The 57671-nt window shown below is 65.2% G+C and carries 55 protein-coding genes and 1 pseudogene (2 of these 56 running past the window's edge); 23 read left to right on the plus strand and 33 right to left on the minus strand.

The genetic code is table 11. The annotated features are described in order from the left end of the window. Positions 1-450: the end of a CaiB/BaiF CoA transferase family protein gene (locus BST47_RS13720; RefSeq protein WP_083126177.1), read on the plus strand. It extends 762 nt beyond the left edge of the window; the window shows 450 of its 1212 coding nt (coding positions 763-1212); its start codon lies off the left edge, out of view; it ends in the stop codon at positions 448-450. Between the two features lie 18 nt (positions 451-468). Here BST47_RS13720 and BST47_RS30905 read toward each other — a convergent pair whose 3' ends face one another. Further along, positions 469-1104 carry a DUF2510 domain-containing protein gene (locus tag BST47_RS30905; RefSeq protein WP_207568601.1) on the minus strand — a complete coding sequence of 212 codons (636 nt, stop codon included), beginning with the start codon at positions 1102-1104 and terminating at the stop codon, positions 469-471. A gap of 166 nt (positions 1105-1270) precedes the next feature. Then, complete coding sequence (locus tag BST47_RS13730; RefSeq protein ID WP_083126066.1) at positions 1271-3517, minus strand: molybdopterin-containing oxidoreductase family protein; 2247 nt, start codon at positions 3515-3517, stop codon at positions 1271-1273. A gap of 31 nt (positions 3518-3548) precedes the next feature. Here BST47_RS13730 and BST47_RS13735 point away from each other — a divergent pair, with 31 nt between their 5' ends. Continuing rightward, positions 3549-4697 carry a thiolase family protein gene (locus BST47_RS13735; protein ID WP_083126067.1) on the plus strand — a complete coding sequence of 383 codons (1149 nt, stop codon included), beginning with the start codon at positions 3549-3551 and terminating at the stop codon, positions 4695-4697. A gap of 30 nt (positions 4698-4727) precedes the next feature. Here the strand turns inward: BST47_RS13735 and BST47_RS13740 are convergent, their stop codons facing one another. From BST47_RS13740 to BST47_RS13785, 10 genes and pseudogenes are all read right to left on the minus strand, one after another. Beyond that, positions 4728-5738 (minus strand): NAD-dependent epimerase/dehydratase family protein, encoded by a 1011-nt coding sequence (locus BST47_RS13740; RefSeq protein WP_083126068.1) that lies wholly within the window; start codon positions 5736-5738, stop codon positions 4728-4730. Between the two features lies 1 nt (position 5739). After that, on the minus strand, positions 5740-6933 hold the full coding sequence (locus BST47_RS13745) for an acyl-CoA dehydrogenase family protein (protein ID WP_083126069.1): 1194 nt from the start codon (positions 6931-6933) through the stop codon (positions 5740-5742). Positions 6934-6940: 7 nt separating this feature from the next. Beyond that, a complete protein-coding gene (locus BST47_RS13750; protein WP_083126070.1) occupies positions 6941-7978 on the minus strand; it encodes an acyl-CoA dehydrogenase family protein in 1038 nt (345 codons plus the stop codon). 2 nt (positions 7979-7980) lie between these two features. Beyond that, positions 7981-8817: an amidohydrolase family protein gene (locus tag BST47_RS13755; RefSeq protein WP_083126071.1), complete on the minus strand. Its 837-nt coding sequence runs from the start codon at positions 8815-8817 to the stop codon at positions 7981-7983. Then, positions 8814-10430, minus strand: coding sequence for an acyl-CoA synthetase (locus tag BST47_RS13760; protein ID WP_083126072.1), 1617 nt, complete (start codon positions 10428-10430; stop codon positions 8814-8816). The genes BST47_RS13755 and BST47_RS13760 overlap by 4 nt, the downstream gene beginning before the upstream one ends. 2 nt (positions 10431-10432) lie before the next feature. Continuing rightward, a complete protein-coding gene (locus BST47_RS13765) occupies positions 10433-11626 on the minus strand; it encodes an amidohydrolase family protein (RefSeq protein ID WP_083126179.1) in 1194 nt (397 codons plus the stop codon). A 14-nt stretch (positions 11627-11640) separates the two neighbouring features. Then, positions 11641-12522: an enoyl-CoA hydratase gene (locus BST47_RS13770; protein ID WP_083126073.1), complete on the minus strand. Its 882-nt coding sequence runs from the start codon at positions 12520-12522 to the stop codon at positions 11641-11643. 94 nt (positions 12523-12616) lie between these two features. Then, on the minus strand, positions 12617-13624 hold the full coding sequence (locus BST47_RS13775; RefSeq protein ID WP_083126074.1) for a dihydrodipicolinate synthase family protein: 1008 nt from the start codon (positions 13622-13624) through the stop codon (positions 12617-12619). Between the two features lie 9 nt (positions 13625-13633). Then, positions 13634-13753: pseudogene (locus BST47_RS31635) on the minus strand (SDR family oxidoreductase); the annotation flags it as partial. 88 nt (positions 13754-13841) lie between these two features. Next, positions 13842-14603, minus strand: a complete 762-nt coding sequence (locus BST47_RS13785) for a crotonase/enoyl-CoA hydratase family protein (RefSeq protein WP_083126076.1) — start codon at positions 14601-14603, stop codon at positions 13842-13844. 177 nt (positions 14604-14780) lie between these two features. Between BST47_RS13785 and BST47_RS13790 the strand changes: the two genes are divergently transcribed. Then, positions 14781-15503, plus strand: a complete 723-nt coding sequence (locus BST47_RS13790) for a TetR/AcrR family transcriptional regulator C-terminal domain-containing protein (RefSeq protein WP_083126180.1) — start codon at positions 14781-14783, stop codon at positions 15501-15503. 65 nt (positions 15504-15568) lie between these two features. Here BST47_RS13790 and BST47_RS13795 read toward each other — a convergent pair whose 3' ends face one another. The 4 genes from BST47_RS13795 to BST47_RS13810 all read right to left on the minus strand — a co-directional run bounded on the left by BST47_RS13795 (position 15569) and on the right by BST47_RS13810 (position 19120). Further along, on the minus strand, positions 15569-16744 hold the full coding sequence (locus BST47_RS13795) for a thiolase family protein (protein WP_083126077.1): 1176 nt from the start codon (positions 16742-16744) through the stop codon (positions 15569-15571). A gap of 78 nt (positions 16745-16822) precedes the next feature. Then, positions 16823-17689, minus strand: coding sequence for an enoyl-CoA hydratase/isomerase family protein (locus BST47_RS13800; RefSeq protein WP_083126078.1), 867 nt, complete (start codon positions 17687-17689; stop codon positions 16823-16825). 10 nt (positions 17690-17699) lie between these two features. Next, positions 17700-18467 carry a FadR/GntR family transcriptional regulator gene (locus BST47_RS13805; RefSeq protein ID WP_083126079.1) on the minus strand — a complete coding sequence of 256 codons (768 nt, stop codon included), beginning with the start codon at positions 18465-18467 and terminating at the stop codon, positions 17700-17702. After that, entirely contained in the window at positions 18464-19120 is a 657-nt protein-coding gene (locus tag BST47_RS13810; protein WP_083126181.1) for a hotdog family protein, read from the minus strand. The genes BST47_RS13805 and BST47_RS13810 overlap by 4 nt, the downstream gene beginning before the upstream one ends. A 111-nt stretch (positions 19121-19231) precedes the next feature. On the opposite strand from BST47_RS13810, the gene BST47_RS13815 reads away from it, so the two are divergent. From BST47_RS13815 to BST47_RS13840, 6 genes are read left to right on the plus strand one after another with little or no spacing between them, the layout of a single operon-like run. Then, positions 19232-20026, plus strand: coding sequence for an enoyl-CoA hydratase/isomerase family protein (locus tag BST47_RS13815; RefSeq protein ID WP_083126080.1), 795 nt, complete (start codon positions 19232-19234; stop codon positions 20024-20026). A 20-nt stretch (positions 20027-20046) separates the two neighbouring features. Then, a complete protein-coding gene (locus BST47_RS13820; RefSeq protein WP_083126081.1) occupies positions 20047-20859 on the plus strand; it encodes an enoyl-CoA hydratase/isomerase family protein in 813 nt (270 codons plus the stop codon). After that, positions 20850-21647 (plus strand): enoyl-CoA hydratase/isomerase family protein, encoded by a 798-nt coding sequence (locus tag BST47_RS13825; RefSeq protein WP_207568602.1) that lies wholly within the window; start codon positions 20850-20852, stop codon positions 21645-21647. The genes BST47_RS13820 and BST47_RS13825 overlap by 10 nt, the downstream gene beginning before the upstream one ends. Further along, a complete protein-coding gene (locus BST47_RS13830) occupies positions 21647-23107 on the plus strand; it encodes a class I adenylate-forming enzyme family protein (RefSeq protein WP_083126082.1) in 1461 nt (486 codons plus the stop codon). The genes BST47_RS13825 and BST47_RS13830 overlap by 1 nt, the downstream gene beginning before the upstream one ends. Then, complete coding sequence (locus BST47_RS13835; RefSeq protein ID WP_083126083.1) at positions 23100-24611, plus strand: class I adenylate-forming enzyme family protein; 1512 nt, start codon at positions 23100-23102, stop codon at positions 24609-24611. The genes BST47_RS13830 and BST47_RS13835 overlap by 8 nt, the downstream gene beginning before the upstream one ends. Next, positions 24604-26112 carry a class I adenylate-forming enzyme family protein gene (locus BST47_RS13840; RefSeq protein WP_083126084.1) on the plus strand — a complete coding sequence of 503 codons (1509 nt, stop codon included), beginning with the start codon at positions 24604-24606 and terminating at the stop codon, positions 26110-26112. Before BST47_RS13835 ends, BST47_RS13840 begins: the two co-directional genes overlap by 8 nt. Here BST47_RS13840 and BST47_RS13845 read toward each other — a convergent pair. Genes BST47_RS13845 through fabG form a run of 4 tightly spaced genes read right to left on the minus strand, consistent with a single transcriptional unit; the run spans position 26087 to position 29912 of the window. Then, entirely contained in the window at positions 26087-26764 is a 678-nt protein-coding gene (locus BST47_RS13845) for a GntR family transcriptional regulator (RefSeq protein WP_083126085.1), read from the minus strand. The genes BST47_RS13840 and BST47_RS13845 overlap by 26 nt on opposite strands. Positions 26765-26767: 3 nt before the next feature. Beyond that, complete coding sequence (locus BST47_RS13850; RefSeq protein WP_083126086.1) at positions 26768-27961, minus strand: acyl-CoA dehydrogenase family protein; 1194 nt, start codon at positions 27959-27961, stop codon at positions 26768-26770. Continuing rightward, positions 27958-29175, minus strand: coding sequence for an acetyl-CoA C-acetyltransferase (locus BST47_RS13855; RefSeq protein WP_083126087.1), 1218 nt, complete (start codon positions 29173-29175; stop codon positions 27958-27960). Before BST47_RS13855 ends, BST47_RS13850 begins: the two co-directional genes overlap by 4 nt. Beyond that, complete coding sequence (gene fabG, locus BST47_RS13860) at positions 29172-29912, minus strand: 3-oxoacyl-ACP reductase FabG (RefSeq protein ID WP_083126088.1); 741 nt, start codon at positions 29910-29912, stop codon at positions 29172-29174. The genes BST47_RS13855 and fabG overlap by 4 nt, the downstream gene beginning before the upstream one ends. A gap of 113 nt (positions 29913-30025) precedes the next feature. On the opposite strand from fabG, the gene BST47_RS13865 reads away from it, so the two are divergent. Further along, the gene (locus BST47_RS13865) at positions 30026-31204 is read left to right on the plus strand and encodes an acyl-CoA dehydrogenase family protein (RefSeq protein WP_083126089.1); all 1179 of its coding nucleotides are present in this window, start codon (positions 30026-30028) and stop codon (positions 31202-31204) included. Next, positions 31201-32028 (plus strand): mycofactocin-coupled SDR family oxidoreductase, encoded by an 828-nt coding sequence (locus BST47_RS13870; protein WP_083126090.1) that lies wholly within the window; start codon positions 31201-31203, stop codon positions 32026-32028. The genes BST47_RS13865 and BST47_RS13870 overlap by 4 nt, the downstream gene beginning before the upstream one ends. Before the next feature lie 36 nt (positions 32029-32064). On the opposite strand, the gene BST47_RS13875 is transcribed toward BST47_RS13870, so the two are convergent. The 4 genes from BST47_RS13875 to BST47_RS13895 form a co-directional block, all read right to left on the minus strand. Continuing rightward, positions 32065-32517, minus strand: coding sequence for a MaoC family dehydratase (locus tag BST47_RS13875; protein WP_083126091.1), 453 nt, complete (start codon positions 32515-32517; stop codon positions 32065-32067). 147 nt (positions 32518-32664) lie between these two features. After that, the gene (locus tag BST47_RS13885; RefSeq protein WP_083126093.1) at positions 32665-33798 is read right to left on the minus strand and encodes a GGDEF domain-containing protein; all 1134 of its coding nucleotides are present in this window, start codon (positions 33796-33798) and stop codon (positions 32665-32667) included. Between the two features lie 235 nt (positions 33799-34033). Continuing rightward, complete coding sequence (locus BST47_RS13890) at positions 34034-35524, minus strand: MFS transporter (RefSeq protein WP_083126183.1); 1491 nt, start codon at positions 35522-35524, stop codon at positions 34034-34036. Positions 35525-35675: 151 nt separating this feature from the next. Next, positions 35676-36836 (minus strand): beta-ketoacyl synthase N-terminal-like domain-containing protein, encoded by a 1161-nt coding sequence (locus BST47_RS13895; RefSeq protein ID WP_083126094.1) that lies wholly within the window; start codon positions 36834-36836, stop codon positions 35676-35678. 171 nt (positions 36837-37007) lie between these two features. On the opposite strand from BST47_RS13895, the gene BST47_RS13900 reads away from it, so the two are divergent. The 4 genes from BST47_RS13900 (at position 37008) to BST47_RS13915 (ending at position 42127) form a co-directional block, all read left to right on the plus strand. Continuing rightward, entirely contained in the window at positions 37008-38639 is a 1632-nt protein-coding gene (locus BST47_RS13900) for a sensor domain-containing protein (protein ID WP_083126095.1), read from the plus strand. A gap of 141 nt (positions 38640-38780) precedes the next feature. Further along, positions 38781-40019, plus strand: coding sequence for an acyl-CoA dehydrogenase family protein (locus BST47_RS13905; protein ID WP_083126096.1), 1239 nt, complete (start codon positions 38781-38783; stop codon positions 40017-40019). 13 nt (positions 40020-40032) lie between these two features. Then, positions 40033-41157 (plus strand): acyl-CoA dehydrogenase family protein, encoded by a 1125-nt coding sequence (locus BST47_RS13910; protein ID WP_083126097.1) that lies wholly within the window; start codon positions 40033-40035, stop codon positions 41155-41157. A 73-nt stretch (positions 41158-41230) separates the two neighbouring features. Beyond that, on the plus strand, positions 41231-42127 hold the full coding sequence (locus BST47_RS13915) for a DMT family transporter (protein WP_083126098.1): 897 nt from the start codon (positions 41231-41233) through the stop codon (positions 42125-42127). On the opposite strand, the gene BST47_RS13920 is transcribed toward BST47_RS13915, so the two are convergent. Together BST47_RS13920 and BST47_RS13925 are read right to left on the minus strand one after the other, a co-directional pair. Beyond that, the gene (locus tag BST47_RS13920; protein ID WP_083126099.1) at positions 42124-42750 is read right to left on the minus strand and encodes a TetR/AcrR family transcriptional regulator; all 627 of its coding nucleotides are present in this window, start codon (positions 42748-42750) and stop codon (positions 42124-42126) included. The two genes, BST47_RS13915 and BST47_RS13920, sit on opposite strands and share 4 nt — an antisense overlap. Then, entirely contained in the window at positions 42747-43319 is a 573-nt protein-coding gene (locus tag BST47_RS13925; protein ID WP_083126100.1) for a TetR/AcrR family transcriptional regulator, read from the minus strand. The genes BST47_RS13920 and BST47_RS13925 overlap by 4 nt, the downstream gene beginning before the upstream one ends. Positions 43320-43482: 163 nt before the next feature. Here BST47_RS13925 and BST47_RS13930 point away from each other — a divergent pair, with 163 nt between their 5' ends. After that, positions 43483-44694 carry a cytochrome P450 gene (locus BST47_RS13930; protein ID WP_083126101.1) on the plus strand — a complete coding sequence of 404 codons (1212 nt, stop codon included), beginning with the start codon at positions 43483-43485 and terminating at the stop codon, positions 44692-44694. A gap of 5 nt (positions 44695-44699) precedes the next feature. Here BST47_RS13930 and BST47_RS13935 read toward each other — a convergent pair whose 3' ends face one another. After that, positions 44700-45788 carry an NAD(P)H-dependent amine dehydrogenase family protein gene (locus BST47_RS13935; protein WP_107528956.1) on the minus strand — a complete coding sequence of 363 codons (1089 nt, stop codon included), beginning with the start codon at positions 45786-45788 and terminating at the stop codon, positions 44700-44702. Beyond that, positions 45785-46816: an aromatic ring-hydroxylating dioxygenase subunit alpha gene (locus BST47_RS13940; RefSeq protein ID WP_083126185.1), complete on the minus strand. Its 1032-nt coding sequence runs from the start codon at positions 46814-46816 to the stop codon at positions 45785-45787. The genes BST47_RS13935 and BST47_RS13940 overlap by 4 nt, the downstream gene beginning before the upstream one ends. Before the next feature lie 74 nt (positions 46817-46890). Between BST47_RS13940 and BST47_RS13945 the strand changes: the two genes are divergently transcribed. Further along, positions 46891-47808, plus strand: coding sequence for an NAD(P)H-dependent flavin oxidoreductase (locus tag BST47_RS13945; RefSeq protein ID WP_083126102.1), 918 nt, complete (start codon positions 46891-46893; stop codon positions 47806-47808). On the opposite strand, the gene BST47_RS13950 is transcribed toward BST47_RS13945, so the two are convergent. Next, a complete protein-coding gene (locus tag BST47_RS13950) occupies positions 47805-48911 on the minus strand; it encodes a hypothetical protein (RefSeq protein ID WP_083126103.1) in 1107 nt (368 codons plus the stop codon). The genes BST47_RS13945 and BST47_RS13950 overlap by 4 nt on opposite strands. A gap of 768 nt (positions 48912-49679) precedes the next feature. Here BST47_RS13950 and BST47_RS13960 point away from each other — a divergent pair. Then, entirely contained in the window at positions 49680-50897 is a 1218-nt protein-coding gene (locus BST47_RS13960) for an NAD(P)/FAD-dependent oxidoreductase (RefSeq protein WP_083126105.1), read from the plus strand. A 6-nt stretch (positions 50898-50903) separates the two neighbouring features. On the opposite strand, the gene BST47_RS13965 is transcribed toward BST47_RS13960, so the two are convergent. Further along, positions 50904-51170 carry a YdeI/OmpD-associated family protein gene (locus BST47_RS13965; protein WP_083126186.1) on the minus strand — a complete coding sequence of 89 codons (267 nt, stop codon included), beginning with the start codon at positions 51168-51170 and terminating at the stop codon, positions 50904-50906. A gap of 123 nt (positions 51171-51293) precedes the next feature. Between BST47_RS13965 and BST47_RS13970 the strand changes: the two genes are divergently transcribed. The 4 genes from BST47_RS13970 to BST47_RS13985 are packed head-to-tail and all read left to right on the plus strand — an operon-like array spanning position 51294 to position 53940. Beyond that, entirely contained in the window at positions 51294-52217 is a 924-nt protein-coding gene (locus BST47_RS13970) for an SPFH domain-containing protein (protein ID WP_234809696.1), read from the plus strand. 51 nt (positions 52218-52268) lie between these two features. Next, the gene (locus tag BST47_RS13975; RefSeq protein WP_083126107.1) at positions 52269-52457 is read left to right on the plus strand and encodes a hypothetical protein; all 189 of its coding nucleotides are present in this window, start codon (positions 52269-52271) and stop codon (positions 52455-52457) included. A gap of 1 nt (position 52458) precedes the next feature. Then, positions 52459-52938 (plus strand): ribonuclease HI, encoded by a 480-nt coding sequence (rnhA, locus tag BST47_RS13980; protein ID WP_083126108.1) that lies wholly within the window; start codon positions 52459-52461, stop codon positions 52936-52938. A gap of 12 nt (positions 52939-52950) precedes the next feature. Beyond that, a complete protein-coding gene (locus BST47_RS13985; protein ID WP_083126109.1) occupies positions 52951-53940 on the plus strand; it encodes a glycoside hydrolase family 6 protein in 990 nt (329 codons plus the stop codon). Positions 53941-53947: 7 nt separating this feature from the next. On the opposite strand, the gene BST47_RS30490 is transcribed toward BST47_RS13985, so the two are convergent. From BST47_RS30490 to BST47_RS13995, 3 genes are all read right to left on the minus strand, one after another. Continuing rightward, positions 53948-54127, minus strand: coding sequence for a hypothetical protein (locus BST47_RS30490; protein ID WP_133056211.1), 180 nt, complete (start codon positions 54125-54127; stop codon positions 53948-53950). A gap of 88 nt (positions 54128-54215) precedes the next feature. Further along, on the minus strand, positions 54216-55178 hold the full coding sequence (locus tag BST47_RS13990; RefSeq protein WP_083126110.1) for a hypothetical protein: 963 nt from the start codon (positions 55176-55178) through the stop codon (positions 54216-54218). Then, positions 55171-56097, minus strand: a complete 927-nt coding sequence (locus tag BST47_RS13995; RefSeq protein ID WP_083126187.1) for a hypothetical protein — start codon at positions 56095-56097, stop codon at positions 55171-55173. Before BST47_RS13995 ends, BST47_RS13990 begins: the two co-directional genes overlap by 8 nt. Positions 56098-56388: 291 nt before the next feature. Here BST47_RS13995 and BST47_RS14000 point away from each other — a divergent pair, with 291 nt between their 5' ends. Next, a protein-coding gene (locus tag BST47_RS14000; RefSeq protein WP_083126188.1) for an ATP-binding protein crosses the window boundary here: on the plus strand, positions 56389-57671 show its beginning. It continues 1849 nt past the right edge of the window; 1283 of the gene's 3132 nt are visible here — the first part of the coding sequence; its start codon is at positions 56389-56391; its stop codon lies beyond the right edge, outside the window.

A 57671-nucleotide genomic window follows, 5' to 3' on the forward strand; every position in this document is an offset into this window, starting at 1 on the left:
ATCGTCAGCCCAACCGGATACATCCGGGACGCGTTCGAGCACCTCGGACTGCCCGAATTGGCGGACGATCCACGCTTCTGCGACGTCATGCCACTGATCCAAAACGCCGAAGCGGGTGTACAACTCATCGCCGAGGCGATCCGCAGCAAGCCCTTCGAATACTGGCGTCAGCACCTCAAGACCATGAAGGGCCAGTGGGCGCCGTTCCAGAGCCTCATCGACCTCGCCTCCGACGAGCAGGCGATCGACAACGACATGATCGTCGAGGTGGAGGCCAGCGACGGCGGCGCCCCGTTCAAGGTCGTGCGCGGCCCTGTGCAGTTCAACCACGAGCCGCTGGAGACGACGCGCGCCCCGCAGGCCTCGGAGCACACCGAGATCGTACTGATGGAACTGGGGCTGGACTGGGATCGCATCGAGGCGCTCAAGGACTCCGGCGCCATCGCCTGAGTCGGTGGAGGGTTCGGGCTATTGGCTGACGGGGTCCTGGCCGCTGACCCCGTTCGTAGAGACATGGGGGGTCCAGCGGGCTCCGTCCCAGTACCGTAGCTGGTGACGCCGATACGGATCGGGGTACCAGTTCGGGGCGGGTGCGCCTTGGGACGCTTGCGATGAGGCCGCCGGTTGCAGCCAAGGTGCCGGTTGGTGACGACCCGACTTCAATTCCGTCAGCCACTCTGCGGTCGATCCACCGCACGTGATGGTGGTGCCCTCCAGCTTCGGCCACCCAAGCGAGATTCGTTTCTTTTCGATGTTCATCATCGGGTACTCGACGGCCTGCAAATCCTGAACGGTTCCGTCCTCATGCCGGCTGAACCAGACCCGGCGGTTGGTTGCGACAAGCAGGCGCACCTTGGCCTTGGTACCGCTGAATCCCACAGTGGAGTAACCGGATGCGTGCTTCACGTCGACGAGCGCCTCATCGGTGGCGACATGGTGCGCGATGGCGCCCATCAACTCACGGCTGGCTTCGTACACCGCGGGAGCGGCCGCTTCTCGCGCCATTCGGTCGTCTACGTCACGGTCCGACTTGTTGGGCGGCTTCAGGTGCGCATCAGTCACCCGACGCGCCACCAGTTCGACTTGTTCAGACGTGATCGCCACTTCGAGCCCTCCGATCGGCTTGGCTTCAACTTACGACGCCATCGACCGCTGTATGGCGGTTTCATGACTACGCCGGGTCCGCGCCAGCGACGCCGTCAATCCGATCATCTTGGGCTGACTTCCCCAGCTGCGCGTGGGCCCAGCGCTCAGGGCGCCTTTACTCGACTTATTGCGTCGTGGACGCAGAGTCAATTCGATCGACGCGCACGGGAACACCTGTGAGCCAGGCCATCCCGGATACGGACTCGACATCGCCGGGCTCACTGGAGGTCAACCGGTTGACGTTCGCGCCGCCCGCGCGGTTGGCCAGCTGCCATCCGCCGGTGCCCTTGTGACCCCAGCCGTGCGGTATCGCGACCACGCCGACGACAAGGTCCTTCGTGGAGGTGACCGGCACGGTGATCTCGCCGTAGGGCGAGCTGATCCGCACGACATCGCCGTCGGCGATCTGCAACTCGGCAGCGTCGTCGACGTGCATCAGCGCGTGATGGCGGCGTTCGCCGCGCATCAACAACGGCGAGTTGTGCATCCACGAGTTCTCCGAGCGCGGCTCTCGCATGCCGATCATCCGCAGCGGGTAGCCCTCGGGATGTCCGCGGTCCGACAGCTTGTCGACCTCGTCGGAGATATCGGAATGGACCAATCGCACGCGACGGGACAGATAGCCGACTACATCGCGCAGAACTCCGGTCCGGATGTGCGGTTCCAATACGACGCCGTGCGGGTGTTGCTCGGTCAAGCGGCGCAACGACAAACCACCGCGGCGAAGGCCGAACCGGTCGCCACCCTGCGACATCCGGACCAGGGCATCCATCACGATGCGCGGTGTCAGAGTGGTCCCGAAGACGCTCAATGCTTTTCGTGCGGCGCCGAACACCGCGAATGCCGGAATCTGCCGTCCTAGTCGTGTTGCGAGGTCGGCGACGATATCCCACTCGGGGCGCGATTCACCCGCCGGCGCTACCACGGCCTCGGTGGCCTGACGGAACGGCGTCGCCTGAAAACCTTGGAAAGTGTATGGGAAGTCGTCGCGCTCGTACATGGTGGTGACGGGCAGGATGTAGTCGCATCGCGCGGTGGTCTCGGTGACATAGAAGTCGAGCGCCACCGACAGGTCCAGGGTTTCGAACGCGGCCTCGAGTTCGTCCCCGTTCGGCACCGACAGCACGGGATTGCCCGCCGATACGAACATCGCTTTGATCTGCCGGTCGCCGGGTGTCGTGATCTCCTTGGCCATCATTGCTGCCGGCTCGGAGCCGATCGCGCTGCGAATCCCACTGACACGCGAGAGTTTCCGCCGCCGCGACCGCCGCATCACGGCACCCATCAAGGTGTTCTGCCACCGCCATCCAACGGTCTGCATCGTGCTGAAGACCGAACCGCCTGGCGCGTCCAGGTTTCCGGCGACCAGGTTGACCGCGTCAATCAGGTAGGTGGTGAGCGTGCCGTACCGGCCGACACAGGTGCCGAGCCGTCCGTAGACCGCGGCGCGCGGTGTGCTGACCAGGTCTCGGGCGAGCGCCTTGACGCTATCGGGATCGATACCGGTCTGGGCGGCCGTAGTTTCCGGGGTGAACGGTGCGCTGAGCGAGCGCAGCCAGTCCACACCGTCGGCCACCCGATTCACCCTGTCGACATCGACCAGGCGTTCGGAGAACATCACCTGTAACAGCGAGAGGAGCAGGTACGAATCCGAGTCGGGGACGATGCCCATCCATTCGAATGCGACGGCAGTCTCGGTCCGCCGTGGATCAATCACGAGGACGCGACCACCCCGCTTGACGATGTCCTGCATGCGGTCTTTGATCCGGGGCGCGGTAAGAAAACTGCCATGGGAGACAACTGGATTGGCACCCATCAACACCAGCAGATCGGTACGCGTCAGGTCGGGGATCGGCACCGACGTCGGCACGCCATAGAGCAGCTGGCTCGCGATCAGCCTGCTGTTGGTGTCCTGCGACGACGCGGTGAAGTAGTGGCCGTGGCGACCCAGACCCTTCATGAACAGCAGCGCCGCGAACGTGTGGGCGTAGCTGAACGCGCCCGGGTTACCCATGTACCAACCGACGCCACCGGAACCGTGCGTGCGCAGCACGCCCGACAACCGTGCCGCGATGTCGGACATCGCCTGGTCCCACGTGACCGGTTCGAATCCGTTCGGCCCGCGGCGCAGCGGAGTCGTCACACGGTCCGGGTCGTTCTGCACCTCCGTGAACGCGATGCCCTTCTGGCACGCGAACCCGGCGGAGAGCGGATGTTCCTTGTCGGGGCGCAAGGCGACGAGGCGGCCGTCCTCGACGGTCGCGATCATGCCGCACAGCGGCTCACAAATCCGGCAGAACGTGGGCTTGTGTTCGATCACCGGTACCACGCCGACTACGCTACTGTAATAGTTACAGTTGCGATAGGCCATCGGCCCGACTAGGCATGAAAGGCTTCGAGCTATGACCAACGACGTCGCGATCATCGGTGTCGGGCTGCACCCGTTCGGCCGCTTCGAAGGCAAGTCAGCCATGGAGATGGGGGTGGACGCGATCTTCGCCGCGGTCGCCGACGCGGGTGTCGAGTGGAAGGACATCCAAGCCGCCACAGGTGGCAGCTGGACTGTCGCCAATCCCGACGCCATCGTCGGCATGGTCGGATTGTCCGGGATCCCGTTCACCAACGTCTTCAACGCGTGCGCCACGGCCGCAAGCGCCGCCAAGGCCTGCGCCGACGGAATCCGATTGGGCGACTATGACATCGGCATCGCGGTCGGACTGGACAAACATCCTCGCGGCGCGTTCACCGAAGATCCGGCGCTGGTGGGCATGCCGAGGTGGTACGCCGAGAACGGCCAGTACCTCACCACGCAGTACTTCGGGATGAAGGCCAACAAGTATCTGCACGACCACGGCATCTCGCAGGAGACGCTCGCCCGGGTCGCCAACAAGAACTTCCGCAATGGTGCGCTGAACCCGAACGCGTTCCGCCGCAAGCCCATCGCTGTGGAGGACATCCTCAATTCGACGATGCTGAACTACCCGCTGACCCAGTACATGTTCTGCGCACCCGACGAAGGAGCAGCGGCCGTGGTCATGTGTCGCGCCGACATTGCGCACAAATACAGCACGAAGCCGGTGTACCTGAAGGCGGTCGAGGTGAGGACCCGGCGATACGGCGCCTATGAGGTCAACACCACGTTCGCGCCGGTCGCCGAAGATGTGGCCCCCACGGTGTACGCGGCCAGGTCCGCATTTGAAAAGGCCGGGGTCGCACCAGAGGACGTCGATGTGATCCAGCTGCAGGACACCGACGCAGGCGCTGAGATCATCCACATGGCCGAGTGCGGATTCTGCGCCGACGGCGATCAGGAGAAGCTGCTGGCCGACGGCGCCACCGAGATCGGTGGCTCGTTGCCGGTCAACACCGACGGCGGACTGATCGCCAACGGCGAACCCATCGGGGCATCGGGCCTGCGTCAGATCCACGAGTTGGTGCGCCAACTGCGGGGCGAGGCTGGAGATCGGCAGGTGCCCGGCGAGCCGAAGGTCGGCTTCGCCCAACTGTACGGGGCGCCCGGCACCGCCGCGGCGACGATCCTCACGAGGTGACCATCGCTGGCTCGCGGCATGCCGGCCCACTCAGCCCCGGCGGGCTACATCCTTGGCATGGTCGACGTGAAACCGTGCCGCCTTGCGAATCGACTCGGCGGCAGGGCGCGGCTTCCAGCCGAGTTCCCGCGTCGCCTTACCGTGGTCCGCAGGCGATGTGGTGTGTAGGAGTCGCACGCCCGTCACATCGATGACGGGATCACGTCGCAGCAATCGGGCCACCGCTCCGCTGATGAAGCCCGCGGCGTACATCACCGCGAGCGGGATACCGAAACGCGGTGGGCGCGCACCGACCCCATCCGCCGCCGTCGTCAGCAGCTCCCGCATCGGCATGTAGGTCTCGGAAATGATGTAGCGCTCGCCGACCCGGCCATGTTCGGCGGCGAGCAGGAACGCGTCTGCGACGTCCTCGATACCCACCACCTCGGTGGACACTCCGTTGACCCACACCGGAAGCTGGCCATGCGCAGCCAGTTTCACCATCAGCCCTTGATTCGGCTGGTAGTCCAGCGGTCCGTACGGGTTGGACACATTCAACGCGACGGCGGGCAGTGCCCGTTCGCGCGCATAGCGCAGGACCAATTCCTCCGCCTTGCGGCGCGACTCGATATAGGGCCCGCCGACCCCCGGCCAGTTGAACGCATCGTCTTCCGTCGCCGGCCGGCCTTCTCCGAGGGCGATGGTGCCGATCGTGCTGCAGAACACGAACCGATACAGATCGGCGTCGGCGGCGATATCGAGCACCCGCTGCAGGCAGTTGACGTTGGTTTCGAAGAGCGGTGCCGGGTCGCGCAAGTGGAATCGCGTGTCCACCACGCAGTAGTACACGACGTCGCGGTTGGCCATCGCAGCCCGCAACGCCTCCTCGTCGTACAGGTCGCCGTAGCACCGTTCGATGTCGAGGTCGTCGATTCCGAGGGTTTTGCTGGACTTGCGGAGGTACGCCCGCACATCGTCGCCGCGCTCGACGAGCCTTCGAGTGACGTGGGAGCCGACGAACCCGCTCGCCCCCATCACGAGAGCCCTACGCGGCGGGGTCATACTACGACGCCTTCTTGGTGACCGGAGCGTACGCCGGTTTACCGAGACCAAGCGCATACTGCGCGATCATGTTTCGGAATACCTCGAGGGTGCCACCGTAGATGCCGACCAGCGGCGCGAACCGGTAGACGTACTCGGCGGCACCGTCGTCGGCCGCCCCGTCGGTGCCGATCGGCAGCGACGCCGCCGTGCCCAGGAGGTCCATCAGATCCGGTGAGATGTCGCGCATCGTCTGGGCGAGCGCGACACGTCCGAAGATGCTCGGCGCGCTCAGGGCGGCCTCCATCCGGGCGACGCTTCGGCCCAACCGGTAGGAGACCGCGCCGTCGTCGATCGGGCGACGGCCGTCGGGTCCCGTCTCGACGACCTTGGCGGCCGCCCTGTCGACGGCGGTCGCCATGAATCCGGCCTGGTGCATCATGATCGACACGTCCTGCAGACCGTCCCGCGCGGCTTCCACCGCACCGTGCTCGACGTTGAGCGGTTCGCGGACTACGGTCCAACCGTCATTCACCTCGCCAAGCCGATACTTGTCGTCCACCCGGACGTCGCTGTAGTAGACGATGTTCGTGCGGTCGCCGTCGACGGTCCGCACACCCTGGATCTCGATACCCGGTGAGTCCAGCGGAACGAGAAACATGGTCAGGCTCTTGTGTTTCGGTGCCGTCGGGTCGGTGTTGGTGATCAGGAAGACGTACTGGCAGTTGTGTGCGCCGGTGGTGAACATCTTCGATCCGTTGATCACCCACCCGTCGCCGTCACGCACCGCGCGGGTCTTGCAGGTTGCGACGTCGGACCCGCCCTCGGGTTCGGTGTATCCAAGGCAGAGTCGAGCGTGGCCGCTGTAGACCTGCGGCATCACCTCGGCTTTGAGTTCGGGCGAGCCGAACTTCTCCACTGAGCGCGCGATCATGGCGGTGGTGCCCGAGGTGACCCAAGGCACGTGGGCGCGGCGCTTTTCCAGTGCCCAGATTCGGGCCCGGAGGCGATCGAAACCGCCCTCCGATTCCGGCTTCCATTCCTTCTCTAGGTAGCCCGCTTCACCGAGCGCCAAATGCACGCCCTCGTCGAAATTGTCGCCGGTCTCGCGATCGCGGCGGATCACCTCGTCCGTGACGTGGGTGCGCAGAAAGGCGCGCGCCTCGTCCAGGAAGGCCTGATCGTCGTCGGAGAGTTCGACCCGTGAGAAATCCATTGCGGCCCTACCTGCTTTCCCGTGCGGACACAATCTCGGCGATGTATTTGGCGGTGACGCCGGGGTCGCCACCGGCCAGCGACCATCCGCGCGCCCGCACCAGATAGGCGGTGGCGGCCGCTTCAGCCGAAACACCAAGACCGCCTTGAACATGGACCGCCATCGTCGCCGCTTTCGAGGCCTCTTCGGCCATGAACACGAATGCCGACGGCGCCAGCTCAGGGCGCTCGTCGGGCTCGTTGTCGAGGAACCACGCGGCGCGGCGCGCCAGGTTACGTCCGCCCTGCACCGTGATGGCGATGTTGGCGAGCGGATGCGAGATACCCTGGAGCGTCGAGATCGGGACACCGAGTGTGTAGCGGGACTTGGCGAACTCGGCGGCGATGGTCATCGTCTCCTCGACGAGTCCGACAAGCGCTGCAGCCATGAGCACCCGCCATTCGTCGAGTGCACGTTGATATTCGGTCAACGCCTCCGCGCCGCTGCCCAGGACGCAACGGTCATCAGCCGCGCTGGGATCGACCCATGCCATTGGCATCTTGCCGATGTTGTCGACCTTGGCCGGACGGCTTCCGAACGTCAGGCGCACCACGTCGTCGCCGTCGCGGACGATGATGTGATCCGCGATCGAGCCGGTCGGGATCAGGCGGACTCCCGACGCGTTGTCGTGTCGGGGATCGAACGCGACCAGCTGCTTACCGTTGACCACGTCGGGTTCTACCGTGCCGAGCCGTGCGTGCAGGCGCGCCGCACAGATGTGATCGATCCACGGAACCGGGGCCAGCACCCGGCCGAGTTCCTCGGCAACCAGCGTCAGGTCGACGAGTGTGGCGCCGTCTCCTCCGCTGGATTCGGGCAGCGCCATACTGGTTGCACCCATGGCGCACAGGCGTTCCCACAGACTCTTGTCGAATCCGGATTCCTCGGCGGCGCGGACGGTTTCGATCGGGCAGTGCGTGTTGAAGAATTCCCGATACGCGGACTGTATCGCCTCGTGGTCGTCCGACAGGCTGTAGTCCAGCCTCCGCAGTTCGTAACGGTCCATCGTCACTGCTCCTCTCGGGGCCCGAAAAAGAAATCCTGTGCGTTGTTGTAGAGGTAGTTGTCCAGCACCTCGGCAGGCAGGTCCAGCGCCAGCGCCTCGGGCACCACCCGATGCATTCTCAGCACCGGCCAGTCCGAAGCAAAGATCACCTTGTCAGGCCCGCGGGTGCGCATGTAGTGCAGCAGGCTGTCCGGCAGCCGCTTCGGCGACCACGCCGACGTCATCAGTCGCAGGTTCTTGTACTTGATCAGGAGTCGGATCGCGACATCCCACCACGGGTCGGCCCCGTGAATCATGCAGAGTTTCAACTCGGGGAACCGCACACAGACCCGGTCGAGGTGAATCGGGTTCTGCGCCTCCCCCGGGATCGGCGGCCCCGGCAGCCCGGTGTTGACGCACAGCGGCAGCCCCAGCTCAGCGCATTTGGTGTAGAGCGGGTAATACACGGCGTCGCTCGGCGGATATTGGCCGTCGCCCCAAAAGCTGGGCCCCACTGCGGTATACGCCACCGGCATATCCCGCAGGACGGCGGTGAGTTCTCGCAGCGACGGCATGGGCCGCAGCAGGTTCACCCCGCCCATGGCGAGGGCGAATTTGTCGGGCCGCTGGTCGACGAACTTCCGGGCGGTCACCGACGGCTTCGTCAGGTTGTCCATCAGGATGGCCTTCTCCACGCCGCGCTCGTCCATCTCCTCGAGCAGCTGCTCGAGCTCGACCTGGTCGTAGAGGGATTGCGGTCCCTTGAAGTAGTCGTCGCGCACCTTGAGCATGAACTCGGGCTGCTTCTCGGTCTCGCCAAAGTGGACGTTGACCAGACAATCAATCGCTTTGTGGCTCATGTCAGCGAGGCCTCTTGGACGGCAGTGGCTTTCGCCCAGCGGTAGTCCGGTTTACCGTTTCCGAGCCGACGGACCTGATCGACGATGATGAACTCCTTCGGCGCCTTGAACCGCGCGAGACGCGACGTGCACTGACGATGAAGCTGTTCCGGGGTGACATCGACGCCCTCCTTCAGGGCCACGAGGGCGACGAGTTCTTCACCCCAACGCTCGCTCGGACGCCCGACCACCAACGCGTCGGCCACGCCCGAATACGCGCGCAGCACTTCCTCGACTTCTTCGACGAAGACCTTCTCGCCTCCGGTGTTGACGACAAGGGAATCTCGGCCGAACAACTGCAGCGAGCCATCGGCAGCCAGCGAGCCACGGTCCCCGGAAATCACCACCCGCCGCCCCTCGACGACGGGGAACGTCTTCCGGGTGGCGGTCTCGTCGTCGAAATACCCGAGCGGGATACGCCCGGCGCGCGCGACGAAGCCGACTTCCAGCTCCCCCGGTTGCAGGAAGCGCCTGTAGTTCTCAGACAGGACCAGCGCGCCCTCCCTGAGCACGAAAGTGTCCTTCTGGTCGCCCTGCTGGCTGCGCCCGAAGCCCACGTTCCCGGTCTCCGACGAGCCGTATCCGTTGATCAGGGTGATCTGCGGCAGCAATTCCAGAAGAGCCTCTTGGTGTTTCGGATTTGTCGCCGCTCCGCCGGTGCCGATCGCATACATCGACGACAGATCGTAGGAACCGGCGCGCAGTTCCTCCACCAGCGGACCCGCGTAGGCGTCACCGACCATCGTCATCATCCCGACCTTCTCACGCTCGGCGGTCTCGAGTACCGCACGCGGGTCGAAGCGTGTTTTGTCGTAGAGGACGATCGGCAACCCGTTGAGCAGTCCCGCGAAAGCCGTCCACATACCCGCCGCATGCATCAGCGGGGACACCGCGAACCACGGCTGACCTTCGAATCCGAGCTTGGCGTGAATCTCGTCGACGGTCTCATGGTCGGCACCGTTCATGGACACCACGTAGGTGTCGCTCTGCCGCCACATGACACCCTTCGGGCGGCCGGTCGTCCCGCCGGTGCACACCATCATCACGTCGTCCGGTGAAGGCGCGAGATCGTGGTCCGTATCGCCCTGCGCCAGAGCATCTTCGAAGCTGATGGCCCCGGGCAGGAGCGGGACGGTGCTGTCGTCGTCGACTGCGATCATCACGTCCGCCGCGGCAGGCGGGAGCACGTCGGCGAACTTGGGCCCGAACGAGCGGTGATAAATGACTGCGCGGGGGCGAAGGTATTCGAGGAGTTCGGCGACCTCGCGTGGGGCGTAGTTGTAGTTCACATTGACCGGCACGGTACGCGCCTTCAGCGAGCCGATGACCGCGTCGGGGTAGAGATCGTTGTGCATGACGAGTGCGACGCGATCCTGTCCGCACTCCCAGTTCTGCAGCTCGTCCCGTTCCCGGTGTGCGCCCAAGCCCTGGGCGGCCAGAAAATTGGCCAGTCGACGGGTCCGGTCCGCCGACTCGCCGAACGTGCTGCGACGGCTGCCACAGACGGTCATCAGTCGGTCGGGTGCGGCCTCGGCGATCGCGTCGAGCACCGCCCCGATGGTCCATTCGCCCATGGCTAGGCGGAGGCCGTCACGTTCGCACCAAGCAGCTCGAGTGCGTTGTCGCGCATGACCTTCCGAGTGTCCTCGTAGCTGAACTCGGGGAACTGCGGGATATCGGCGGTGAAGTTCATCGGATCGGCCAAACCCTCGCCGTGCGGCCAGTCCGAGCCGAACAGGATCTTGTCGACACCGATCGTCGCGGCGAGTTCCTTGACGTCGTCCTCGTAGTACGGCGCGATCCAGACGTTGTTCTTCAGCTGTTCCACCGGATCTTCTTTGAAGTGGTACGGCGCCGTGTTGGCGGCCTTCTTGAGCCGTTTGATCAACCGGTAGACAAAATACGAGCCGTTCTCGATGCTCGCCACCTTGAGCTTCGGGTGCCGGGTGAAGACCTGATGCACGATCATCGAGGCCATCGCGTCGTGGATGGCGCGGTCGTCGAGCAACACCTGGTCCAACGGATCCTTCTTGCCGAATCCCTCGAAAGTGGCCTTACCGCCCCACAATGCCGCGATCGCGAGATAGCCGCTGTCGGACAGGTGGAAGATCACCGGAACGCCGGCCTCGGCCAGCCGGGCCCACACTGGATCGTGCAATGGGTCACCCAGTGAGCGTGGCTTGACCCGGCCCGGGACCGGGGCGGGCCGCACACAGACGTTCTTGGCGCCGCGGGACAGGACGAATTCGACCTCTTCCACAGCCTTGTCCGGATCGGCCAGCGAGATGATCGGCGCCGACAGGAACCGGTGATCGGGGCGATCGAAGCCCCAGTCTTCGTCCAGCCACAGATTGAACGCGTGCACCGTCGCCATGGTCGCGTCGATATCGTGCTTGAGGGCTTCTTCCACGCCGCACGCGAAAGTCGGCAGCATGAATACGGTTTCGAGGTTCTGCTTGTCCAGAATCTTCACCCGGGCGTCGCGATTCTGGTACTCGGGATGATCCGGCAACCGATCGACCTTCATCAGTGATGCCGGATCAACGCCTTCGGGGATTTCCCCGCGGAACAACAGATCCAGGCAGCCCGGTTCGATGATCGGATCAAAGGTCGGATTCGGGATGAAGTGATTGACCACACCTCCCATGACGGCGAACGTGCGCTTGCCCTCGGTCAGCATCTGCACGCCGCGGCGCTTGAACTCCTTGGGCAGGTGGCGGGTGCACGAGTCGATCGTCTCGTAATAGTGGTTGTCGACGTCGATGGCCATGTAGTCCAGGGTTTTCACGATTCCTGTCCTTTCGAAGATCCTTGGGCTGGTCCTTGGGCCGGCGGAAAGTTGGGCTGACGCTTCTCGAAGAAGCTGGTGATGCCTTCGATGAAGTCGGGTCGCTGCATGGATTCGTGCATCAGCTTTTCGGCAATGTCACTGGCATCGAAGACATCGCGCATGGTGTCTGCGTACACCTGTCGCTTGATCACCGCCAGTGAGCTCGGCGCGCAGTTGGCGGCGATGTCCTCGGCGTAGGCGATCGCACGCGGCAGCAGCTCGTCGGGTGCCACGACCTCTTTGACCAGACCCAGTCGCTGCGCTTCGTCGGCAAGAAAAACCCGGCCCGACAGCAGCAGGTCGAGCGCGACACCCTGGCCGACGATGCGCGGCAGGATCCAGGAGATCCCGTACTCCGCGATCAGACCCCGTCGGGCGAAGGACGTGGTGAATTTCGCACCGTCTGCAGCAAACCGCACGTCGCACATCAATGCCATCGTCATACCCATGCCTGCGCAGGCGCCGTTGATTGCCGCGATGATCGGCTTGCGCATCGTGGTCGTGAAGTGAGGGTGACGTGCACCGACCAACTTGCCGACGTCGGTGTCCGCTGCGGCGTCGACGGTGGCGGCGCTGATCGAGTTGAGATCACCCATGTCCGCGCCTGCGCAGAAGGCGCGGCCCTGGCCGGTGACGACGATGGCACGAACATCAGGATCGGCCTCGGCGTCGTCGAGACGGAGGTAGAACGTCGTGGCCAGGCCGCCACCCCAGCCGTTCATTCGCTCTGGCCGGTTGAGCGTCAGGACCGCGACGCCGGTGTCGAGGACCTCGTAAAGCACCGGTTCGCTCTGGTCGGAGACGACGGGGTCAGCGATGCGGTCTCCAACGCTCACCCGTCAGCCCTCCTCAGGCGTGTCGAACTGGATGTTTGCACTTACTGTACACCTATCGGTAGCACCTTCCGCAACAGGTTCACGGAAGACAATCTCAGCCGCCGACCAGCCCAAACCGCTGATATGCCGAGTCGATCCGGGCCTTGGCATCCGCTGGCAGAACGGCCTGCGGCGGCCGCGAGTGGGGATACGACCCGATGGGCAGCCCAAGGACTGACGCGGCGTACTTGAACGCCCCGCCCCAGTGCGTGAAGTAGTCCGGTCGCCCCGGATAGCACGTAAAGCACCCACCGATGTCGACGGTGAACTGGTCGATACCCGACTTCTCCGCGTAGTCGATCGCCTCGGACAGCTTGTCGCTCCACACGAGTTCCCAGTATTCGGAGAACACCCGATGTTGCGGGGTTTCGTAGAGATAACCGGACGTGCCCAGTTGAGCGGGCCCGACGATCCCGGCCCGTAGCCAGCCGGCGCGGTAGACCATAGTTTCGCATTCCCAGATCGTCAGGTCGGGAGCGAGGTTGTGTAGCTGCCGGCTGGCCGTGGGCCGGAAGGCGCCTTCCTTGGTCGCGCACACCGCCGGGATCTCGTCGTAGATCCGCGCACCCTCAGCAGGTGTCAGCACGTATCCCGACGACGGCGAGTTGAACATGCCCAGCGCGATGTCACTGCGGTCGGCGATGTACCGGAAGAAATTCAGCACTCCCTCGCCGCCATGCGCCTCCATCATCGGCGTCTGGATGTAGACGATGTCGGCCCCGGACTGCTGGGCGTGCAGCGTCAGGTCCAGACAGTCCTTCGCCGATGTGGCAGCGGTGCATGCCTGCACGACGACATCGGGATTAGCCGCCCGCCCCTCCTCGATCGCCACCTCCAGCAAGCGTTTTCGCTCATCGGACGTCAACGACCAGAACTCCGCGATACCGCTGGTGCACCACAGCATCGGGTGGCCCAGCTCGCCGACGCAGTGACGAACCAGTGTTCGGTAGGCGTCCCAGTCGATGTCGTCGCCGTCCTCGCCGCAGAACGGCGTGTAAAGGGAGTTGCCGATACCCCGCAGATTGCCGCGGGCCCATTCACGCGCCTCTTTGGCCGTCGCCATGCTGCCTCCTCAGGTGAAGTCGCTGCCTCCGTCGACATTGACATTGGCACCGGTCATGTACGAGTTTCGCCGCGAGGCGAGAAGCGCTACGACGGGACCGATTTCGTCGGGACTCCCCCGCTCGGTCAAATCCGTTGCAGCGGCGTGGATTACCTGCTGCGTCCTGCCGACGACTGCGGCCGAATCGGCCAACCCGAGATCCATGTCGTGCGCGCCGTCAGGTGCCGGTCCAGTTGGGTGTGCGCTTCTCCGCAAACGCGATAGCCCCTTCTTTCGCGTCGTTCGACGCGAAGATCGGAACGATGTAGTCGCGTTGCTTCTTCCACATCTCGTCCTCGCTCCAGCCGACGGACTTGACGAAGACCTCCTTGGTGGTGGCGACCGCCAGCGGACCGTTGGCCGTGATCTGTTCGGCCAATTCGATTGCGCCGGCGAGCGCATCGCCCGGTTCGGTCAGCACGTTGACGAACCCCCACCCTTCTGCCTGCTCGGCGGTGAAGCTCTCACCGGTGAGCGCCAACTGAAGTGCCTTCTGGTACGGGATCCGCTTGTGTAGGCGTAGCAGTCCGCCACCGGCAGCCACGAGGCCGCGCTTGACCTCGGGGATGCCGAACTTAGCCGTCCTCGATGCGACCACCAGATCGGTGGCGAGCACCACTTCGGTGCCACCGGCCAGCGCGTAGCCTTCGACAGCCGAAATCAGCGGTTTGCGCGGCGGCCGCTCGGTGAAGCCGATGCCGCGACCGGGAATCGCGACCATCTCACCTGCGGCGAAGGCCTTCAGATCCATGCCCGAACAGAAGTTGCCGCCCGCCCCGGTCAACACGGCGACCGACAGATCCTTGTCCGCGTCGAGTTCGTCGACCGCGTCGGCCAGGCCCTGACTGACGGCGAGATTCACCGCATTTCGCGCTTCCGGTCGATTGATCGTGATGACGAGAATGCGTCCCCGGCGCTCCGTCAGGATTTCGTCCGACACCCTTCGCCTTTCGCTGCCACGCTGGAAACACTTACTATAGGGCTTACAGTAAAGAAGCGGAACGGTGGAACGGTACGGTTGACGGCAAGGGCGGAGGGCCGACACACCTGCGTAGACGCAGATCAGAGGGCAATTGCCGGTACATTCAGTCCACCAGTCGAAATGGAGGTGCCGTTCGTGGCAAGGCAGGCGACCGCCGAGAAGCGTCCACGGCGCGAGCGCGGGTCGATCAATCCGGACGACATCATCAAGGGTGCGTTCGAACTCGCCGAGGAAGTGGGCATCGACAACCTGTCCATGCCGCTGCTCGGTAAGCACCTCGGGGTCGGCGTGACCAGCATCTACTGGTACTTCCGCAAGAAGGACGACCTACTCAACGCGATGACCGACCGGGCGCTACGCCAATATGTCTTCGCCACGCCGTACGTCGAGGCGAAGGACTGGCGCGAAACACTGCGTAATCACGCCCGCTCGATGCGAAAGACGTTCCTGGGCAACCCGATTCTCAGCGATCTGATCCTCATCCGATCCGCCCTGAGCCCGCGTACTGCACGGCTCGGCGTGCAGGAGGTCGAGAAGGCGATCGCCAGCCTGACGGAGGCGGGCCTGTCGGCCGATGACGCCTTCGATACGTATTCCGCGGTGTCGGTGCACGTCCGCGGTTCGGTGGTGCTGCAGCGCCTGCGCGAGAAGAACCGCGCGGCGGATGACGGTCCCGCCGATATCGACGAGGCCATGGCGATCGACAGCGAATCCACACCGCTGCTTGCGCTGGTCACCGAAAAGGGCCACCACCTCGGCGCGGCCGACGAGAAGAACTTCGAGTTCGGTCTCGAATGCATCCTCGACCACGCCGGTCGGCTGATCGACGAGGCCAAGAAGCCCGCGCGCAAACGCTAGCGATTTGCGATTTCGGTGCGCGTACGGTCGCTCAGCGAACGTTTGCGCACCGAAATCGCAAGGGGTTACACCTCGACGATGACCGCGCCGCCCTGGCCGCCGCCTGCGCACATTGCGGCCATACCGATGCCACCGCCACGCCGCTGCAGTTCGTAGACGAGCGTCGTCACCATCCGCGCACCGGAGGCGGCGATGGGATGGCCGAGGCTGCAACCGCTTCCGGAGAAGTTGACCAGTTCCTCGTCGATGCCGTATTCGCGGCATGCGGCGATCGGCACGGATGCGAACGCCTCGTTGATCTCCCACAGCGTGATGTCCGACGGCTTCAGCCCGGCACGGCCGAGCACCTTGCCGATCACCTTCACCGCACCCAAACCGCAGTCGCGCGCGGGGACACCCGCTGCGCCCCAAGCCCTCACGGTGGCCATCACCGACAGGTTGTTGGCCTCGGCATAGCCGCGCTCGACCAGCGCGACGCCAGCGGCGGCATCGTTGGTGCCGCTGCTGTTGCCCGCGGTGATCGAGAAGCCCTCGATCTCCGGGTGCAGCACCTTGAGCCCGGCGAGCTTTTCGACGGTGGTGTCGCGACGGGGATGCTCGTCGACGCTGAAGTCGACGACCGATCCGTCGAACTGCTGAATCTTCATCGGGATGATCTCGTCACTGAACTTGCCGGCATCCTGCGCGGCGACGGCCCGTTCGTGCGACCGGGCCGCCCAGGCGTCCATCTCCTCACGGGTGATGCCGACCGACTGCGCGGTGTTCCAACCCACCGTGATGGACATGTCCTTCGCCGGCGCATCGGGCGTCTCGACGTGTGTGGGGGGCATCCACCGTTCCTCGAACTTCAGCTCGGGTCCGGGGATCCGCCAGTTGGTCAGCGGGGTCATCGACAGCGATTGAACGCCGCCTGCGATCAGCACGCGCTCCATGCCCGAGCCGATCTGTGCGGCTGCGTTGCCGATCGCGGTGAGGCTGCCTGCGCAGTGTCGGTTCACCGACTGGCCCGGAACGTGCTGTAGCCCAGTCGCGTCGGCGGCGTAGCGCGCCAAATCGCCGCCACCGTAATGCGACTCGGCGAAGATGATGTCGTCGATATCCGCGGGATCCACACCCGACCGACGGACCACCTCGGGCAGCACGGTGGTGATCAGAGTCTCGGGCGGGGTATTGACCAGCGTCCCCTTGAAGGAGCGGCCGATTGCCGTCCTGGCTGCACCGACGATGACGGGTGTGGACATGTTTTCAACCTCGGGTTTCGGCGTAGGTAACTTTACAAAAGTAGCAGAGAGTGTTGCTTTCCCAATAGGTGAGGGGGCTCACTCCGGCTCGGGTACGTGGAAGTGCTCGTCGCGCAGCCGGAACGCCTCCTTGGTGCCGTGCTGCGCACGGGTCTTGACGAAGTTGAACTCACCGGGCGCGAACTGCAGGTTTGTCCCGTATGCGTGGAACAGATAGCTGGCCACCTCCTCGCCCTGATAGGCCTGGCTCTGTTCGACGAGGCGGAACGCCTCCTTGGCGATGACGACCCCGTCGGCGGGCATCTTCGCCGCCTTCTCGGCCCAGTACCGCGCCCGAGCGGTGACCGACGCCGGATCGCAGGTCTCGGTGAACACGCCGAGGTGTTCGACGGCGCCGGCCTCGATGATGTCGCCGGTGAGCAGGAGTCGCCGCGCCAGCACGGGGCCGAGGCGGTGGAAGAACATATGCAGGCTGCCCAGCGCGGGACCGAGGAACCGAGTGGCGGGCATGCCGATTCTTGTGGTGCGACCGATCACGGAGATATCGGTCATCAACGCCATCTCGAAGCCGCCACCGAGGGCGTAGCCGCTGATCTCTCCCACCGTGACCTTCGGGAAGCCCATCAGGTTGTGATAGAAGCCGAACGACTTGCGGTCGACGGTCAGGCGCCGCCGCTGGCTCGGACGGCGCTTGGCTTCGGGCGCGTCCTCATCGCCATACCAGCCGTAGGCGTTGTTCATGTCCGCGCCGGTGCTGAACACCCCCTCGGCGCCACGTAACAACACGACGGTCAGATCGTCGTCCTCGGCCACCTGGTCGAGATATCTGCCGACCGTCTCGCGCATCGCCGCATCGTAGGAGTTGCGCTGGGTCGGGTTGTTGAACGTAATCGTCGCGATGCGCCTGTCACGGTCGACGTCGAAGATCACCCGGTCGTCGGTCATCGGAAGTCCTTCACTCTGCATTCGAAATCAATTTGGCCTCAATGGTTTTGTCCGCACCAACCGCAAGCGTGTTGCGCCGGGCGACGAACAGATGGTCCTGCGCGAGCTTCACCGCGCGCGCCTCGTTTCCGTCGCGGATCGCGTCCAGCAGCCGCTGGTGATCGCGAAGAGCGGCCCGCATGGTCTTGTGCTGCAACGGGTCACCCTCGTCGCTCCACACCGATGACTCGTGGGCCGACCAGATCAGCTCCAATGAGCCGATCAACAGAATCATCGGCTCGTTGCCACATCGCGACACCAGCGCCTCATGGAATCGGCGCGCGTTCGGGACATAGCGCGACAGGTTGTCGAATTGCTCTGTCTGCGTTTTAATCTCCGCCTCCAGATACGGGACGACCTCCGTCATGCGATCTTCACGGGCGGCACACAAACCCGCGCAGATCGGCTCGATATGCATCAATGCACCGCTCACGTCGGCAGGTGTGGCCGATCGTGTCTGTAACACCATGCTGATCATGTGCGCCGTGCGCTCGGCCGAGGGCGGATGAACGACGGCGCCGCCCATGTTTCCGCGTCGCACGGAGATCAACCCGTCGGTCTCCAGGATGTGAATGGCCTCGCGCAGCGCAGGCGGGCTGACGCCGAACTCCGCGAGCAGAGTGTCCTGCGACGGGAGTACGTCGCCTTCTTTGATGCGCCCGGACAGGATCTCGTCGCGCAGTCGCGATGCGACGATCTCGGCGACCCGCGGCTGACGAATCCGCTGCACGCTGGTCATCGGTTCGTCGCCCGCCGGTGACCGAAGTCGAAGACGCTCAATTTGTCGGGTGACGACGCCGCCGTGCTGAATTCGCCGGTGCACAGAACCTCGTCGCCGTACCGCAGGCGTGCCGTACTCGTGACCCGGCCGTCGGCTTCCGCGCGAACGACGTCGAACCCGAGCTCGACGAGGACGGGGGTCGGCCGGCGAAACGTGACCGTCAGCGAGCGTGTCTTGCCGGTGCGCCCAGAAGCGCAACTCTGATGTTGGGTGACGCAGTCGAAGAACACCGCCAGGAAGCCGCCGTTGACCAGACCCGGCGGCCCTTCGTAGACCACGGGGAAGGTGACGCGGCCGGATGCAGTGTCGGCGTCCAGGTGATCGAAGCTGTACTCGGGGAAGCACGGGTTGTACGCACCGACGTCGAAAGCGTGATCCAGGTAAACCCGTTGATCCTCGGTGCTCTGCGGCCCGATGCGCGGGGTCGGATCGGAGGGTACTGCGGGAGCGAGTTCACGTTCCCACTCGGCGATCTGGGTGACCAAGGCGTCGACGGTCGGGTGCTCGTGTTCCAACGACAGCAGCAGCCCGGTCAGCCGACGCAGCGCCGCGGCGGCCGCCACCGTCTGTGGCAACGGTTGCTCACCGAACCGGGGGGTGCCCTTGGCCATCAGCCGCCTTTCGCCTGCCGCCTGTTCCGTCAGCACGCTTTCCTTGCTAACTTGTACAAGATAGCAATACTGTATGCCTAACCGTATAACGAGGGAAGGGCGGAGGCAACGGTGACCGACGACGGGGCGGTGACAACTTCCCGCGTAGACGACGTCCTGCACGTCACGCTCGAGCGCCCGTCACGGCGCAACTCATTGAGCCCGCCAATGGTGAACGCATTCGTCGACGCACTGACCCATGCCGCGACCGATGACTCGCTTCGCGTCGTCCACATTCGCGGCGGCGGAACCGATTTCTGCGCAGGGGTCGACTGGATTTCGGCCAACACCGGTGAGCGTCCCCGCACCGGTGACCTCGTGCGCCGCGTCCCACACGGTGCGCATCGCGTGATCGAACTGGTCCACTCCATCCAACTGCCCGTCGTGTGCAGCGTGCGCGGCTGGGCCGCCGGCCTGGGCTGCAACCTCGCACTGGCAGCCGATTTCACCGTCGCCAGCACCGACGCCGTGTTCTGGGAACCGTTCCTCGAGCGCGGCTTCAGCCCGGATTCGGGGTCGACGTGGCTGCTCCCCCGGTTGGTCGGGTTGGCGCGCGCGAAGAGCATGCTGCTGCTCGGTGAGAAGGTCAGCGGAGCAGACGCCGCGGAATGGGGGCTCATTCACCGTTGCACCGACGAATCCGAACTCGACGACGTCGCCGCGGAACTGTTGGCACGATTGGCCTCCGGCCCCACCGTCGCGATCGGGCTCGCCAAACAGGCCATCCATTACGGACTGAACGCGACGCTCCCGCAGACGATGAACCAGGAGCTCTTCAACCTGGAACTGTCCTGTCGGACCAAGGATTTCAAGGAAGGCCTCGCGGCGTTCCGCGAGAAGCGCACACCGGAGTTCGGTGGCCGGTGACCCAGACGGAAGGAAAAGCCATGTCATCCTCCATTTTCGAGGACATCACCTACGAGGTCGACGGACACAAAGCCACGATCACACTGAACCGGCCACAAGCGCTCAACGCACTGAGCCCGCACATGATCACTGAACTGCGCTCCGCGTACGACGAGGCCGAATCAGACGACAACATCTGGATACTCGTCGTGACCGGCACCGGCCGCGCATTCTGCACCGGGGCCGACGCGAAGCAGATCCCGGAGGACGGCAAGGTCATCAACGAACGGGCCTACCTGTCGACCTACGACCAGTGGGAGGCACCCCAAGAGGGCACACCGCCCTTTCGCCGCATGGCCAAACCCGTTCTGGCTGCGATCAACGGCATCTGCTGCGGCGCAGGCCTGGACTGGGTCACGACGGGCGACATTGTCATCGCCTCGGACACAGCGACATTCTTCGACCCGCACGTCAGCATCGGCCTGGTGGCAGGCCGTGAGATGGTGCGGCTTGCCCGCGTACTGCCCCGCAACATCGCGCTGCGCATGGCACTGACAGGTAAGCACGAACGGATGGATGCCCAGCGCGCGTACGACCTCGGAATGATCTCCGAAATCGTCGACCACGACCGTCTTCTCGAACGCGCACACGAGATCGCCGACATGGTGAACTCGAATGCCCCGTTGGCTGTGCGGGGCACTCGGTTGGCCATTCACAAGACGTTGGACCTGCCACTCAACGAGGCGGAGATTCTGGCGGAAGCCTTTCGAGAGCGCAATCTGCACACAGCGGATTCGCTGGAGGGACCCAGGGCATTCATGGAGAAACGCGCGCCGATCTGGCAATGCCGATGATCTCCAACAGCTTCGAGACGATCCTGCTCGACGTGGACGCCAAAGCGCACGTCGCGACGATCACGCTGAACCGGCCGGACTCGCTCAACGCGTTCAACAGGGCTATGTGCCAGGAAATGGCCGAGGCATGGCGGATCGTCAAGCTCGATGACACGGTCCATGCCGTGGTCGTACGTGCCGCGGGCGATCGGGCGTTCTCCGCCGGTCTGGACATCAAATCCCCCTATGGTCAGCCCGAGAACGTGTGGAATCACGAAGATCCGGGCGAATACCTCAGCCCCAAGTGGCAGAAGATGTGGAAGCCCGTGGTATGCGCGGTGCAAGGCATGTGCACCGCGGGCGCGTTCTATTTCGTCAACGAATCCGACGTCGTCATCTGCAGTGACGACGCGACGTTCTTCGATTCGCATGTCAGCGCGGGTCTGGTGTGCGCTCTGGAACCGATCGGCCTGATGCGCCGCGTCGGCTTGGGTGAAGCACTGCGAATCGCGCTGATGGGCAACGACGAACGCGTTGGCGCCGGCACCGCGCTGCGGATCGGTCTGGTGTCCGAGGTCGTCTCTACCGACCGGCTGTGGGCCCGCGCCCACCAGATCGCGTCCGCGATCGCGGAGAAACCTCCGACAGCAACCCAGGGCACTGTGAAAGCGATATGGGAATCTCTGGACAAGCCCTACCGCGCGGCCATGGAGCAGAACCTGATTTACACGAGGTTGGGAAACCCCCTCGGGCAGGCCGAACTCGCCGACCGCTCTCCCGACGAAACATTCACACCGAGGCTGCGCTGATGGCCGCACATCCGCTCAGCCGGCGCATCAGCGATGTACTGGATCTGCGGCCTGAAGGCCCCGCGATCGAGTACGACGCCGAATGGCTGACGTGGGGTGAGGTCGCCACGTTGACGCGTCGCATCGAGGCGCTCGATGACGAAGGGCGTCAAGTCGGAATCCTGTTGCGTAACACGCCATCTCACGTGGCCGCGTTCCTCGGCGTGCTGATGGGCGGCGGGACCGTCGTCGTCATCAACCCGGCGCGCGGCGACGATCGCATCCGAGCCGACGTCGAATCACTGCGCCTCCCATTGATCATCGGCACGGACAAAGATCTGTCGACGCTGGTCGCACCGGCGACGCACACCGCGGCCGTGGCGATCGCCGGGCTCACGGACGCCCCTGCCGTGACCGCGGCGGACGAGCCAACCGGTGATGCCGGCCGCGCCGGAGTCGCGGTACGGATGTTGACCAGTGGTACGACGGGTCCGCCCAAGCGCATCGATCTCACCTACGACATGCTGGCCCGCAGCGTGATCGGCACCGAGTTCGACGCCGCACCGTCACCGACCGGACCACGGCGTGGCGTGGCTATCGTCAATGCCCCGCTGGTGCACATCGGGGGCGTGTTCCGTGTACTCCAATGCGTTTGCGAAGCACGGTCATTCGCACTGCTGGATCGCTTCGAGCTCGACCGGTGGGCCGATGCGGTCCGCCGACACCGCCCGCAGGCGGTATCGCTGGTTCCCGCGGCCCTGCGCACCGTGCTGCATTCCGACCTGACCCGCGACGACCTGCACAGCATCCGCGCGGTCACCTCGGGTACCGCGCCGTTGTCCGCAGAGGATGCCGACGCATTCACCGACAAGTTCGGTATTCCGGTCCTGACGTCCTACGCCGCAACGGAGTTCGGCGGAGGGGTCGCCGGCTGGTCACTGCGTGACTACCAGAAGTACTGGGACACCAAGCGTGGCAGCGTCGGCAGGGCCACGCTCGGCGCGCAACTACGTGTCGTCGACGACAACGGCACGCCTGTCACCGCCAACCAGCCAGGGCTGCTCGAGGTGCGGCCGGGTCAGCTCGGGCCGACCGCAGACTGGATGCGGACCACGGACGTGGCGCGCATCGACGCGGACGGATTTCTGTGGATCCTCGGCCGCGCGGATCAGGCGATCATCCGTGGCGGCTTCAAGGTGATGCCCGACGATGTGCGTACCGCGTTGGAAAGTCATCCGGCCGTGCAGGGTGCGGCGGTGGTCGGACGACCCGATCATCGGCTCGGCGAGACACCGGTGGCGATGGTCGAACTGCGCGAGACTGTCGAGGTGGCGACGCTGCTGGACCACCTGCGAACACGGCTCGCAGGCTACGAGATTCCCACCGACATCGCGATCGTCGAACAGATCCCCAGAACACCGTCGGGCAAGGCCGACCTGACCGCCGTCCGCGGACACTTCGACGCCGTCGACCATGCCTGACAACACCGTCACCGCAGTGCTGCGCGAACACGTGCGCCGCCGGGGCGACCATCCGCTGCTGATATGCGACAGCGACCGCCTCAGCTACGCCGAGGCCCAACAACGCTCGACAAAGTTGGCATGCGGGCTGATCACGCTCGGCGCAGGTAAGGGCACGCACGTCGGAGTGCTGTACCCGAACGGGCCGGACTTCATCGTGGCAATGCTGGCCGCCGCTCGCATAGGCGCCGTCGTGATCCCCTTCTCGACGTTCGCGACCGCTCCCGAGATGGCGACGCAGCTCGCCCACGCCGACGTCGAGATCCTGCTCGCCACTGCTTCCTACCGCGGCCACGACTACCGCGAGAGATTCGCCCAGATCGATCGGGCCGGTATCCCGCTGCTACAGCAGACCTTCTTCGATTCCGCGCCGCCGGTCGCCGTCGACTCGGAACTGCTGGAGGCGATGGAGGACGACGTCGACGCGTCGGACACGCTGGCGATCGTGTACACGTCGGGTTCGACGAGCGCACCGAAGGGTGTCATGCACACACATGCGTCGCTGCTCGACCATCAACGGGTACTCAACGAGATCCGCGGGCTGGGCCCGACCGATAAATTGTTCTGCAACTCACCGTTCTTCTGGATAGGTGGTATCGCATTCTCGATTCTGGCCGTGATGCTCGCCGGCGCCACGCTCGTGTGCTCCAACGCCGTCGACCCGAGCGAAACCCTCGACCTGCTGGAAGCCGAAAAACCCACCATGACCAATGGTTTCGTGGGCGGAATCACCTCGCTGGCCAGCCATCCCAGCCTCCCGACGCGAGATCTGTCCTCCATGCGCCGCGGTAACCTGTACCCGATCATGGCCCCCGATGTGCGGCCGGCGGACCCCGAACTGCGGCACACGATGCTCGGGATGACCGAGACCGGAAGCGTCATCACGATCAGCGAGGACGAATCCGACCAGCCCGAACATCGGCGAGGGTCGTTCGGCCGGCCGGCACCCGGATTCGACACCAAGGTCGTCGACGACACCGGCGAACGCGTCGATTCCGGGGAGATGGGCGAACTGTGCGTCCGCGGGCCATTTCTGATGCAACGCTATTACAGGCTCAGCCGTGAAGAGTGCTTCGACGCCGACGGCTGGTTTCACACAGGCGATCTCGTCCGCACCGATGCCGACGGCTTCGTGTACTTCATCGGCCGACGGGGCGCAATGATCAAGACCGCGGGCGCCAACGTTGCGCCCGCCGAGGTGGAAAAGGCGATCGCCAAGGTCGCCGGATTCGCGGCGCACGTCGTCGGACTACCCGATCCCGAACGCGGACAGGTCGTGGCTGCGGTCGTTGCGCTGGACGAAGGTGCCGAATTCGACGAGGACGCACTGCGTGAAGGCCTGAAGAGCGAGCTGTCGTCATACAAGATTCCGAGGCGCTTCGCCGCGGTGCCCGCCGCAGAGATTCCGCTGATGTCCAGCGGAAAAGTCGACATGCGGCGTCTCACAAAGGTCTTCGATGCCTGACACGATCGATCAGCTGGTGCGACTTCGAGCCGCCGACGACGCGGGCAAGCCGATGGTCATCGATCCCGATGCCCGGCTCACGTACGCCGAACTCGACGCGACAAGCCGCGACCTGGCCGCCGCGTTCATCGCCACCGGTGTTGCCAAGGGCACGCGGGTGGGGCTGATCATGCCGAACTGTGCGCAGTGGGTGCAGATCGCTGTGGCGCTCACTCGCGTCGGCGCGGTGCTGGTGCCGCTGAGCACGCTGATGCAACCGCCCGAGCTCGCCGCCGCGCTGCGCGCGGCCTCCGTCCAGTGCCTGATCACCGTCGAGGAATTCCGCGGCCACCGTTACCTCGACGACCTCGAGCCCTATCGGGTGGATCTCCCCGCACTCCGCAAGGTATGGACGGCCGACCGGCTTCCACGCCCCACCGACAATGCGCCCGTCGATGCGGTCGCCGAAACCGTCACGCCCAGCGACACACTCGCGATCATGTTCACATCAGGCAGCAGTGGCCCACCCAAAGGTGTCATCCACTCGCACGGCAACGCGCTGGGCGCGGTGCGATCAGGCCTGGCGGCCCGCTGCATCGATGCCGACACCAGGCTGTATCTCCCGATGCCCTTCTTCTGGGTCGGCGGATTCGGCAGTGGTGTGCTGTCGGCACTGCTCGCCGGTGCCACGCTGGTGACCGAGCAGATCCCTCGGCCCGAGACGACATTGCGACTGCTCGAGCGCGAACGTGTCACCTTGTTCCGCGGGTGGCCGGATCAAGCAGCGGCGCTGGCACGCCAAACTGATGCGGTGGCAGCCGATCTGTCGTCGCTGCGTTCCGGAAGCCTCGAGGCGTTGCTACCCGCCGATCAGCGAGCCGAACCCGGCGCCAGGGCGAAGCTTTTCGGGATGACCGAATCGTTCGGCCCATACTGCGGCTATCCCGCCGATACCGACATGCCGCGGTCGGCGTGGGGCAGCTGCGGAAAACCGTTCGCCGGCATGGAGGTTCGGATCGTAGACGCGGACGACGGCACGCCCGTCCCCCGCGGCACTGTCGGGATGATCCAGCTCCGCGGTCCCCACATGATGCGGGGCATCTGTCGCCGCAGTCACCATGAGCTGTTCACCGCTGACGGCTTCTACCCCACAGGCGATCTCGGCCACCTCGATGACGACGGTTTCATGTTCTACCACGGTCGCTCCGACGACATGTTCAAGGTCAGCGGCGCGACCGTGTACCCCAGCGAGGTCGAGGATGCGCTGCGCACGATCGCCGGGGTTGGCGGAGCCTTCGTCACGGAGGTGGACGGCGCCGTCGGCGCGGTCGTGATCTCCCGACTGGCTGCCGAAGACCTCCGGGACGCAGCGCGCCGGCGGCTGAGCGCCTTCAAGGTGCCCTCGGTGTGGCTGGCCGTCGACTCCGACGACGCGGTTCCCCGCAAGGCGACGGGCAAGGTCGATGTGGCCGAACTGCGCGAGCTACTGCGCGAGGTTACTGGACCACACCGCGAGACGTGAGGTGCTCGATCAACGGCTTGGCCCCGGCCGCCAGATGCTCGGACATCGCTGTGCGAGCGAGGTTCTCGTCGCGCTTCTGCAACGCGACCAGCAACCGGCGATGGTGCTTGTTCGACTTCTCCGGCCAGCCCGCGATGATCGGGAACACCGATTCGGGCGCGTAGCGGGTGATCTGCGACATCAGCTGGGCGAGTTTCGGTGAATCCGAGGCGACGTTGATCGCGCGATGGAACTCGTGGTTGAGTCGCACGGCGCGTTCGTCGTCATCGGCGGCGTAGGCGTCTTCCAGATCGGACTGGATCTGCTGGAGTTCACGTAGTTGGTCGTCGGTGATGTTGGTTGCTGCGCGCGCGGCCAGTTCACCTCCGATATAGGCCTGCACGTCGGATACGTCGGTGAGGTCGCGACCGGTCACCGGCAGCACCACGAAGCCGCGGTGCGGCTGTTGGGCCAGCAGGCCCTCGGCCTTCAGTTCGAACAACGCCTCGCGCACCGGGGTGACACTGACGCCGAGATCCGCCGCGAGTTGGTCCAGCCGCACGTAGGTGCCTGCGGCATAGGCGCCGTCGAAGATGCGCTTACGCACGATGCGCGCGACGTCTTCGGCCAGTTGCGTCCTGGCCAGCGCGTGGGGAAGCTCGGGAACGGACACGGATCAGATCCGATAGTCGGCGAGCAGTCGCTTGCTGATGATGTTCTTCTGGATTTCGCTGGTGCCCTCACCGATCAGCAGAAATGGCGCGTCGCGCATCAGGCGCTCGATCTCGTACTCCTTGGAGTAGCCATAGCCGCCGTGGATCCGGAAGCTCTGCTGGGTGACCTCCGAGCAGAACTCGCTGGCAAGGTATTTCGCCATTCCCGCCGCGACGTCGTTGCGTTCGCCCGAATCCTTCAGCCTCGCGGCGTTGACCATCATCAAATGCGCCGCCTCGACCTTGGTCGCCATCTCGGCCAACTGGAACGCAATGGCCTGGTGTTCTGCGATCGGCTTGCCGAACGTCTGCCGCTGCTGCGCGTACTTCACGGCGAGCTCGAACGCGCGGATTCCGACCCCGCACGCCCTGGCCGACACGTTGACACGACCGACCTCGATACCGTCCATCATCTGGAAGAATCCCTGACCAGGGGCTTCACCGAGGATGTCGCCCGCCTGCGCGACGTACCCGTCGAAGATCAGCTCGGTGGTGTCGATCCCCTTGTAGCCCAACTTGTCGATCTTCCCGGGAATGGTCAGACCCGGAGCGACTTCGCCGAAGCCCGTTGGCTTTTCGACCAGGAACGCGGTCAGGTTGCGGTGTGGTTTGTCCGCTCCCTCGTCGGTGCGCACCAGCGCCGCCACGAGAGTGGAGCTACCGCCGTTGGTCAGCCACATCTTCTGACCGTCGATCGTGTACGTGCCGTCGTCGTTGCGCTTGCCCCGGGTGCGGATCGCTGCGACGTCGGACCCGAGCTCGGGTTCGGACATCGAGAACGCGCCGCGGGTTTCGCCGGTGGCCATCCGCGGTAGGTAGTGCTGCTTCTGCGCATCGGTGCCGTGCTGACGGATCATGTACGCCACGATGAAGTGGGTGTTGATCACGCCGGAGACACTCATCCAGCCGCGGGCAAGCTCCTCGACGCACAACGCGTAGGTCAGCAGCGACTCACCGAGCCCGCCGTACTCCTCGGGAATCATCAAGCCGAACAGACCCATCTCCCGCATCTGATCCACAATGGCCTGCGGGTAGGTGTCTGCGTGCTCGAGTTCCTGCGCGGCGGGAATGATCTCCTTGTCGACGAATTGCCGTACGTTGGCGACGATCTCAGTCTGGAACTCGGTCAGGCCCAGCGTCTGGGCAAGCTTGGTCATGCGCCCACCCTTTCGAAGACCGCGGCCAGGCCCTGCCCGCCGCCGATGCACATCGTCTCCAACCCGTACCGGGCACCGCGGCGGTTCAACTCGCGTGCGAGTGTCGCCAGCATTCGTCCGCCGGTCGCACCGACGGGGTGGCCCAACGAGATGCCCGAACCGTGCACGTTGGTCCGGTCCTGATCAGCGGCGGTGAATTCCCACGCCCGCATCACCGCGAGCGCCTGTGCAGCGAACGCCTCGTTGAGTTCGATCAGGTCGATATCGCTGAGCGCCAGTCCCGCCTTGGCGAGCGCCGCTTCGGTCGCGGGTACGGGCCCGATGCCCATGATGTTGGGCGCCACTCCCGCCGATCCCCACGACACCAGCCGCACCAGCGGTGACAGTCCGAGCTCGGCGGCCCTCTCGGGCGTGGTCACAATGCACATCGATGCCGCGTCGTTCTGTCCGCTGGCATTGCCCGCTGTGACGGTCGCATCGGGATCATTTTTCAGCAGAACAGGTTTCAGCTTCGCCAGCGACTCCACAGTGGTGTCGGCGCGGGGGTGTTCGTCGGTGTCAATCAGTTCCTCACCCTGGCGGCTCGACACGGTGACGGGGATGATCTCCTCGGCGAGGATCCCGTCCTTCTGCGCGGCGACCGCCCGCTGATGCGACGTCACGGCGAGTTCGTCCTGCTCCTGCCTCGAGATCGAGTACTGCTTGCGCAGGTTCTCGGCGGTCTCGAGCATGCCGCCGGGCACCGGGTAGTGCTTTCCGCCCGCGGTGGTGCGTCCGCGCGCCAGCGCGTCGTGCACCTGAACCCCGGATCGGGCTCCGCCCCAACGCATGTCGGTGGAATAGAAGCTGACATTGCTCATGCTCTCGGCACCGCCCGCGACGACGAGGTCGTTGTCGCCGTTGGCAACCTGCAGGCACGCCTGGATCACCGCCTGCAAACCCGAGCCGCATCGGCGGTCGACCTGCATGCCCGGCACCGTCACCGGCAGACCGGCATCGAGCGCGACCACGCGGCCGATCGCGGGCGCCTCGCTGCTCGGATAGCAGTGCCCGAGGATGACGTCTTGCACTGCGGCGGGATCTATCCCGGTGCGTTCGAGCAACCCGGTGAGCGCCGTGACACCGAGGTCCACCGCGGTCAGCGATTTGAACATGCCGCCGTAGCGGCCGATCGGCGTACGGACTGGTTCGCAGATGACAGCGTCTCGACTCATACGTGCCTCCCACCTGTGACCTCGAGGACGGTGCCGGTCATGTACGAGGACAGATCGCTGGCGAGAAACAGCGCGACCTTGGCCACTTCAGCCGGTTCACCGGCGCGGCCCATCGGTACCTCCGCCAGCTTCTGGTCCCAAATATGTTGGGGCATGGCCTCGGTCATCGCGGACCTGATGAGCCCCGGCTGGATCGCGTTGACCCGCACCCCGAGATGGGCCAGCTCCTTGGCGGCCGCTTTCGTCATACCGACGATGCCCGCCTTGGCCGCCGAGTAGTTGGTCTGGCCGATCAAACCGACCTTGCCCGAGATCGACGACATGTTGACGATCGCGCCGCGGTTGTTCTCGCGCATGATCGCCGCCGCCGCCTTGGTGCCGTTCCACGTGCCCTTCAGGTGGACGGCGATCACCTGGTCGAACTGCTCCTCGGTCATTTTGCGGAGCGTCGCATCGCGCGTGATCCCGGCGTTGTTGACCATGATGTCCAGGCCACCGAACCGTTCGGTCGCGGCGGCGACGAGCGCATCCACCTCATCGGCCTTCGTCACATCGCAGCGGACGGCGAGCGCATGTTGTTCTCCCCCGAGTTGTTTCGCCGCCGCCTCGGTGGCGCCGAGGTCCAGATCACCGAGCACGACACGCGCACCCTCGGCGATGAACAGCTCCGCGATCGCGTACCCGAGGCCCTGCGCGCCTCCGGTGACGACCGCGGTCTGACCGGTCAGCAACGACACCTGATCACCCCTCTTGGCTGGTGGAGCCCCGCAGGGGCCCCCTCAGACCGACATCATATTTCATATATGATTTCGGCGGCCGCCGGGGCCACTCGCCGAAGAGGAGACTGCCGATGACGACGTCCGAAGTCAGCGACGAGGACTTTCAGGAGATCCTGGCGCAGACACGCACCTTCGTCCGCACTGCCGTCGTCCCACGCGAGCAGGAGATCCTGACCGACGACCGCGTGCCCGACGATTTGCGCGAGCACGCCAAGAAGATGGGATTGTTCGGCTATGCGATTCCGCAGGAGTGGGGCGGGCTCGGCCTGAACCTCGCGCAGGACGTCGAGTTGGCGATGGAGCTGGGCTACACCTCGCTGGCGCTGCGGTCGATGTTCGGCACCAACAACGGTATCGCCGGGCAGGTTCTCGTCGGGTTCGGCACCGATGAACAGAAGGCGTGCTGGCTCGAGCCGATGGCCACCGGCGACGTCGTCGCCTCCTTCGCGCTGACCGAGCCGGGCGCCGGGTCGAATCCGTCCGGCCTGCGGACGAAGGCGGTCCGCGATGGCTCAGGAGACGACTGGATCATCAACGGCCAGAAGCGTTTCATCACCAACGCACCGACCGCGAACCTGTTCATCGTGTTTGCGCGCACCCGCCCGGCCGACGACGACGGCGCGGGCATCGCGGTGTTCCTCGTGCCCGCCGACGCGCCTGGCGTGGTCGTCGGCACCAAAGACGCCAAAATGGGCCAGGAAGGCGCATGGACGTCGGACGTCAGCTTCGACGACGTTCGCGTGTCCGCCTCCGCGCTCATCGGCGGCAGTGAGGACATCGGATACCGGGCCGCCATGATCTCGTTGGCCCGTGGCCGCGTCCACATCGCCGCGCTGGCCGTGGGCACCGCGCAGCGCGCCCTCGACGAGTCCGTCGCCTACGCGGCGACGGCCACCCAGGGCGGCACACCGATCGGCAACTTCCAGCTCGTGCAGGCAATGATCGCCGATCAACAAACCGGCGTGCTGGCCGGCCGAGCCTTGGTGCGGGAGACCGCACGGGCGTGGGTCAGCGGAGAAGATCGTCGGATCGCGCCGTCCGCGGCGAAGCTGTTCTGCACCGAAATGGTCGGCCAGGTAGCCGATCTCGCGGTCCAGATCCACGGCGGAAGCGGCTACATGCGCGAAGTGCCCGTCGAACGCATCTACCGCGACGTCCGCCTGCTGCGGCTCTACGAGGGCACCAGCGAGATCCAGCGGCTCATCATCGGGGCGAACCTCGTCAAAGCGGCACAAGGGGACGGCAAATGAGCGGAAGACTCACCGGCAGGGTGGCATTCATCACCGGAGCAGCGCGGGGCCAGGGCCGCGCACATGCGGTCCGGATGGCCAGGGAAGGCGCCGACGTCATCGCCGTCGACATCGCCGGGCCGCTGCCCGCATGTGCGCCCTACCCGTCGGCGACACCGGAGGACCTCAAGGAAACGGTGCGGCTGGCCGAGGCCGCCGGGGGCCGCGTTCTATCGGCCGCGGTCGACACTCGCGACCATGACGGGCTGCGCAAGGTCGTCGACGACGGTGTCGCCGAGTTCGGCAGGCTCGACATCATCGTCGCCAACGCCGGCATCACCGCGCCGCACGCCTGGAACGCCATCACCCCCGAGGAGTGGCGAGACGTCATCGACATCAACCTCACCGGCACCTGGAACACCGTGATGGCCGGCGCGCAGCACATCGTCGACGGTGGCCGCGGCGGGTCGATCATCCTGATCAGCTCTGCTGCCGGAGTCAAGTTCCAGCCGTTCATGATTCACTACACCGCGAGCAAGCACGCTGTCACCGGGATGGCCCGGGCATTTGCCGCCGAACTCGGCACGCATTCGATCCGCGTCAACAGCGTGCACCCGGGCCCCGTCGTCACGGAGATGGGTTCCCCTGAGATGGTCGAGGCGATCGCCAAGGCGGCGGAAGTCGTCGGCAACCACGCGCTGTTGAACGTGCTGACGCCGTTCCTGCCAACCTGGGTGGCTCAGCCCGAAGACATTGCCGACGCCGTCTGCTGGTTGGCCAGCGACGAGTCGAAAATGATTACAGCCCAGGCGATATCGGTCGACCAGGGTTCGACGCAGTTCTGACGCGTGGCGATCTGGGGCCGACGCGAAGCCCAGGGACTACGCCAGGAATCGGACGATCGATTCCGCCACAGCGGCAGGCTTGTCCGAGCCCTCGATCTCCACGGTCGTCGTCATCGTCGCCTGCGCACCCCCGTCGAGCTGATCGACCTTCGTGAGCTCTGCGCGCGCCCGGATCTTGGCGCCCACCTTGACCGGCGTGATGAAGCGAACCTTGTTGTAGCCGTAGTTGATTGCCATCGTGATGTTCTCGACCGTGTACAGCTGGTGGGAAAAGTGCGGAATCAGTGACAGCGTCAGCAATCCATGAGCGATCGTTCCGCCGAACGGGCCGTTGGCCGCGCGTTCGGGGTTGATATGGATCCACTGATGATCATCGGTGGCGTCCGCGAATGTGTTGACGCGGTCCTGCGTGACCTCGAGCCACTCCGTCGGACCGAGCTGGCTGCCTTGCGCCGCGATCAACTCATCGAGCCCACTGAAGGTTTTCACTGCCGCTCCTTTTGAAAAACCACTGTCTGGTTGCCGTATCGGATGATCCGGTCCTCACAGTGCCACAACACCGGCGGCGACAAGACGAGGCGTTCCACATTCGATCCGACCTCGTCGAGAAATTGCCATGGGCGACGGGAAGAGCTGTCAGGCCGATTCTTCGGATTCCCAGGCGCCACCGGAGGGGCGATCCAGGACGGCCAGCGCGGGCGAAAGGACCTCTTTTACCCGATTTCCGCCTTCACGACGGGCTTGACGCATCGCCGTGGTGGCGATAGCGAGGAGTTCGTCGAGGACGTCGTACGGAGGGTGCCCCGCCAGCGGGCTCAGCGGAGTGCTCACCACGCCGATGCTGGCGGTCAGTCGGCTGGGCGACGTTGCGATCGTCGCCCGCACCCGCTCCACGAAGGGGGATGGATCATCGCTGGTGAGGATGTCGGCGATGAAGAACTCCGCATCGGCTACGTGGGCGAGCACGGCGACGCGGCGGACCGTTTCGCGCAACTGCTGGCCGATGGCCACTCGCGCCCGGTTGGCCGCCACGACGCCGGCCATGTCCTGTAGGAGCGAGAAGCTGTCGAGATTCACCACGGCCACCGCGAGGTACCGGTCATCGCCGCGGGCTCGCGAACTCATGAGTGTTGCGACCTTCTCGGCGAAGGCATCCCGGGTCAGCAGGCTGGTCAGTGGTTCGACGTCGTCGAACATCGACTCACTGTTGATAAACCGCAGCAGCGTCCGACACGCGAACACCACGAAGGCATTCACCAGTGCGACAAGAAGGGCGCCGCAGACCGCCAACGCAGGATAGGTCTCGGCTATCCGCGCCGCCAGAATCACGATTGTCGCGCCGCCGACCAACCACAGGAACATCAGCAACCGCATCGAATGGAAGAGTGCGGTGAATCCGCCCACGATTGCGAACGCTGTCGATCCCAAAAGTCCGACAACAGGATCGCCTTGAATCAGCGTGGCGATCGCAGTGTAAAGGGATCCGACGACGACACACACTTCCGATGTGATCCGAGCGGGCCAACGACTCCGCAGCCAGGATGCGGCCATAGCGAAAGCGGCCACCCCGCCGACCACCGCCACCCATCGGTCCCACGTGCCGGGCGCGCCGGGAGAACCAAAGGCCAACGCCAACGGAATGACCCCGCAGAAAGCTATGAACGCCGCGATTGCCCGACACGTCGTCGTTTGCGCTCCGCGCGCCGCGAGAAACGCTGTCAGCCAATAGTAATGATCGCGGCTGCGTTCTTTGCGCCCGCCAGCGGTCATCGCCGGTCACCCCTCATGGATGGCACGCGGACCTCGGCATTGACCAATGTTAACGCCTGGCAAATGGTCGCGGGAGTAGTAGCTGACGAAGTTAACGGGCATGTCACCTTCATCCTGACTTGGCACAAAGTCATCTCGTTGCTTGATTGTTCGAGCACCGTGAAAGTGCCAGTCCACCGACCGAGAGGTGGCACGATCAGCCGCTTGCCAGAAGGGCGCTCAGATATGCATTGGGTCATTTGTTGATCAATCGTCCGCTCCGCAAGATGATCCCCGTCAGAATCGCGCCGACGAGGAACAGCACGCTCGCTATGTGAAAGGCCACGGTGTACCCGTGGATGGCGCCGGTTGTCGCGACAGCGGGGGTGGGCGGTTGGTGGTGGTGGATGTAGCGATCCAGCACCGTGGTGAAGATCGTCGACAGGGCGGCGGTACCGACCGTTCCGCCGATTTGCTGACTGGTGTTGACCATCGCCGAGGCGACGCCGGCGTCCTCGGCGGCGACACCGCTCGTCGCGGTAGCCACCGCCGGTGAGAACGCCATCCCCATGCCGAGACCGAGCAGGATGATCGGGCCGAGGATGTCGCGGGTGTACGTCGCATCGACCGCGAGCCGGCCGAGCCAGGCCATGCCTGCCGCTGCCACGACCATGCCCGTCGGGATGATCGGACGCGGCCCGACGCGGCGCATCAACACCGTATTCGCCAATGCGGCGGCGAGCCCGATGCCGGCGGCCATCGGCAGGAAGGCGACACCGGTGGCGAGTGGGCTGTACATCAAGTCGCGCTGCATGAAATAGGTGAGGAACAGGAACGCCGCGAACATCGCGCAAAACGTGAGCGCAATCGTCAGGTAGGCCCCACCCCGGTTGCGATCCGCGACGATCTGAAGAGGTAGCAGCGGCGCTTGCACCCGCGTTTCGATGACGACGAAGGCCACGATCAGCACCGCCGACGAGGTGAGCAGGACGACGGTGAGCGGTGCGGTCCAGCCGTCCGACTCAGCCGTCGACAACCCGTACACCAGACAGAAGAGCCCGCCGCTCGCGGACACCGCGCCCGGCCAGTCGAGCCCGGCCCGGCGCGACCGCGGGGCGGCTCGCACGATGAAGAACGCGCCGACCGCGGCAGGCAACGCCAACGCCAGATTGATGTACAGGCACCACCGCCAGGACAGCCACTCCGTCACGGCGCCGCCGAGAAGCAGTCCGACGACAGCGCCGCTGGCCGCGATCGCGGAGAAGACGGCGAACGCCCTTGCGCGGTCTTCGGGTTCGGTGAACGTGATGTTGAGGGTGGACAGTGCCGCCGGGGCAAGGATGGCAGCGAAGACTCCCTGGCCCGCGCGCGCTGCAATCAGCATCGCGAACCCGCCGGCGGCGCCGCCGACAGCAGACGCCGCCGCGAATCCGAGCAGTCCGATGATCAGCGTGCGGCGAACGCCCACCCGGTCGGACAACCGGCCCCCGAGCAACAGCAGACTGCCGAAGGCCAGCGAGTAAGCCGTGATCACCCACTGCCGGCTCGCGACGTCGAATCCGAGTTCGTCTTGAGCCGACGGCAGAGCGATGTTCACGATGGTGATGTCGAGGACGACCATCAGCTGCGCCACCCCGATGACGCCCAACACCGACCACCGCCGAGTCGGAGCCGACGCGGCCGCCTGATCAGCCGCGCCCCGAGGCGGGCGCCACTCATCGCGACGGCCGGAAACTCGATGACTCATGTTCTCCCTGTCGGCCGGCGGCGCAGGTACCCAGACATCAACACCCATCGGGCGACTGAACTCGCCTGCCCCGGATCGCCCGTACACCGAAGCCGGGCAGGCCGCAGCCTACGGGCAATCAGGGGGTCCACAATGTTGATTCGGAAACTAATCAGGCGGCCGGTGCGAGTACCACCGCCGAGTTGTGTCCGCCCATGCCCAGCGACGTTTTCAGTGTCAGCGCACCGGGTTTCAGAGGGGTGGGCCCATCCAGCAGTCGCGGGTGACCGGGAGCCACGGTCGGCGGCGCAGGAACGGTTCCGTGCTCATAGCCGAGTGCGGCCGCGGCGAGCTCGACGGCCGCCGCAGCGCCCTGGCAGTGCCCGACCATCTGCTTGATCGAGTAGATGCCCGGCGTGCCGTGCAGCACCTCATCGACGATTCCGGCCTCTGCGGTGTCGCATTGCTGGGTGCCGGGTCCGTGAGCGTTCAGATAGGAGATCTCGTCGGTCGACGTGTTCGCCGCACTCAACGCGTTGCGGACACACTGGTCGATGTACGTCCGAGCAGGGTCGACCGACGTCAGGTGGTGAGCGTCGTGGGACATGTCGCCACCGAGCATTTGTGCATAGGGTCGGTCGGCGCCTCTGGACAGGACGAACGAAATCGCGGCTTCGCCCGCCGGAAAACCTCGGCTGCCCTCCTGGAACGGGCGGCACGCTTCGAGCGGTTCGACGTCAACGACGCCGACGCCGAGGCGTACGAAATGTTCCACGTTCTCCGGCGTCAGCGACAGGTCCGTGGATACGAACACCACATCGTCGACGAAGCCGCTGTCCAGCCACATCTTCGCGGTGATCAACCCGGCGTTGCCCGACGAGCACATCGCCGAGACGTTCATCGCGGGCCCGTGGAAGTCGTATTCCTGCATCAACATCGACACCGGCGTGGACGGCATCAGGGTGAGGTAGTCGCGAATTCTGCGATGGGCCGCGTCCTTGAGGTAGAAATCGCGCCACCCCTCGACCTCGGAGATCACGACGGCGTGCAGCAGCCCAACCCTGCGCCCGGGCACCCAGCCCCGCTCGAATGCGTCGGTCACGGCTTCGCGAGCGGCCCCTCGCATGGCCCGGGAAAACCTGCTGAGCCCGTCGAGCGGATCACCCTCGTCGGCGATCTGCGCCACCCAGGCGTCCTCATCGCCACTCGAGCCGAACCCACCGACCAATTTCGCGGCAGGCTTGCCGCTGAGCAGGCCGGTCCACAGCGGCTCCGCGCCCCAGCCATAGCCCGTTACTGCACCGATCCCGGTGATGTTCATCGGTCCTACCATGATTTATCGCCCTTCTGTTTGGCCATTGCTGAGAAAGTTCCCCTTACAATTAACGCCTATTCCGCCGGAGTTGACCAGGCAAAATGTCACGCATGGGACAGTGGGAGCAGTGACGACGCACACGGTTGAGCTGCGCGAACCACCAGCTAACTTCGGATCGAGGAGCCGTCGATGACGGCCGGTGACGACGACGCGGGCACAACCGACGCGTCGTCTCTACCGCTCGATCCGGTCGAAGAGCGCTTCCGACGGCTGTTGGAACACAGCCCCGACCCCATGTGCGTCCACGCCGAAGGGCGTGTGGTCTACGTGAATCCCGCCGGCCTCAGGGGGATCGCCGCCAAGAGCGCTGATGACCTCGTGGGGCGCATGATCACGGATTTCGTCCATCCCGACTCCATCGCACCGATGCTCGGCCGCATTGCCTCACTGCACCGGGAGGGTGACAGCACGCCCGCCGCGGAAGCGGTGATGCTGCGCCTGGACGGCAGCCCGGTGGACGCCGAGGTGGTGTCGGTGCTGACGAGCTGGGACGGCAAACCTGCCTACCAAGTGATCTTCCGCGACCTGACGATCGAGAAGGCCGCCGAGGCCACCCTGCGATATCAGGCCGCACTCGTAACTCACGCCACGGACGCAATCATCGCGACGACGTTAGCTGGGGCGATCACCACCTGGAATCCGGCGGCCGAAGCCATTTACGGCAGGTCAGCGGCGGACGCCCTGGACCTCCCGATCAACGAGGCGGTCGGCGCCGCCGTCGATCCGGCCGCAATCGTCGCCGACGGCGGCGTCCAGCACTCGATTCACTACTCTGCGGACGGCACGGCGCTCATCGTTCGGGTCGCAGCCGCGGCGATGGACGACGGTTACGTCCTCGTCTGCTCTGACCAGACGGCCCTGCGACGAGCCGAGCGCAGATTTCAGACCGTCGTGGACTCACTCGTCGAAGGCGTGGTGGTGCTCGACGCGGACGGCCAGCCGGAGTGGATCAACCCCGCCGCGCGCCGCATCCTCGGCTTGCCGTTCAGCGGCAAGTTGCCCCACTACGCAGACCTCTCGGAGGCATTCCCGCTGTATGACGCCGAAGGCCACGAGCTCGAGGATTGGCATCCGTTCTTCGTGAGGTCACTGACCACCGGTGTCGTGCCTCGGCACGTAGTCGTCGGCTTCGACCGGCCGGACGGCGCGCGTCGCTGGCTTTCCGTCAGCTCCCGCCTGCTCGACCCGGCCGAGACCGGCCAGCAGGCGCTGCTCGCGTCGTTCACAGATGTCACCGACCAGCGCGATGCGCAACTTCAGCTCAAACACCAAGCTCATCACGACTCCCTCACCGGGCTCCCGAACCGCGCATATGCCGAGGCGCAGGCGACCCAGGCGCTGCAGGCCGACCCACCCACGCTGGCGGCGGTGATGTTCATCGATCTCGACAACATCAAAACCGTCAACGATGCGTTCGGCCATTACGCGGGCGACGCCGTGATCAAGACTGCGGCGCAGCGGTTGCGAGCCACCCTGCGCTCCGAGGACTTGATCGCCCGCCACGGTGGAGACGAGTTCGTCGCACTGCTTTTCGGCAACCCCGACTACTCAGCGCTGGAACGCCTTGCCGAGCGACTGCATGCCGCCCTTGCCGCACCGTTGGATGTCGCCGGCATCGCGTGCAGCCTCACCGCGAGTATCGGCGTGACCCAGGTGGCTCCTGAGGATTCGCGTGACGCGGCAGAGATTCTGCGCGACGCCGACGCCGCGATGTACAAGGCCAAGGTCTACCGCGCCACCACGCACTTCATGTCGCCCTGAAGCGCACCACCACTTGCATCCCACTTAACTAACTAGGTTTACTCTGTCTCACGGGCGAACGTGGGTTACCCGCACGCCCCGAGGTGATAGGCGTGCGGGTAACCCACGTTCGCGCAACGATCTGCAGACAGGGGATCAACCATGGACCTCACGTGGTCGTCGGCCGATGTGGCTTTTCGCGACGAAGTACGCGAATTTCTCGACGACAAGCTGACACCGGAACTGCGCCGCGCCGGTCGCCTGATGACGAGCGTCTACGCCGATCACGAAGCGAGCATGGAGTGGCAGAGCATTCTCCACGAACGTGGTTGGGCGGCACCCGCGTGGCCCGTCGAGCATGGCGGGTGCGACTGGACCCTGACCCAGCACTACATCTTCAGCAGAGAATCCCAGCTGGCCGGAGCGCCGTCGCTGTCTCCGATGGGCATCCGCATGGTCGCGCACGCGCTGGTCAAGTTCGGCACGGAGAAGCAGAAGGACTTCTTTTTGCCCCGCATCCTGACCGGCGAGGTGTTCTTCTGCCAGGGCTATTCCGAACCCGAAGCCGGCTCCGATCTGGCGGCGCTGTCGATGGCCGCCGTCATGGATGAATCGGCCGGCGACCTCATATGCACGGGAAGCAAGATCTGGACGACCCACGCCCGCGAGGCGAACTGGATGTTCGCGTTGGTGCGGACCTCGAAGGCCCAGAAGAAACAGCAGGGCATCACGTTCGTCCTCATCGACATGACGACGCCGGGCATCCAGATCCGCCCTCTCGTCATGACCTCCGGCGAGGAGGTGCAGAACCAGGTCTTCTTCGACGAGGTTCGGGTGCCCAAGGCCAATGTGCTCGGCAAGATCGACGACGGCTGGACCGTCGCGAAGTACCTGCTGGAGTTCGAGCGCGGTGGCGGAGCGTCATCGCCGGCGCTGCAGGTGATGGCCGACGAGATCGCCTCCGTCGCCGCCGATCAGCCCGGTCCCGCCGGCGGGCACCTGTTGGACGACCCCGCCTTCGCGCGGAAGCTCGCCGACGCCCGAATCCGTACCGAAGTTCTGGAGATTCTCGAGTACCGGGTGCTCGCCGCGGTCGCCGAGGGCAGGAATCCGGGCGTGGCGTCGTCGATGCTCAAGGTGATCGCCACCGAGTTGAGTCAGGCGCTGACCGAGCTCGCGATGGAAGCGGCCGGCCCACGCGGACGGGTGTACCAACCACACGCGACCTGTCCCGGCGGCCCGGTGACCGAATACGAGGCCCCCGCCGACGATTACATCAGCGGCGACGAGTGGCAGGCGGTCGCGCCGCTGCGCTATCTCAACGATCGCGCCGGCTCGATCTACGCGGGCAGCAACGAGATTCAGCGCAACATCCTGGCCAAAGCGGCTCTCGGACTTTGATAGGCGGCATCACATGGACTTCAACCTGAGCAAGGAACAGGAACTGCTGCGCGACGGTCTCGGCAAGTTCCTGGCGACGCGATACGACCTCGAGAAGAGCCGCGCCGCGGCGAAGACGGGCCCCGGCTGGCAGCCCGACATCTGGAGTGGCTTCGCCAATGAACTCGGCATCCTAGGCGCCGCACTGCCCGAGGATGTCGGCGGCATCGGCGGCGGCCCGGTCGAGATCATGGTGATCGCTGAGGCGCTCGGGCACGCGCTGGTGGTGGAGCCCTATGTGGACACCGTAGTGGTCGCGGGCGGATTGCTGCAGCGCGCGGGCGGTCCCGTCGCGACGTCGCTGCTCGAGAAGATCGTGGAAGGCAATGCGGTCGTCGCGCTGGCAGCGGCCGAAGCATCGTCGGGCGAGAACTGGCAGGACGTGTCCACGATCGCAGAGCGCGACGGCGACGGGTGGGTTCTTCGAGGGTCGAAGATCGTCGCGATGAGCGCGCCGTTGGCGACCCACCTGCTCGTGACCGCCCGTACCGATGACGGCTTGTCGTTGTTCGTCGTCGATCTGGACGGGGCGACCACCGGTATCGAGACGCACCCGTATCGCACCGTAGACGATCGCCGCGCCGCCGACATCGTCTTCGACGGGCTGGCGCTGCCCGGCGACGCGTTGCTCGGCGAGGAAGGTCAGGCCTGGCCGTCGATCGCCACATCGCGTGACGAAGGCGCCGTGGCGGTCTGCTCAGAAGCGGTCGGCTGCATGCGAAAGGTGTTGGCCGATACCGTCGAATACGCCAAGCAGCGCCATCAGTTCGGACAGCCGATCGGCAGCTTTCAGGCGCTGCAGCATCGGATGGTCGACATGTACATGGAACTCGAGCAGGCCGTCGCTGCCGTCTACCTCGCGGTCCTCAAGCTCGATTCCGAACCCGACGTCCGTGCCCGAGCGGTATCGGCGGCCAAGGCCACAATCGGGCGCGCCGCTCGCTTCATCGGTCAACAGGCGGTGCAGCTCCACGGCGGTATGGGTATGACGGAGGAACTGGCGATCGGCCACTACTTCAAGCGGTTGACCGCGGTCCAGTTCGAGTTCGGTTCGACGGACTATCACGTCGGCCGGTATGCGGAGCTGACGCGGGCCTGACCCTGCGAATTCGGCGCGCGCATCAACCCTCACGGTCGGTATGCGCGCCGAATCCGCAACGTAGGGTGGCTGCGTGAGCTCGCGCGGATGGATCCTGTTCCTCGCGATGAGCATCATCTGGGGTATCCCCTACCTGCTGATCAAGATCGCGGTCGATGGCGTGTCGGTACCGGTACTGGTGTTCACCCGCGTCGCCGTCGGCGCCGCGGTCCTGCTTCCGCTGGCCATGTCGCGACGGACGGTGACCATCGTGCGCGACCATTGGAAGGCGCTGCTGGGATTCGCTTTCTTTGAAATCATCGCCGCGTGGTGGCTGCTGTCGGACGCCGAACGTCACCTCACCAGTTCGATGACCGGTCTTCTCATCGCCGCGGCTCCGATCATCGCCGCGGTGCTGGACCGTCTCACCGGCGGCGAGCGACTCGGCGCCAAACGCATCCTCGGCCTCGCCGTCGGCATTGTCGGTGTCGCGGTTCTCGCGGGGCCGCACATCGGCGGGAGCACGTGGCCGATCATCGAGGTGCTATTGGTGGCGACGTGTTACGCGATCGCACCGCTGATCGCCGCGCGCCACCTGGCCGACGTGCCGGCACTGCCGATGACTGCAGTGTGTCTCGGCTTCGCGGCACTGGTGTATGCGGTGCCGGCCGCAGTCACCTGGCCATCTGAAATGCCGTCCACTCAAGTGCTTTTGGCACTCGCCGGGCTCGCCGTGATCTGCACGGCGTTGGCGTTCATGGTGTTCTTCGCCCTGATCCGCGAGGTTGGGGCGGCTCGGGCGCTGGTATTCACCTACATCAATCCGGCAGTGGCCTTGGCGGCCGGGGTGATCGTGCTGAACGAACCGCTCACGCCGTGGAACGTCGCTGCCCTGGTGCTCATCCTCGTCGGTTGCGTGCTCGCCACCCACCGCCGCGCGGCAGCGCCGGCCGGTGCCGCGACCGAGCCGACACAGGCCGCACCGCGCTAACCTCTGCGTGCCTCGTCGACGTACGCCGTGATCGCATCGGTCAACGCACGTAGTTCACGGCTGACGTCGACAGGGTCCGGCACCGCCATGGTGGCCACCATGGTGCCCATCAACGTGGTCCACACGAGATTGCCGACCGCATCTGCGCGCTCGGGCTCGAGTCCCTCGGCGACATAACGACCGAGGCCGGTGAGCGTCGCGAACAGATCCAGCAGATGACGTTGATCGACATCCGCCCGGCTGGCCCTCGTCGCGATCAGAATCTCCAGTGCCGCAATCGATGTCGGACTCAAGAATGCGTCCGCGACGGTGTTGACCAGAAGTTCGGTCCTCGCGCGTCCGATGTGTGAGCCCAGTTTCGGCTCGACCTCTCGCAATTTCGCCAGCAACTCGCTGAAGCCACTGTCGACGACGGCCATCAGCAGACCGTCGCGGTCACCGAAGTGGTACTGAATCACTCCCCACGTGACACCGGCGCGCTCGGTGATGTGTTTGGCACTCGCAGCGCCGAATCCCTCCTCGAGGACGCAGTGCACGGTCTCGTCGATGACCATCGCCCGCGTGCGGTCCGCGCGAACCTGCTTGCCGTTGGCGGGACGACGCGGCGTGACGTTGGAGGTCATGGTTGTCCAGATGTTACGGCGGCCGAATCGAAGGCCGGCGAGACAAAGCGCTGCACCATCTGGCGTTCGACCACGGCGTCGTCCACGGGCCAGTACATCAGCGCCAGCACGATGCGGACGATCCACTGCGCGGCTTGCGGATCGTCCTCGGTCAGGCCGTTGATGTCACGGGCGAACCGCGCGACCACGGGAGAGTCAGTGAACAACCTGATCTCCTGAGCCTTCACCGAGGACATCATCAGGCGTCCGAGTGGATCCGACCGAATCTCTTTCAGGGCCACCGAGATCGCCGTGACGATTCGGTCGGAGCCGGTGAGGTGGTCGACGGACTCGCGGACCGTGGTGATGATCCGGTGTGCGACGCGGATGAGTACGGCCTCACGAATCTCGGCCTTGCCGCCCGCGTGGCGATAGATCGTCGCGCGGGAGCAGTGAACCCGCGCGGCCAAAGCGTCGATGTCGAGCGCCTCCATGCCGTGATGCGCGATCAACTCGGTGGCGGCGTCGTAGATGCGCTCGGCAGCCAAGGTTCCGCGATCACCGCCGACCAGCCAGTCGCTGCGAGTCATAAGCCCGATGATCTCACCCTGAGACGAAGAGGAGAATATTTCTCACGATTTGCACTGGTCGGCGCCTAGATGTGAGACAGCCTCCGCAATACGGTCCGAACTGCACGTTTCGACTTCGCTTGGGCCCGTTGACGCTGACCACGTCCCCGTACAGCCTTGAGGAATGACGGTGCAAGACCTGGGGCTCGCGTTGTTCGATGACGAGTTCATCCAGGATCCCTATCCGCTGTACGCCCGTATGCATGCCGACGGCCCGGTGCATCAGATCGGCGCATCCGGGTTTCACGCGGTGTGCACCTGGGATGCGGTCAGCGAAGCCATCGGCCGACCCGAGGACTTCTCGTCGAACCTCACCGCAACCATGACGTACCAGAACGGCGAGGTCGGCATGTTCCCCATGGGCGAACTCGGGGGCGACATCCAAGCGTTGGCCACGGCGGACGACCCCTCTCATGCCGCGCACCGGAAGCTGTTGTTGCCGCAGTTGGCGGGGAGGCGAATCAGGGCACTGGAAGCATTCGTCGCCGAAACCGAAGATCACCTGTGGCACGAGGGCGTGCAGAGCGGCGGCATCGAATGGATGTCTGCGATGGCGAACAGGCTGCCGATGATGATCGTGACGCGCCTCATCGGCGTGCCGGATCTCGACACCGAACAGCTGATGCGGTTAGGGTACGCGAGCACGAAAGTGGTTGAGGGGCTTGTCGACCAGGAGGAGCTCGCCGCGGCGGGTGTCGCCGTGATGGAACTCGCCGGCTATATCAACGAACACTTTCAGCGGGCGGCGAACGACCCACGGGACAACCTGCTCGGTGATCTCGCAACCGCTCGCGCGACAGGCGAATTGAGCGACCTCACAGCGCTGAACATCATGGCCACCCTCTTCAGCGCCGGCGGCGAATCAACCGCGTCGTTGATCGGCTCTGCTGCCTACGTGCTCGCCACCCGGCCCGACATCCAGGAGCAGGTGCGCGACAATCCCGACCTGATGGCCGCATTCCTCGAGGAAGTGCTGCGCTACGAGCCCCCATTCAGGGGTCACTACCGCCACGTGGTCAACGACACGACGCTGGCCGGCGTCGACCTGGCCGCGGGGTCACGCCTCGTGTTGTTATGGGGCGCAGCCAACAGGGACCCGGCACATTTCGACGATCCCAACACCTTTCGGCTCGACCGCCCGGGGGGCAAGGGCCACATCGCGTTCGGGAAGGGCGCCCACTTCTGCGTCGGGGCCGCGCTCGCCCGACTCGAAGCCAGAATCGTCATCGGTCAGCTTCTCGAACGCACCTCGCACATCGTGGCCGCCGATACGGGCCGGTGGTTACCGAGCCTTCTGGTGCGTCGTCTGGACAGGCTGAAACTCAGCGTGGCTTGAGACGGTTACAACTTGAAGCGGCCCGCGAACCCGCGCAACGGGAGATCGGCGCTCGTCACCAGCCCAGGCGGCGCATCGACCACGGACGTGATCGCACTCAAGGCGGGCATTCCGGTCACCGTCATACCGATCGACGCGAAGTTCGCCGGATCGGACAGGTCCACTCCGGGCTTCGGGAAGATCATGTGCTTGTTGTACACACACGGATCGCCCTTGATCTGTGTGATGTAGCAGCCCTTGATATCCCAGCTCGGGTCCGTGTGCGGAGTCATCTGCCACTCCAGATGCGTCTCGACTCTGGGCACGCCGTCGACCATGCCCTGATACTTGATGTAGTTGCCGCCGAGCGAACCCTTCGGCAGCACGTACCAGCCCAGATCGACATCCTTGGTGCACGCCCCGAGCTCGAAGCTGAACTCGACCCCGTCAAGTGTCAGACCGAAGCAGTCGGCCATCATCAGGACACTGTCCGCGAATACGCGGGTGTACCTCTCCAACTTGCCCGGAATGCTCGGATCGTCCACGGGCAGGCCGTAGCCGACCTCGATCCAGGTGTCCTTCGAGTGGTGACACGACACGTCGACCGACTCGATCGTCGTGACGTTCTCGATCTCGGCGACGTCGGCCGAGCACACGACTCCCAGGATCTGGTTCAGGCCCGGATTCATCCCGGTGCCGTAGAAGGTAGAACCGCCCTTCTCGCATGCCTCCCGAAGCAGTTGCGAGACAGGCTTACCCGACGGATGCGGATGGTTGGTGTCGCGGTGCCAGCCGGTGATCCAGTCCGCGGTGGTGACGATGTTGATGCCGGCCTCGAGGATCTTGACGTAGAGATCCTCGTCGGGGAAGACGCCGTGGAAGGTCAGGACATCGGGCTTGGCGGCGACGATCTCCTCGATCGACCCCGTCGCCGTCACCCCGTTGGGCGCCAGCCCGGCGAGCTCGCCGGCGTCCTTCCCGACCTTTTCCGGTGAGTAGCAGTGCACACCGATCAGTTCGAGGTCGGGCCGGTCGGCGATCCGCTTGATCATCTCGCTGCCGACGTTGCCCGTCGCGACCTGAAACACGCGGATCGGCTTGCGATTTGCGCTCAATTCTCATGCCCTCTCTTCGCTGCGTAAACTTCGGCGGCGCTGCCACCTATACCGTCGGGATAGAACTGTTTGGCCCAATTGCGAATGGCCGTGAAGCCCTGCTGCTCCGACCCGGCCAGCGCCGGCGGGTCCGAATAGCGTTGGTGCTTCCAGATATCGATGTCCTGGGCGAACTGCCGGATCACTTCCTGTCCGAATTCGCGAGCCTTCATCTCGGCGCGTTCCGGATTTCGTGTCGGTTGCCGACCGATGTACACCATGAACCGGACGTCGGATGTCCGGTCGTCGACAGGTGTAACGGCTGAGATGGTCCTATTGTCGATCATCCCAAAGCTTTTCGTCACCGCGATGCCAAGACCACCGTTGATCGCCTCGACCCTGCTTTCGATGTCTTCGATGCGCTGCTGCTCGTCGCCTTCAAAGGTGATCGTGAAATCGACGTAGGACACCGCGTCGTCGAAATCATGCCGGGTGAAGATCGGCACGATCGGAGTCTCGTGCACGAACTTGAAATGCGCGAAGTCGACACCGTTCTCCAGCACGTACTGCGGATGCATCTCCAGGGCTTCGCGGTACAACCGCTGCTGCGGGTAGTAGCCGTCAGCACTGCTGCCGTCGTTGAAACTCTCGAAAACGTCGGGAGCCTCGAAGAACGGGTCGCGGCGTTCGACGTCGTGCCAGATGTAGACGGCCTCGTTACGCTCCACGGACGGATAGGTGCGGATGCGGCGCCCCCGGTTGGGCCGGTCCTCGTAGGGGATGCACACGTTGCGGCCCTCGTGGTTCCACTGCCAGCCGTGGAACGGGCATTGGATGACCTCGCCCTCGACGTGACCACCGTGACCGAGGTGCGCGCCGAGGTGCTCGCAGTATGCGTCCATCACGGTGAGCTGGCCGGACTCGGCTCGCCACGCGACCATCTCGGTGCCGAAGTACGTCATCCGGTGCACGTCGCCGATCTTGATCTCGTCAGACCACGCAACTTGGAACCAGCCGGTCGGTTTCATCGACAGGGGTGGCTTGGCCATGCGAAAAATCATAAAGCACTCAATGTAAAAAGGCGACAGCGGCTGCCTGCCCGCTCAGCGCGGTTAAATGGTCCGTGCCCAATCGAGTGCAGACCCTTCTCGGCGTTGACTATCCCGTCGTTCAGGCCCCCATGACTTACATCGCGCGCGCGGAATTGGCCGCAGCGGTCTCAGAGGCCGGCGGGTTGGGGATGATCGAGACCTTGACTCCAGAGGGCCGTGCGGACCTCATGAGGGTGCGCACGCTGACGGACCGGCCCGTCGCGGCCAACCTGATGATCCAGGGCTGGAAGGGTGACCCCTCGATCGTCGAAACGCTCACCGCGGCGGGTGTGCGGCACGTGTTCACCTCCGCGGGTGATCCCGCGTTGTTCACGGCGAGACTGCACGACGCCGGCATGACGGTGGTGCACGTCGTCGGATCGCTGCGCGCGGCTCGCAAGGCGGTCGACGCCGGAGTCGACGCCTTGGTCGTCGAGGGTGTCGAGGGCGGCGGCTTCAAATCCGCGCTGGGAGCCTCGACGATGGTGCTGCTCCCCCTGGTCGCGGCCCATGTCGATTTGCCGATCATCGCCGCGGGCGGGATGTGCGACTCGCAGTCCGCCGCGGCGTCGTTGGTCCTGGGCGCGGAAGGCGTTCAGATGGGCACGCGGATGCTGGCGAGCCGGGAATCGTTGGTGCACATGAACTTCAAGGATGCGATCGTGGCCGCCAATGACGCGGGCACAGTATTGCTCGACATTCCGGGCAACCCGACGATGCGTGTCCTCCGCACGGGCCTGGCCGCACGTGTGGCCGAGCATGATCCGAACGCCAAGCTGCTCGGCAAGGTGACCGAACTCTACTTCGGCGGCGATATGGAAGCCAGCGTCGCGAACACCGGTCAGGTGTCTTCGCGCATCGCCGATCTTCTTCCGGTGGCCGACATCGTCCGCCAGACGTGGGTCGAGATCGAAAAGGTGTTTGACGCGGCGCGATCCCGCGTCGGCTAGGCGACGCTCTCGAGGAGGCGCGGTCCGGTTGCCGCCGTCGCGCGGACAGCCGGTGTCGTGCGCGCCGCGTCGCCCCGCGTCGTCCGAGTGTGAAGCGCGATCAGCGAACCCGACCGGACGATTCCCATCGGACCCGGGCCTGCAAACCGTGCGATCCCCGATGTCCGCAACGCCAGACCGGCCTTCGCCTGCCGATAGCCGACGCGGATACCCGCGGCGCACACGATCAGCAGACCACCGAGACCCGGTACGGCGATGGCGGCGAGCGCCGTCAACGACGCAGGCACCAGAACCGAGCTGACCACGTGATCGAGGAACGATGTGGTCGCGGGGGTGACGCCCGACGGGGCCGGGGCCAGGCCGGACAGCGTCAGATCGTTCTTCAGGCCGGCCGCGGGAGCGCTTCCGAGGTTGGCCGCACGAATCGCGGGGCCGAAGAGCGGTGCGCCGACGGTTGCGACCGGGAGTTGGGCCTGCGACACAGGCCCGAGGAGCGGGACGTCAACAGGTGTGCGCACGGTCGTCACGACAGTGCCGCTCGCACCGATCATCGGCGGCTGGACATCGCCAGGATCAACCCCGAGCAACGTGACCAGGTTTCCGGGCACCTTGGCGACCTCGACGATGGCTCCGACCACGCCGCCGGCCATCAGTGAAAGCCCCTCGATGACGTCGAGGAGCGGTGTCTCGGACGTCGGCACTTGTGCGAGCGTGAAAATGCCCTGCCCAAGTCCCCGCGCAAGGGTGACCGCCGCGTTCGTAAAGGGCACAGCGACGGCATTCGAGATCGGATCCAGCTCGCGGTCCGTCAGCCCGACAGCGAAGGTCTTCTCCTTCTCCGCGCCAGAGGTTGCGGGCGCGTACTCATCGTTTTCGGTCATTTTCGCCGACTCGGCGGCGGAGTTCGATCCCGACGATGGGCTGTGCTCAACACCGGACGGTGTCAGCACTTGCGTCAGCCCTTGCACGATTGCGCCCGGGGTGATGCCGACCTCGTCGAGATCCAACACAGCGATGGTGACGGGGTCCGGATCTTCTTCGGTCTTGGTGGATGTGTTCGTCTGTGCTTGGACCGTCGAGGTGGGTCCGTTTCCGTTGGTCACGCTCGTGGTCGTCGTTCCCGTGCCGACGGTGGTGACCTTGTTCTCGACCGCGTCGGTCTCGGTGGGCTGACTGCCGACGGTGCTGGTTGGACCTGTGGAGGTGGCTGTGGTCGTGGCGTCACCTGTGGTGGTACCGGGGTTGCCGGCGGCAGCACCACCCGTGTCAGTCTGATCGGCGAAGGCGATTGCCCCGCCACTGCTGCAGACGAGGAGGCCGATCGAAAGCGCGCAGGCACCCGCTGCATTGCGCAGATGAGTGGTGACGATGATGACCTCCGTTCAGCAAAACCGCATGCTGATTCCGCAGGACATTGTCGCACATAGATGCCTATGTGAACTAGAAATCTGGCGCCGGGAAAGTGGCCCCGTCTCGGCGCATCGCGCCTGCGTATGGGCGCTGTATCAGCGCCCAGCGTCGCGGTCGTCGGGCGTCGCCGTGCAATCCGAAAAGTCGGCCCGTACTGCCCGACCCCACAACCAGCGGTTTTTCCGTTTGACCAGGCAATCGGCAGCCGTCAAGATCACCCGTCGGATCTTCGCCAGACGACGCACGCGAACGCTCGAATGGCAGCGCCGCTTCCGTCGAATATTTCGCAAATCGGCCACCTGCGGTTTCGGCAGGCAGCCGTACATACCCAGAGGTGCGGCCCGCAATTCAAGATCGATAATGATTGGGCAGGCGTCGGCGCCATTCCCCGCTCAAGAATTGCGCCCGGCGAGCAAACTCCCGCACTTGTCAGGCCGTCGCTGGGCCTAGACGATTGTGCGGTGCCGCGAACTTCACGCGTTCTCGTTCTCGGGTCCGGGTTCGCCGGGCTGTGGGCCGCGCTCGGAGCGGCTCGACGACTCGACGAGCTCGGCGCTTCGCGGGAAGCGGCCGAAGTCACGGTCGTCAGTTCGCAACCGTTCCACGACATCCGGGTCCGCAACTACGAGGCCGATCTCAGCGCATGCCGAATCCCGTTGCAGGACTTGCTTGATCCGGTCGGCATCGGCTACCTCACCGCCGAGGTGACCGGAATCGACCCGGCCCGGGCCACCGTGAGTACCGCAGATGGCACGACGTTGAGCTACGACCGTCTGGTGTTCGCGCTTGGCAGCAGAGTAGCCAAGCCCGGCTTGCCCGGCCTGGACGAATTCGGCTACGACGTCGACACCTATGACGGTGCGATGAGGCTGCAGGCTCACATCCGTGGTCTCACCGACCGCGCAGCGGACCCCGCGAGCGCCACCGCGGTTGTCGTCGGCGCCGGACTCACAGGTATCGAGACCGCGTGTGAACTGCCCCGGATGCTCTCGCACGCGCTCGGCCCCGAGGCCACACCCCGGGTGATCCTCATCGATCGCAACCCTCATGTCGGATCGGACATGGGTGAGTCGGCTCGCCCGGTGATCGAGGACGCGTTGGCCGCCAACCATGTCGACACATTGACGCGGGTCGGCGTCACCGCCGTCGACGAGCGGAGTGTCACCTTGTCGTCCGGGGAGGTGCTCCCCGCGGCGACGGTCGTGTGGTGCGCGGGCATGCGGGCCAATCCGTTGACGGCGCAATTCGGGGTGGAATGCGACCGGCTGGGGCGACTTCCGGTCGACGACTACCTGAGGGTCAAGGGTGTCGACGGGGTGTTCGCGGCAGGCGATGTGGCCGCGGCGCGCATGGACGACGAACACATGTCGGTGATGTCGTGTCAGCACGGGCGACCGATGGGACGATACGCAGGTTACAACGTGATCGGCAATCTGCTCGGTGCGCCGATGCTGTCGCTGCGAATCCCTTGGTACGTAACCGTTCTCGACCTCGGTCCGGCCGGCGCGGTATACACCGAGGGCTGGGATCGCAAAGTCGTCAGCACCGGCGCGGAAGCCAAGGCGACCAAGCAGGTGATCAACGGTGAACGCATCTACCCCCCGCTTACCGGCGACCGCGCCGCACTCCTCGCCGCGGCCGCGCCGGCGTTGCAGGGGGCCCCAGCCTACGGCGATTGACGTCCGCTACTTGCCGTTGCGCTCGCGATGCTTGCACCCCGGCCAGCAGCACGGTCTGCGCTGCCCCTCTTCGAGTTCCTCCTGGGTGCGACGAATGCGGCGGTCCCGGGTCTTCTCCTGCTTGGCGTCCTCGACCCAGCAGATGAACTCATTGCGCGCCAACGGCGTGATGTCCTTCCACGCCGCCAGCGCCGTGTCGTTGGTGATCAGCGCCTGGCGCAGATCGGAGGGCAGCTTGTGCACCACCCCGCCGGGCACCCGCTGGCTACTCATGTCGCCACGATATCGAAGATCACGCTGAGACAGCTTGATCGCGCCAGTACAGTTCTGACGAGTCTTGTCAGGCAGCAGTGCCAGCGCGCGTACCGGCGCCGCACCTACAGCCATGAACGAAAGGTGAACACCGTGAAGAAATCTGCTGTGGCCCTTGGGATTTCCATGGCTCTGCTGTCCGGCTGCTCGTACGCCAGCGTAGGAGCCGGCGAGCAGGCCGTCGTCGTCGATGGCTACTGGATGATCCCTACCGACCCGGTGGTGAAGGGATGCATCGAACCAGAAAACTCGCAGAACGAGATCACCAACCACGTCTACCGCTACCCGGCACGCCAGATCTCCTGGGACGCGACGGGCGATCCCGGCTCCGAGCGGGGACCTTATGTCGTGGTGTCCAACGCCAAAGCGCCGGCGGACATGAACGTCCCGGTGGTGGTGACGTTCGATCTGACCTCGGACTGCGAAAAACTCAAGCAGTTCCACCGCGACTTCGGCACCAAATACAACGGCTGGCTCAACGACGACGGCACGGTCAGCGACGGCTGGGTCGAACTGCTGAACTACGTGATTGGACAACCGTTGCAGGACACGCTCAATGGGGTGGCGCAGAAGTACACATGGCAGCAGATATGGAACGACGAGCAAGCGCGAACCGAATTTCGCAATGCACTCCTCAAATCGCTGCCGAACGCCAGTAAAGCCCGCACCAACGGCGTCGACTTCTTCACCAACTTCCAGGTGACTGTGCTCAAGCCGACGCCGGTCAACCCGGAGCTGAAGGCGGCGATCGAACGCGAGCAAGCCGCGATTCAGAACGCGCAGGCCACTCAGGCGCAGGGTGTCGCCGAAGCCAACGCGAAAAAGGCCAAGGCGGAAGCGGATCTGGCCGCCGCCGTGGCAGAGACCAAAGTGGCCGAACAGGAGGCGCTGAAGCGCGCCGCCGAGGTCAAGGGCTACCCGTCGGTCGATGACTACCTGCGGGCCGAGGCCATCAAGCAGGGGCTCAACCCGTACCAGCCGACCTACGTCGTTCCCCAGGCAGGCTGACGCCGCGCGTCGCGCAGTGAAATCGCCTCACGGAGTGCATATCCTCGGCGCATGGTCGACGCATCGGATCGCGGACCGGTGTTCGACGGTCTGAACCTCGGCCGGCCTGCGACCGGCGCCCTGATCGACGCCGGTTACCGCACGGTGGCGGATCTGCCTGCCGATCTCGACGACCTGCTGGCCCTCCATGGCGTCGGACCGAAAGCTGTGCGTCTGCTCCGCCAGGCACGGGCGCGCTGACATGTACGACTCGACCGACTCCATCAACGACCCGGTGGTCATCCACACCGATGGTGGGTGCCGGCCCAATCCGGGCCCCGGCGGCTGGGGGGCGGTGCTGCGCCACCGTCAGCACGTCCGGGAGATGTGTGGCGGTGAGCCCAACGTCACGAGTAACAACCGAATGGAACTGACCGCGCCGATCATGGCGCTGGAGGCACTCACCCGACCCGTGATCGTGCACCTCTACACCGACAGCACCTACGTCCGGAACGGCATCACCAAATGGGTCCTCGGCTGGGAACGGAACGGCTGGATGACCGCGGCGAAGCAGCCGGTGAAGAACGTCGATCTCTGGCAACGGCTGCAGACAGCGTGCGCGCGGCACCGCGTCGAGTGGTTCTGGGTGAAGGGGCATGCCGGTGTCGCCGACAACGAACTGGCCGACCAGCTGGCCGCTCGGGGGATGCACGAGGCGATGACCCGGAGCGTGGTCTGCTAATTTCCTCGCGTGATGTCCTCAGCTGCGCACGCAGTCGCACGGTTGTTCTTGCTGGCGGTTGCCGCCGTTGCCGGCATCGGTCTTCTCGCTGATCCGGTCAGTCAGACCCCGTCGGTGCGGCTGACCAGTGACGCGAACCCATTGGTCGGGGCGCCGTTCTACGTGAACCCGAATTCGGCGGCGATGCGCGCGGCGAACGCGGCCGAACCCCCGGACCCGCAGCTGAGAGCCGTCGCCGACACGCCACAGGCGTACTGGCTCGTCCCGGGCTCGTCGGCATCGACGGTCGCCAAGTACACCGGTGACGCGGCGGCTGCCGGCGCCATCCCGGTGTTCGCGATTTACGGAATCCCCCACCGCGACTGCGGCAGCTTCGCTGCCGGCGGCATGGGGTCGGGCGATGCCTACCGTGGGTGGATCGACGGGATCGCAGCCCAGATCGGCGGGGCGCGGGCGGCGATCGTCCTCGAACCCGATGCGCTCGCGATGGCCGACTGCCTGTCGGACGATCAGCGCCAGGAACGCTACGACTTGATTCGGTATGCGGTCGACTCACTGACACGCAATCCGGCCGCAGCCGTGTACGTCGATGCGGGCCACTTACGTTGGCACAGTCCGGAAGAGATGGCGTCGCGGCTCGGCCAGGCCGGTGTCGAACGGGCCCGGGGCTTCAGCCTGAACGTCGCGAACTTCTTCACCACCGAGGAGGAAATCGGTTACGGCGAAGCCATTTCAGGCCTCACCGGAGGCAAGAATTACGTCATCGACACGTCGCGCAACGGCAACGGAGCCGCGCCGGACTCGCCGCTGCACTGGTGCAACCCCAGCGGCCGCGCACTCGGAGTGCCGCCCACCACCGCGACCGCCGGTCCGCACGCCGACGCCTACCTGTGGATCAAGCGTCCCGGGGAATCCGACGGCAGCTGCGACAAGGGCGATCCGCCTGCGGGCACGTTCGTGAACTCGTACGTCATCGAGCTAGCCAGTAACGCAGGTCGTTAGGTCAGGGTCACGCGCGGGCGTTGCGCCGTCCGGCGGCCTCTTGCCACGCGCGATGAACCGGGCAGTCGTCGAACCAACATGACGGTCCGCGACGTGACTCCGCGCCGGACCCGACGGTGACCACCCGAAAGTACGTCGGGTGCCCGCGGTCGCATTGGTCGCCTGTGTAGTCGTTCCGCCTCGCCACGTCCACCTCCTCAGCACTGCGCCCGCTGTGTCGGGCCGTGCAGTCACACGCAATACCCGGCGCGGGGGCGGACAAACATCCGTCTCGATCACTGCGACGCGGGTGTCGTTTCGGCTGCGGTGTCGGGCGTACTGGAGACGAGTAACCATACGAGAGTGGCCAATCCGGTGAAGATGGCCTGCACCGCGATCAGGAAGGCCACGTACTCGTGCCAGGTGGAGAGCACGTCATCACAACCTTGGCCGTCCCAGGGCAGCGTCGACAGCGCCCCGATGAGGCCGACGGCCAACACCGTCACCGTGGCCGCAGTCGCCGCGCGCGGGCCGGCGTCGGTCAGCGTCCGGCGGAAGTAGTTGAACTCGATTCCGAGGGTCAGGAGGAGCACCGGCAGGACGCCGACGATCTGCTGGAAAAACACCGGACTGATCGCGCCCTCGCACAGCTGAGACAGCACCGCCATCTGTTGCGAGACGTCCATTTCCGCGACGAGTTCTGCGGTCGCGGCATCAAGTGTTCGCACGGTGGCGACGTTGAAGTAGTCGACGTACGCGCTCGCGGCGAGGTAGCAGAGGTAGGTACCCAGCACCAATGGGACGATCGCGCGGACCCGCTGCCAATCCGTGGGCAGGGCCACCCGGCGCGCCGTGCTGAACAGCGTGAGCGGATCGGAGTTCAGCGAGGCCGCCGTCGTCCAGCCCATCGCTACCGCATACAGGGTCGCGGTCACCACGTCGACCTGAATCGAATGCAGCGGGAATAGACGAAACACGTCGACACCCAGCAGCACGACGACACCGGTCCACCACCAGCCCCAAAGCCGCGACCCGTCGCCGTCGCCGCTGGCGATCACGCGCTTCATCAGTCCGACCGAACCCAACACCGCGGCATCGACGGCGATCACCGCGACTCGCCATCCTGTCTGCCCACCGCCGCCGATGACGGGAAACAGCCCCGACACGACCTGCTCGCTGTAGGAGAACGCGAACAACATGAGGAAGACGACCCCGAACACCGCGCGGTCGCGCCGCTGGCGCGTGGCGAGCTCAGACACGATTGGCCTCCGACGGGATGCGTTGATCGGGAGCGCTGACCACGAGTAGCCACAGCAGCGTCGCCAACCCCGTAGCGATGCCCTGAACCGCGACGACAAACGTCAGATACTCGTGCCAGTACCCGAGCACGCCGCCACAGCCACTGCCCGCCCACGGCAGCGTCGACACTGCCAACAGCAGCCCAATCGCCATCACGGCGACCGTCGCCGCCGCGGCTGCGCGCTGGGCGGGCTCGTCGAGAGCGCGCCGGAAGAAGTTGAACTCCACGCCAATGGTGAGCATTAGCAAGGGGATAACGGCGACGACCTGCTGGAAGAACGCGGGACTGACGGCGCCCTCACACAGCGTCGCGAACGCTCCAAGCTGCTCGGCCAATGGCATGGCGGCGACTTCGGCCTCCATCTCCGCGTCCAGGACACGCACCGTGTCCAGGTCGAAGAAGTCGTCGAACGCCGTGGCTGCGACATAGCCGGCGATGGTCCCGAGCACGAGCGGAACCACGGCGCGTACGCGCGCCCAATCCGTCGGCGCCGCGGCACGTCTGCCCGCGCTTAACAATGTGAGCGGATCTCCGTTGAGCGCCACCATCATGAGCAGCCCCATGAGGATCGCCAATCCCACCGAAGACGCCAGGTCGATCCACAGCGGGTGTTCGTCGGGCAGCAGAACCAACAAGACGTCGATACACACGACGGCGGAAAACGCCGTCCACCACCACCGCCACAAACGCGGCGAGTCGCCTTCCGCACGCCCGATGGCACCCTTCAACAGACCCACGAGGCTCAGCACCGCCACATCGAATCCGACCAACCCCACTAGCCAAGACACGACGTCGTCGCGGCCGGCCGCCTCCAGAACGGCGAAGACGTAGTCCTCGCTGTAGGAAAAGCCGAACAGCAACAGAAAGACCACTGCCATCACCGCGCGATCGCGGCGATGCCGCGTCAGGACGTCGAAGTGTTCGGCACCTGGTGCAGCGTCCGGTTCGGCGTCCAACCGCACCACCCACCAATCACCTTCGGGGAGGGCGGAGACGACCTCCGGTCCAACTCACGCTAGTCCCATCAGTGCGCTCTCCCTTGGGTTTAGACGTATTGGCAGACATCGCTGACCAGCGGTGACACGATTACTGATGTGGACGCCAGCCCGGATGGCAGCGGTGGACCAACCGCCACGAAGGTCATCTGCGGTTCCTGTGGCGCGCATTCCATGGGCAAGTTCTGCACCGAGTGCGGAACGCGACTACTGCCCGTTGCCGCGTCCGCCGAGTACAAGCAGGTCACCGTGCTCTTCGCTGATGTGGTGCGTTCGATGGATATCGCGGCCGCGTTGGACATAGAGCGTTTGCGTGAGGTCATGACCGCACTGATGGAACGTTCGGCGGACGTGGCACGCCGGTACGGCGGCGGGACCGTGGAGCACGCCGGCGACGGCTTGATGGTCCTCTTCGGCGCTCCGGTTGCGTTGGAAGACCACGCCTTTCGCGCGTGTCTTGCGGCCCTGGCGATCCAGGAAGAAGCCAACGGACTTGCCGCAGAGGTGCAGCGCCGCGACGGCGTGACATTGCAGGTACGCGTGGGGCTGAACTCGGGCCGGGTGATTGCGGGTGAGATCGGTTCGGGGACATCGCGATACGCCGCGACAGGTGAGACCGTGGGGTTCGCGCACAGGATGGAGTCGGCGGCGCCTGCTGGCGCGGTGATGCTTTCAGAGGCGACCGCGCGTTTGGTGGAACACGCCGTGATGCTGGCCGACCCGGAATGGCTGGACATCAAAGGCTCCGATGCCCCGGTGCGCGGCCGCCGTCTGCTTTCGATAGGCACGCGAGATGGCATCGTCGGCCGCACCGAGGCGGGCCTGGTCGGGCGGCACCCGGAAATGGCTGCGCTCGACGCGATGCTCGAGCGTGCGGGTGGCCGGCAGGGCGGCGTGGTGAATGTGGTTGGACCACCGGGTATCGGCAAGAGCCGGCTGGCCCGAGAGGCGGGGGTGTTGGCGACCGCTCGCGGCGCGGAGGTGGTGTGGGGGTTCTGCGAGTCACACGCTCGCGACGTCCCGTTCCACGCCGTCACCAGGCTGCTACGGGCGAGCAGCGGCGTGGCCGACCTCGACGACCGAGCCGCCCGCGCCAGAGTTCGACAGCAGAGTCCCGATGCTGACCCGCACGATCTTCTCCTGCTCGATGACCTGCTAGGCATCGCCGACCCGAATGTAACTGTCCCCCAGACAGAACCGGATGTGCGGCGACGCCGGTTGACTGCGCTGATCAATGATCGCGCGCTCGCTCGCGGCAAACCGACGCTGTTCATCATCGAAGATGTGCACTGGATTGATGCGGTCAGTGAGGCCATGTTGGTCGACTTTCTGGCCGTGATCCCGCGCACGGCATCGGTGGTGCTGATCACCGCACGCCCCGACTACCAGGGCGCGCTGCTGAGCATATTGGGCGCGCAAACAATCACGCTTGCCCCACTGGGAAATTCGGATATCAC

This window comes from Mycolicibacterium tusciae (assembly GCF_002086795.1).
GTDB lineage: Bacteria > Actinomycetota > Actinomycetes > Mycobacteriales > Mycobacteriaceae > Mycobacterium > Mycobacterium tusciae.

Coding starts and splice junctions, on each gene's coding strand:
- BST47_RS13730 (WP_083126066.1), bottom strand. CDS start 3,517: ATGGCCTATCGCAACTGTAACTATTACAGTAGCGTAGTCGGCGTGGTA.
- BST47_RS13735 (WP_083126067.1), top strand. CDS start 3,549: ATGACCAACGACGTCGCGATCATCGGTGTCGGGCTGCACCCGTTCGGC.
- BST47_RS13740 (WP_083126068.1), bottom strand. CDS start 5,738: ATGACCCCGCCGCGTAGGGCTCTCGTGATGGGGGCGAGCGGGTTCGTC.
- BST47_RS13745 (WP_083126069.1), bottom strand. CDS start 6,933: ATGGATTTCTCACGGGTCGAACTCTCCGACGACGATCAGGCCTTCCTG.
- BST47_RS13750 (WP_083126070.1), bottom strand. CDS start 7,978: ATGGACCGTTACGAACTGCGGAGGCTGGACTACAGCCTGTCGGACGAC.
- BST47_RS13755 (WP_083126071.1), bottom strand. CDS start 8,817: ATGAGCCACAAAGCGATTGATTGTCTGGTCAACGTCCACTTTGGCGAG.
- BST47_RS13760 (WP_083126072.1), bottom strand. CDS start 10,430: ATGGGCGAATGGACCATCGGGGCGGTGCTCGACGCGATCGCCGAGGCC.
- BST47_RS13765 (WP_083126179.1), bottom strand. CDS start 11,626: ATGGCCATCGACGTCGACAACCACTATTACGAGACGATCGACTCGTGC.
- BST47_RS13775 (WP_083126074.1), bottom strand. CDS start 13,624: ATGGCGACGGCCAAAGAGGCGCGTGAATGGGCCCGCGGCAATCTGCGG.
- BST47_RS13795 (WP_083126077.1), bottom strand. CDS start 16,744: ATGTCCACACCCGTCATCGTCGGTGCAGCCAGGACGGCAATCGGCCGC.
- BST47_RS13800 (WP_083126078.1), bottom strand. CDS start 17,689: ATGACCGACGACCGGGTGATCTTCGACGTCGACCGTGACAGGCGCATC.
- BST47_RS13805 (WP_083126079.1), bottom strand. CDS start 18,467: ATGACCAGCGTGCAGCGGATTCGTCAGCCGCGGGTCGCCGAGATCGTC.
- BST47_RS13810 (WP_083126181.1), bottom strand. CDS start 19,120: ATGGCCAAGGGCACCCCCCGGTTCGGTGAGCAACCGTTGCCACAGACG.
- BST47_RS13820 (WP_083126081.1), top strand. CDS start 20,047: ATGTCATCCTCCATTTTCGAGGACATCACCTACGAGGTCGACGGACAC.
- BST47_RS13825 (WP_207568602.1), top strand. CDS start 20,850: ATGCCGATGATCTCCAACAGCTTCGAGACGATCCTGCTCGACGTGGAC.
- BST47_RS13830 (WP_083126082.1), top strand. CDS start 21,647: ATGGCCGCACATCCGCTCAGCCGGCGCATCAGCGATGTACTGGATCTG.
- BST47_RS13835 (WP_083126083.1), top strand. CDS start 23,100: ATGCCTGACAACACCGTCACCGCAGTGCTGCGCGAACACGTGCGCCGC.
- BST47_RS13840 (WP_083126084.1), top strand. CDS start 24,604: ATGCCTGACACGATCGATCAGCTGGTGCGACTTCGAGCCGCCGACGAC.
- BST47_RS13850 (WP_083126086.1), bottom strand. CDS start 27,961: ATGACCAAGCTTGCCCAGACGCTGGGCCTGACCGAGTTCCAGACTGAG.
- BST47_RS13855 (WP_083126087.1), bottom strand. CDS start 29,175: ATGAGTCGAGACGCTGTCATCTGCGAACCAGTCCGTACGCCGATCGGC.
- BST47_RS13865 (WP_083126089.1), top strand. CDS start 30,026: ATGACGACGTCCGAAGTCAGCGACGAGGACTTTCAGGAGATCCTGGCG.
- BST47_RS13870 (WP_083126090.1), top strand. CDS start 31,201: ATGAGCGGAAGACTCACCGGCAGGGTGGCATTCATCACCGGAGCAGCG.
- BST47_RS13885 (WP_083126093.1), bottom strand. CDS start 33,798: ATGACCGCTGGCGGGCGCAAAGAACGCAGCCGCGATCATTACTATTGG.
- BST47_RS13890 (WP_083126183.1), bottom strand. CDS start 35,524: ATGAGTCATCGAGTTTCCGGCCGTCGCGATGAGTGGCGCCCGCCTCGG.
- BST47_RS13895 (WP_083126094.1), bottom strand. CDS start 36,836: ATGGTAGGACCGATGAACATCACCGGGATCGGTGCAGTAACGGGCTAT.
- BST47_RS13900 (WP_083126095.1), top strand. CDS start 37,008: ATGACGGCCGGTGACGACGACGCGGGCACAACCGACGCGTCGTCTCTA.
- BST47_RS13905 (WP_083126096.1), top strand. CDS start 38,781: ATGGACCTCACGTGGTCGTCGGCCGATGTGGCTTTTCGCGACGAAGTA.
- BST47_RS13910 (WP_083126097.1), top strand. CDS start 40,033: ATGGACTTCAACCTGAGCAAGGAACAGGAACTGCTGCGCGACGGTCTC.
- BST47_RS13920 (WP_083126099.1), bottom strand. CDS start 42,750: ATGACCTCCAACGTCACGCCGCGTCGTCCCGCCAACGGCAAGCAGGTT.
- BST47_RS13925 (WP_083126100.1), bottom strand. CDS start 43,319: ATGACTCGCAGCGACTGGCTGGTCGGCGGTGATCGCGGAACCTTGGCT.
- BST47_RS13930 (WP_083126101.1), top strand. CDS start 43,483: ATGACGGTGCAAGACCTGGGGCTCGCGTTGTTCGATGACGAGTTCATC.
- BST47_RS13940 (WP_083126185.1), bottom strand. CDS start 46,816: ATGGCCAAGCCACCCCTGTCGATGAAACCGACCGGCTGGTTCCAAGTT.
- BST47_RS13965 (WP_083126186.1), bottom strand. CDS start 51,170: ATGAGTAGCCAGCGGGTGCCCGGCGGGGTGGTGCACAAGCTGCCCTCC.
- BST47_RS13975 (WP_083126107.1), top strand. CDS start 52,269: ATGGTCGACGCATCGGATCGCGGACCGGTGTTCGACGGTCTGAACCTC.
- rnhA (WP_083126108.1), top strand. CDS start 52,459: ATGTACGACTCGACCGACTCCATCAACGACCCGGTGGTCATCCACACC.
- BST47_RS13985 (WP_083126109.1), top strand. CDS start 52,951: ATGTCCTCAGCTGCGCACGCAGTCGCACGGTTGTTCTTGCTGGCGGTT.
- BST47_RS13995 (WP_083126187.1), bottom strand. CDS start 56,097: ATGGCAGTGGTCTTTCTGTTGCTGTTCGGCTTTTCCTACAGCGAGGAC.